Annotated in this window: 52 protein-coding genes and 1 tRNA gene (2 of these 53 running past the window's edge); 36 read left to right on the plus strand and 17 right to left on the minus strand. The window is 72.0% G+C overall.

What is annotated here, in order from left to right:
* On the plus strand, nucleotides 1–566 hold the end of the coding sequence (locus SJY14_RS06475; RefSeq protein ID WP_071256732.1) for a hypothetical protein. The gene continues 1000 nt to the left of window position 1, outside the view; the window shows 566 of its 1566 coding nt (coding positions 1001–1566); its start codon lies off the left edge, out of view; its stop codon occupies nucleotides 564–566.
* Between the two features lie 25 nt (nucleotides 567–591).
* Nucleotides 592–852 (plus strand): DUF3039 domain-containing protein, encoded by a 261-nt coding sequence (locus SJY14_RS06480; protein ID WP_043595414.1) that lies wholly within the window; start codon nucleotides 592–594, stop codon nucleotides 850–852.
* Between the two features lie 13 nt (nucleotides 853–865).
* Here SJY14_RS06480 and SJY14_RS06485 read toward each other — a convergent pair whose 3' ends face one another.
* The gene (locus SJY14_RS06485; protein ID WP_396600257.1) at nucleotides 866–2116 is read right to left on the minus strand and encodes a nicotinate phosphoribosyltransferase; all 1251 of its coding nucleotides are present in this window, start codon (nucleotides 2114–2116) and stop codon (nucleotides 866–868) included.
* Nucleotides 2117–2221: 105 nt separating this feature from the next.
* Here SJY14_RS06485 and murI point away from each other — a divergent pair, with 105 nt between their 5' ends.
* From murI to SJY14_RS06500, 3 genes are all read left to right on the plus strand, one after another.
* Complete coding sequence (gene murI / locus SJY14_RS06490) at nucleotides 2222–3076, plus strand: glutamate racemase (protein ID WP_071256867.1); 855 nt, start codon at nucleotides 2222–2224, stop codon at nucleotides 3074–3076.
* A gap of 73 nt (nucleotides 3077–3149) precedes the next feature.
* Nucleotides 3150–3896: a ribonuclease PH gene (gene rph / locus SJY14_RS06495; RefSeq protein ID WP_043595412.1), complete on the plus strand. Its 747-nt coding sequence runs from the start codon at nucleotides 3150–3152 to the stop codon at nucleotides 3894–3896.
* Entirely contained in the window at nucleotides 3893–4519 is a 627-nt protein-coding gene (locus tag SJY14_RS06500; protein WP_396600114.1) for a non-canonical purine NTP pyrophosphatase, read from the plus strand. The genes rph and SJY14_RS06500 overlap by 4 nt, the downstream gene beginning before the upstream one ends.
* Nucleotides 4520–4576: 57 nt before the next feature.
* On the opposite strand, the gene SJY14_RS06505 is transcribed toward SJY14_RS06500, so the two are convergent.
* The 3 genes from SJY14_RS06505 to SJY14_RS06515 form a co-directional block, all read right to left on the minus strand.
* Nucleotides 4577–5284 (minus strand): DedA family protein, encoded by a 708-nt coding sequence (locus SJY14_RS06505; RefSeq protein ID WP_055973961.1) that lies wholly within the window; start codon nucleotides 5282–5284, stop codon nucleotides 4577–4579.
* 52 nt (nucleotides 5285–5336) lie between these two features.
* A tRNA-Leu gene (locus SJY14_RS06510) sits at nucleotides 5337–5418 on the minus strand.
* A 55-nt stretch (nucleotides 5419–5473) separates the two neighbouring features.
* Entirely contained in the window at nucleotides 5474–6724 is a 1251-nt protein-coding gene (locus SJY14_RS06515; protein ID WP_071256730.1) for an MFS transporter, read from the minus strand.
* Nucleotides 6725–6763: 39 nt separating this feature from the next.
* Between SJY14_RS06515 and mnmA the strand changes: the two genes are divergently transcribed.
* The 11 genes from mnmA to SJY14_RS06570 all read left to right on the plus strand — a co-directional run bounded on the left by mnmA (nucleotide 6764) and on the right by SJY14_RS06570 (nucleotide 19652).
* Nucleotides 6764–7894, plus strand: coding sequence for a tRNA 2-thiouridine(34) synthase MnmA (mnmA, locus tag SJY14_RS06520; protein WP_396600115.1), 1131 nt, complete (start codon nucleotides 6764–6766; stop codon nucleotides 7892–7894).
* Between the two features lie 11 nt (nucleotides 7895–7905).
* A complete protein-coding gene (gene ligA, locus SJY14_RS06525) occupies nucleotides 7906–10254 on the plus strand; it encodes an NAD-dependent DNA ligase LigA (protein ID WP_396600116.1) in 2349 nt (782 codons plus the stop codon).
* A 173-nt stretch (nucleotides 10255–10427) separates the two neighbouring features.
* On the plus strand, nucleotides 10428–11816 hold the full coding sequence (locus tag SJY14_RS06530; protein ID WP_396600117.1) for an alpha/beta hydrolase: 1389 nt from the start codon (nucleotides 10428–10430) through the stop codon (nucleotides 11814–11816).
* 78 nt (nucleotides 11817–11894) lie between these two features.
* Nucleotides 11895–13169, plus strand: a complete 1275-nt coding sequence (locus SJY14_RS06535; protein ID WP_396600118.1) for an MFS transporter — start codon at nucleotides 11895–11897, stop codon at nucleotides 13167–13169.
* A gap of 54 nt (nucleotides 13170–13223) precedes the next feature.
* Nucleotides 13224–13523 (plus strand): Asp-tRNA(Asn)/Glu-tRNA(Gln) amidotransferase subunit GatC, encoded by a 300-nt coding sequence (gatC, locus tag SJY14_RS06540; protein WP_043594160.1) that lies wholly within the window; start codon nucleotides 13224–13226, stop codon nucleotides 13521–13523.
* Between the two features lie 2 nt (nucleotides 13524–13525).
* Nucleotides 13526–15076: an Asp-tRNA(Asn)/Glu-tRNA(Gln) amidotransferase subunit GatA gene (gene gatA, locus SJY14_RS06545; protein WP_071256725.1), complete on the plus strand. Its 1551-nt coding sequence runs from the start codon at nucleotides 13526–13528 to the stop codon at nucleotides 15074–15076.
* Nucleotides 15076–16575 (plus strand): Asp-tRNA(Asn)/Glu-tRNA(Gln) amidotransferase subunit GatB, encoded by a 1500-nt coding sequence (gene gatB / locus SJY14_RS06550; protein ID WP_071256723.1) that lies wholly within the window; start codon nucleotides 15076–15078, stop codon nucleotides 16573–16575. Before gatA ends, gatB begins: the two co-directional genes overlap by 1 nt.
* A 37-nt stretch (nucleotides 16576–16612) precedes the next feature.
* Nucleotides 16613–17410: a hypothetical protein gene (locus SJY14_RS06555; protein ID WP_396600119.1), complete on the plus strand. Its 798-nt coding sequence runs from the start codon at nucleotides 16613–16615 to the stop codon at nucleotides 17408–17410.
* Complete coding sequence (locus SJY14_RS06560; RefSeq protein WP_396600120.1) at nucleotides 17403–18239, plus strand: DUF3097 domain-containing protein; 837 nt, start codon at nucleotides 17403–17405, stop codon at nucleotides 18237–18239. The genes SJY14_RS06555 and SJY14_RS06560 overlap by 8 nt, the downstream gene beginning before the upstream one ends.
* Nucleotides 18240–18340: 101 nt before the next feature.
* A complete protein-coding gene (locus SJY14_RS06565; protein ID WP_396600121.1) occupies nucleotides 18341–19183 on the plus strand; it encodes a spermidine/putrescine ABC transporter substrate-binding protein in 843 nt (280 codons plus the stop codon).
* A gap of 52 nt (nucleotides 19184–19235) precedes the next feature.
* On the plus strand, nucleotides 19236–19652 hold the full coding sequence (locus SJY14_RS06570) for a DUF3054 domain-containing protein (RefSeq protein ID WP_396600122.1): 417 nt from the start codon (nucleotides 19236–19238) through the stop codon (nucleotides 19650–19652).
* 24 nt (nucleotides 19653–19676) lie between these two features.
* On the opposite strand, the gene SJY14_RS06575 is transcribed toward SJY14_RS06570, so the two are convergent.
* Nucleotides 19677–20003, minus strand: a complete 327-nt coding sequence (locus SJY14_RS06575; protein WP_054147332.1) for a hypothetical protein — start codon at nucleotides 20001–20003, stop codon at nucleotides 19677–19679.
* A gap of 190 nt (nucleotides 20004–20193) precedes the next feature.
* Here SJY14_RS06575 and SJY14_RS06580 point away from each other — a divergent pair, with 190 nt between their 5' ends.
* The 5 genes from SJY14_RS06580 to SJY14_RS06600 all read left to right on the plus strand — a co-directional run bounded on the left by SJY14_RS06580 (nucleotide 20194) and on the right by SJY14_RS06600 (nucleotide 24961).
* Nucleotides 20194–20910 (plus strand): DedA family protein, encoded by a 717-nt coding sequence (locus SJY14_RS06580; protein ID WP_396600123.1) that lies wholly within the window; start codon nucleotides 20194–20196, stop codon nucleotides 20908–20910.
* Nucleotides 20911–21019: 109 nt separating this feature from the next.
* A complete protein-coding gene (locus SJY14_RS06585; RefSeq protein ID WP_396600124.1) occupies nucleotides 21020–21838 on the plus strand; it encodes a hypothetical protein in 819 nt (272 codons plus the stop codon).
* An 88-nt stretch (nucleotides 21839–21926) separates the two neighbouring features.
* Nucleotides 21927–22937, plus strand: coding sequence for an SDR family oxidoreductase (locus SJY14_RS06590; RefSeq protein WP_396600125.1), 1011 nt, complete (start codon nucleotides 21927–21929; stop codon nucleotides 22935–22937).
* Nucleotides 22934–24397 (plus strand): phytoene desaturase family protein, encoded by a 1464-nt coding sequence (locus tag SJY14_RS06595; RefSeq protein WP_396600126.1) that lies wholly within the window; start codon nucleotides 22934–22936, stop codon nucleotides 24395–24397. Before SJY14_RS06590 ends, SJY14_RS06595 begins: the two co-directional genes overlap by 4 nt.
* A gap of 108 nt (nucleotides 24398–24505) precedes the next feature.
* Nucleotides 24506–24961 (plus strand): SRPBCC family protein, encoded by a 456-nt coding sequence (locus SJY14_RS06600; RefSeq protein WP_054144984.1) that lies wholly within the window; start codon nucleotides 24506–24508, stop codon nucleotides 24959–24961.
* A 105-nt stretch (nucleotides 24962–25066) separates the two neighbouring features.
* Here the strand turns inward: SJY14_RS06600 and SJY14_RS06605 are convergent, their stop codons facing one another.
* Nucleotides 25067–26749, minus strand: coding sequence for a long-chain-fatty-acid--CoA ligase (locus SJY14_RS06605; RefSeq protein WP_396600127.1), 1683 nt, complete (start codon nucleotides 26747–26749; stop codon nucleotides 25067–25069).
* A gap of 123 nt (nucleotides 26750–26872) precedes the next feature.
* On the opposite strand from SJY14_RS06605, the gene SJY14_RS06610 reads away from it, so the two are divergent.
* From SJY14_RS06610 to lepB, 3 genes are all read left to right on the plus strand, one after another.
* Entirely contained in the window at nucleotides 26873–27691 is an 819-nt protein-coding gene (locus SJY14_RS06610; RefSeq protein WP_396600128.1) for an SDR family oxidoreductase, read from the plus strand.
* Between the two features lie 129 nt (nucleotides 27692–27820).
* Entirely contained in the window at nucleotides 27821–28738 is a 918-nt protein-coding gene (locus tag SJY14_RS06615) for an oxygenase MpaB family protein (protein ID WP_396600129.1), read from the plus strand.
* A gap of 86 nt (nucleotides 28739–28824) precedes the next feature.
* Nucleotides 28825–29466, plus strand: a complete 642-nt coding sequence (lepB, locus tag SJY14_RS06620; RefSeq protein ID WP_396600130.1) for a signal peptidase I — start codon at nucleotides 28825–28827, stop codon at nucleotides 29464–29466.
* A 53-nt stretch (nucleotides 29467–29519) separates the two neighbouring features.
* Here the strand turns inward: lepB and SJY14_RS06625 are convergent, their stop codons facing one another.
* Both SJY14_RS06625 and SJY14_RS06630 read right to left on the minus strand, forming a co-directional pair.
* Nucleotides 29520–31214, minus strand: coding sequence for a long-chain-fatty-acid--CoA ligase (locus SJY14_RS06625; RefSeq protein ID WP_396600131.1), 1695 nt, complete (start codon nucleotides 31212–31214; stop codon nucleotides 29520–29522).
* Between the two features lie 107 nt (nucleotides 31215–31321).
* Nucleotides 31322–31879, minus strand: a complete 558-nt coding sequence (locus SJY14_RS06630) for a TIGR03086 family metal-binding protein (RefSeq protein WP_043594186.1) — start codon at nucleotides 31877–31879, stop codon at nucleotides 31322–31324.
* A gap of 144 nt (nucleotides 31880–32023) precedes the next feature.
* Between SJY14_RS06630 and SJY14_RS06635 the strand changes: the two genes are divergently transcribed.
* Nucleotides 32024–32320 (plus strand): DUF6412 domain-containing protein, encoded by a 297-nt coding sequence (locus SJY14_RS06635; RefSeq protein WP_071256707.1) that lies wholly within the window; start codon nucleotides 32024–32026, stop codon nucleotides 32318–32320.
* Between the two features lie 111 nt (nucleotides 32321–32431).
* Nucleotides 32432–33175 (plus strand): membrane protein insertase YidC, encoded by a 744-nt coding sequence (gene yidC, locus SJY14_RS06640; protein WP_396600132.1) that lies wholly within the window; start codon nucleotides 32432–32434, stop codon nucleotides 33173–33175.
* A gap of 54 nt (nucleotides 33176–33229) precedes the next feature.
* Here yidC and SJY14_RS06645 read toward each other — a convergent pair whose 3' ends face one another.
* Both SJY14_RS06645 and SJY14_RS06650 read right to left on the minus strand, forming a co-directional pair.
* On the minus strand, nucleotides 33230–33781 hold the full coding sequence (locus tag SJY14_RS06645) for a YceI family protein (RefSeq protein WP_054144994.1): 552 nt from the start codon (nucleotides 33779–33781) through the stop codon (nucleotides 33230–33232).
* Nucleotides 33782–33940: 159 nt separating this feature from the next.
* On the minus strand, nucleotides 33941–34945 hold the full coding sequence (locus SJY14_RS06650; protein WP_396600133.1) for an aldo/keto reductase family protein: 1005 nt from the start codon (nucleotides 34943–34945) through the stop codon (nucleotides 33941–33943).
* A 183-nt stretch (nucleotides 34946–35128) separates the two neighbouring features.
* On the opposite strand from SJY14_RS06650, the gene SJY14_RS06655 reads away from it, so the two are divergent.
* The 8 genes from SJY14_RS06655 (at nucleotide 35129) to SJY14_RS06690 (ending at nucleotide 44700) form a co-directional block, all read left to right on the plus strand.
* Nucleotides 35129–36571 (plus strand): glycosyltransferase, encoded by a 1443-nt coding sequence (locus SJY14_RS06655; RefSeq protein ID WP_396600134.1) that lies wholly within the window; start codon nucleotides 35129–35131, stop codon nucleotides 36569–36571.
* Between the two features lie 85 nt (nucleotides 36572–36656).
* Nucleotides 36657–37268, plus strand: a complete 612-nt coding sequence (locus SJY14_RS06660) for a GtrA family protein (RefSeq protein ID WP_396600135.1) — start codon at nucleotides 36657–36659, stop codon at nucleotides 37266–37268.
* 15 nt (nucleotides 37269–37283) lie between these two features.
* A complete protein-coding gene (locus SJY14_RS06665) occupies nucleotides 37284–38774 on the plus strand; it encodes a glycosyltransferase (RefSeq protein ID WP_396600136.1) in 1491 nt (496 codons plus the stop codon).
* Nucleotides 38771–40777, plus strand: a complete 2007-nt coding sequence (locus tag SJY14_RS06670) for an ArnT family glycosyltransferase (protein WP_396600137.1) — start codon at nucleotides 38771–38773, stop codon at nucleotides 40775–40777. Before SJY14_RS06665 ends, SJY14_RS06670 begins: the two co-directional genes overlap by 4 nt.
* 98 nt (nucleotides 40778–40875) lie before the next feature.
* Complete coding sequence (locus SJY14_RS06675) at nucleotides 40876–41742, plus strand: DUF4397 domain-containing protein (RefSeq protein WP_396600138.1); 867 nt, start codon at nucleotides 40876–40878, stop codon at nucleotides 41740–41742.
* Between the two features lie 142 nt (nucleotides 41743–41884).
* Entirely contained in the window at nucleotides 41885–43060 is a 1176-nt protein-coding gene (locus tag SJY14_RS06680; RefSeq protein ID WP_396600139.1) for a glycosyl hydrolase family 8, read from the plus strand.
* Nucleotides 43057–43734: a class F sortase gene (locus SJY14_RS06685; RefSeq protein WP_396600140.1), complete on the plus strand. Its 678-nt coding sequence runs from the start codon at nucleotides 43057–43059 to the stop codon at nucleotides 43732–43734. Before SJY14_RS06680 ends, SJY14_RS06685 begins: the two co-directional genes overlap by 4 nt.
* Nucleotides 43735–43893: 159 nt before the next feature.
* Nucleotides 43894–44700, plus strand: coding sequence for a polyprenol monophosphomannose synthase (locus SJY14_RS06690; protein ID WP_071256694.1), 807 nt, complete (start codon nucleotides 43894–43896; stop codon nucleotides 44698–44700).
* A gap of 79 nt (nucleotides 44701–44779) precedes the next feature.
* Here SJY14_RS06690 and treZ read toward each other — a convergent pair whose 3' ends face one another.
* From treZ to SJY14_RS06710, 4 genes are all read right to left on the minus strand, one after another.
* The gene (gene treZ / locus SJY14_RS06695) at nucleotides 44780–46552 is read right to left on the minus strand and encodes a malto-oligosyltrehalose trehalohydrolase (protein WP_396600141.1); all 1773 of its coding nucleotides are present in this window, start codon (nucleotides 46550–46552) and stop codon (nucleotides 44780–44782) included.
* A 143-nt stretch (nucleotides 46553–46695) separates the two neighbouring features.
* Nucleotides 46696–49071 carry a malto-oligosyltrehalose synthase gene (treY, locus tag SJY14_RS06700; RefSeq protein WP_396600258.1) on the minus strand — a complete coding sequence of 792 codons (2376 nt, stop codon included), beginning with the start codon at nucleotides 49069–49071 and terminating at the stop codon, nucleotides 46696–46698.
* Between the two features lie 17 nt (nucleotides 49072–49088).
* Nucleotides 49089–51287: a glycogen debranching protein GlgX gene (gene glgX, locus SJY14_RS06705; protein WP_082454504.1), complete on the minus strand. Its 2199-nt coding sequence runs from the start codon at nucleotides 51285–51287 to the stop codon at nucleotides 49089–49091.
* Between the two features lie 173 nt (nucleotides 51288–51460).
* Nucleotides 51461–53038: a S8 family serine peptidase gene (locus tag SJY14_RS06710; protein WP_396600142.1), complete on the minus strand. Its 1578-nt coding sequence runs from the start codon at nucleotides 53036–53038 to the stop codon at nucleotides 51461–51463.
* A gap of 295 nt (nucleotides 53039–53333) precedes the next feature.
* Here SJY14_RS06710 and SJY14_RS06715 point away from each other — a divergent pair, with 295 nt between their 5' ends.
* Both SJY14_RS06715 and SJY14_RS06720 read left to right on the plus strand, forming a co-directional pair.
* Nucleotides 53334–54293, plus strand: coding sequence for an NAD(P)-dependent oxidoreductase (locus tag SJY14_RS06715; RefSeq protein ID WP_071256688.1), 960 nt, complete (start codon nucleotides 53334–53336; stop codon nucleotides 54291–54293).
* Nucleotides 54294–54326: 33 nt separating this feature from the next.
* Nucleotides 54327–54668: a hypothetical protein gene (locus SJY14_RS06720; protein ID WP_071256686.1), complete on the plus strand. Its 342-nt coding sequence runs from the start codon at nucleotides 54327–54329 to the stop codon at nucleotides 54666–54668.
* Between the two features lie 39 nt (nucleotides 54669–54707).
* Here SJY14_RS06720 and SJY14_RS06725 read toward each other — a convergent pair whose 3' ends face one another.
* From SJY14_RS06725 to SJY14_RS06735, 3 genes are all read right to left on the minus strand, one after another.
* Nucleotides 54708–54893 (minus strand): hypothetical protein, encoded by a 186-nt coding sequence (locus SJY14_RS06725; protein WP_071256685.1) that lies wholly within the window; start codon nucleotides 54891–54893, stop codon nucleotides 54708–54710.
* Nucleotides 54894–55209: 316 nt separating this feature from the next.
* Nucleotides 55210–55914 carry a hypothetical protein gene (locus SJY14_RS06730; RefSeq protein ID WP_396599525.1) on the minus strand — a complete coding sequence of 235 codons (705 nt, stop codon included), beginning with the start codon at nucleotides 55912–55914 and terminating at the stop codon, nucleotides 55210–55212.
* A gap of 119 nt (nucleotides 55915–56033) precedes the next feature.
* On the minus strand, nucleotides 56034–56477 hold the 3' end of the coding sequence (locus tag SJY14_RS06735) for an alpha/beta fold hydrolase (RefSeq protein ID WP_071256682.1). The gene runs 495 nt beyond the window's last position; only the last 444 of its 939 coding nucleotides appear in the window; its start codon lies beyond the right edge, outside the window — the gene reads right to left on this strand; its stop codon occupies nucleotides 56034–56036.

Raw genomic sequence — 56477 nt, forward strand, 5'->3', positions numbered from 1 at the left:
TCATGTGCCTCATCCTGGGATTCCTGCCGCACAACGACGTGGCCTACGACAGCACGGCGCTCTGGATGCACGTGGCGTCCGACACGCGGGGTCTGGCGGACCGCGTGGGGCGACTCGCGCCTCCTCTGCTGATCGGTGTCCCGCTCGTCGTGCTGGGCTCGGTCGTCGCGACCTGGCTGTTCGGCGACTGGCAGGCCCTGCCGTCCGAGCTGGGGGTGAGCGCCGGCTTCCTGCTGAGCGGCCTCGGTCTGTCGAGCCTGGTGTCGGCACTCATGCCCTACGCCACGGTCCGCCCGCACGACGACCCGTTCCAGCAGCCGCAGTCGAACGGCGCCACCGCGGCGTGGGCGCAGACCGTCATGATCGGCGGAGCCGTCCTCGCGACGGCACCCGCGCTCTGGTTCGCCGGTCGCGGCCTGATCACGGGTTACCCGGCGGGTGGTACGTGGTCGCTGGTCCTCGGTGTCGGTGTCGGACTCGTCGTGCTGGTCGCGGGTGTGGCCCTCGGTGCTCGGGTCTTCTCGCGGCGGGCGCCCGAGCTGTTGGCGTTCGCCCTCCGCAGCTGAGTCGAGGTCGACGTACGATGTCTGCATGACTGACACGCAGACAGGCGGCGGCCTCGACGTCATGGACCGCGAGCTCGAAAAGCTCCTGAACGACGAGGCGATCGACCCGGGCGACCACGAGCGTTTCTCTCACTACGTGAAGAAGGACAAGATCATGGAGTCCGCGCTCAGCGGCAAGCCGGTCAAGGCGCTCTGTGGCAAGAAGTGGACGCCGGGTCGCGATCCCGAGAAGTTCCCGGTGTGCCCGACCTGCAAAGAGATCTACGAGAAGATGACGTCCGAATGACGTCGGCCCCGGGTCAGGCGTAGACGGTCGGCACGACCGGCTCGCCACGGCCCAGCCGTAGCGCCTGGTCGGGCAGTTCGGCCACGGCCGCGGCCCGGTGGAGGCGCGCGCGGGCCACGCCCTCGGCTCCCGTATGACGGGTGTCGATCTCTCCCGCCGACACGAGCGGCACGTGCAGCGAGCGCTCCCCGGCCGCAACCTCCGACGATCCGATGCGGATGAGCTCGCGGGTGGCGACCCCGTCGACGATCACGCGCACGGGGGACTTCCGTCCACCGACCGAGGCCTTGTCGGCCGACTTCTTCGCCACCGAGACCCAGTCGCCGTCGTCCCCGCGACGGGCGACCAGTTTGAAGACCATGCCGGCGGCCGGGTGGCCCGAGCCCGAGACGACGGACGTGCCCACGCCGAAGGAGTCGACCGGGGCCGCGCGCAGGGCGGCGATCGTGTACTCGTCGAGGTCGTTCGTGACGGTGATCTTCGCCCCCGTCGCGCCGAGCGCGTCGAGCTGGGTGCGGACCTGCCCCACCAGCGACGGCAGGTCGCCGCTGTCGATGCGCACCGCTCCGAGACCCGGCCCGGCCACCCGGACGGCAGTGGCCACGGCCTCGGGGATGTCGTAGGTGTCGACGAGCAGGGTGGTGCCCGGCCCCAGGGTGTCGACCTGGGCGCGGAAGGCGTCCTCTTCGGTGTCGTGCAACAGCGTGAACGCGTGGGCCGCGGTTCCCATCGTCGGAACGCCCCACGACCGGCCGGCCTCGAGGTTGCTCGTGGCGCCGAAGCCCGCGATGTAGGCGGCCCGGGCCGCGGCCACGGCGCTGCGTTCGCCCGTGCGGCGTGAGCCCATCTCGGCGAGAGGGCGTCCGTCGGCGGCCGAGACCATGCGCGCCGCCGCGCTGGCCACGGCCGAGTCGTAGTTGAACACGCTCAGCGCCAGGGTCTCGAGCAGCACGGCCTCGGCGAACGTCGACTCGATGACCAGCAGCGGCGACCCCGGCAGGTAGACCTCGCCCTCGGCGTAGCCCCAGATGTCGCCCGAGAACCGGTAGTCGGCCAGCCAGTCGGCCGTCGTGCCGTCCACGACCCCCGCCTCGCGCAGCCAGGCCACCTCGTCGTCGCCGAACCGGAAGTCGGCCAGGAGCTCGAGGAATCGACCGGTGCCCGCGACGATGCCGTACCGCCGCCCCTCGGGCAGCCGTCGGGCGAACACCTCGAAGACGCTGTCGCGGTGGGCCGTGCCCGCCTTGAGGGCGGCCTCCACCATGGTGAGCTCGTACCGGTCGGTCAACAGTGCGCTGGTCACCTCGCCAGCCTAGGCTGGCCCGGTCATCCCGGGGGTCGCGGCTCGCGACGGGTAGGCTTCGTGGTCGTGACGGACGCACCCATCGGAGTCTTCGACAGCGGCGTCGGCGGCCTGACGGTGTCGCGGGCGATCATCGACCAGCTGCCCCACGAGTCGATCCGGTACGTCGGCGACACGGCCCACTCACCGTACGGACCGAAGCCGATCGCCCAGGTGCGCGAGTACGCCCTCGCCGTCATGGACGACCTCGTCGCCCAGGGTGTCAAGCTGCTGGTCATCGCCTGCAACACCGCGTCGTCCGCCGTGCTGCGCGACGCCCGTGAGCGGTACACGATCGGCGCGGGCATCCCCGTGGTCGAGGTGATCCAGCCGGCCGTGCGCGCGGCCGTGCAGCAGACGCGCAACGGCCGCATCGGCGTCATCGGCACCGAGGGCACGATCAACTCGCGGGCCTACGAGGACGCCTTCGCGGCCGCCGCGGGCCTCGAGTTGTCCACGCAGGCCTGCCCGCGCTTCGTGGAGTTCGTCGAGGCGGGCGACACGTCGAGCCCCGAGCTGCGGGCCGTCGCCGAGGGCTACCTCGCCCCGCTGCGCGACGCCGGCATCGACACCCTCGTCCTGGGCTGCACCCACTACCCCCTCATGTCGGCCGCCGTGCAGTACGTCGTGGGCCCCGACGTCCGGCTCGTGTCCAGCGCGGAAGAGACCGCGGCCGACGTCTACCGCACCCTCGTCCAGCACGGGCTCGAGCGCACCGACCGCGGCGAGCCACACCACGAATTCGAAGCCACCGGGCCCGACGAGAAGGCGTTCCTGCGCCTGGCCCGACGGTTCCTGGGGCCCGAGGTCTCGCGCGTCGGCCACCTCGAGACGGGGGCGATCGAGTTGCCCACGGGCCTGCGCCCCGTCGAACGGACCTGACCCGCGCCTCCTGCGTCCCCCGGGGTCGACGACCTCGATCGCCATCCGTCCACCACCGCCGAGAGAAGGCACCATGACCGACACCACGAGCACGACCGTCCGCGCCGACGGGCGCAGCACCACCGACCTGCGACCCGTCACCATCGAGACCGGCTGGAGCGCCCACGCCGAGGGAAGCGCCCTCATCACGTTCGGCGGCACGAAGGTGCTGTGCACCGCGTCCTTCACGAACGGCGTGCCCCGCTGGCTGACCGGCAAGGGCAAGGGCTGGGTCACCGCCGAGTACGCGATGCTGCCCCGGGCCACCAACTCGCGCAACGACCGCGAGAGCGTCAAGGGCAAGATCGGCGGACGCACGCACGAGATCTCGCGCCTGATCGGCCGCAGCCTCCGGGCAGTGGTCGACACCAAGGCCCTCGGCGAGAACACCATCGTGCTCGACTGCGACGTCCTGCAGGCCGACGGCGGCACCCGCACCGCCGCGATCACGGGCGCCTACGTCGCCCTCGCCCAGGCGATCGAGTGGGGTCGCGAGAAGAAGTTCGTCGGGCAGAAGGCCACGCCGCTGACCGACAGCGTCTCGGCCGTCTCGGTCGGCATCATCGACGGCGAGCCCATGCTCGACCTCGCCTACGTCGAAGACGTCCGGGCCGAGACCGACATGAACGTCGTCGTCACGGGCAGCGGGTCGTTCGTCGAGGTCCAGGGCACGGCCGAGGGCGCGCCGTTCGACCGCCGCGAACTCGACTCCCTGCTCGACCTCGCCGTCGCCGGTGCCGTCGACCTGAGTCGCTTCCAGCGCGAGGCCCTCGGCCGATGACCCGTGTCGTCATCGCCACGCACAACCAGGGCAAGGTGGCCGAGTTGCGGCTGCTGCTCGCCGAGACGGCGCCGGGCGTCGAGCTGGTCGCCTACGACGGCCCCGAGCCGGTCGAGGACGGTGACACCTTCGCGGCAAACGCCCTGATCAAGGCGCGTGCGGCAGCACGTCACACCGGCCTGCCCGCGCTCGCCGACGACAGCGGCATCTCGGCGGCGGCCCTCGGCGGTGCTCCGGGCATCCATTCGGCGCGCTACGCCGGCACCCGCGACGCGGACGACAACATCGACAAGCTGCTGACCGAGCTCGACGGTGCCGACGACCGCTCGGCGTGGTTCTCGTGCGCCGCCGCCCTCGTCGTGCCGCCGCCCGTCGGCGCCGAGGGCCCCGACGGGCCGCCCGAGGCGAGCGAGTGGGTCGAGCACGTCGAGTACGGCGAATGGCACGGCGAGGTACTGGAGGCGCGGGTCGGTTCGAACGGGCACGGTTACGACCCCGTGTTCCGCCCCGGGGGCGAGAGCCGCAGCGCGGCCGAGCTCACCGCGGACGAGAAGAACGCGGTGAGCCACCGCTCCCGGGCGTTCCGGGCGATCGCACCCCGGGTGGCCGCGCTGGCGAACTGAGCCGCGCGCGCCTCCTCGGGGTCGTCCGACCGGCGGGTGCCCGCGTGCCCGCGGTGCTCAGGCGTCGTGCGGCGCGGACGAGACGTGCGGCGTCTCGACCTCGCCCGAGGCCTCGGCCTTCTTGGCCTGGTGCACCCCGTGGAAGTAGTGGATCGCGATCGGGATCACCGTGGCCAGCACGGCCCCGAGCAGGATCAGGTCGATGTACGAGCTGACGAAGTCCGCGACGGGCGGGATGTGCCCGATGCCGAAGCCCGCCAGCGTGATGCCCATGCCCCAGACGACCGCACCGATGGCGTTGAACAGCGAGTAACGCCGGTAGCTCATGTGGCCGACGCCGGCCATGATCGGCGCGAAGGTCCGGATCACCGGGACGAACCGGGCGATGATGACGGCCATCGGGCCGAACCGCTCGAAGAAGGCGTTCGTGCGGTTGACGTTGGCGACGCTGAACAGCCCGCTCTCCTTCCGCTCGAAGATGCGGGGGCCGACCTTGTGGCCGATCAGGTAGCCGAGCTCGCCACCGGCGAACGCGGCGATGCTGATGAAGATCGCGATGAGCCAGATCGGCAGGCCGAGGGCCCCGGGGTTGGTCGCGGCGAGGATGCCGGTGATGATCAGCAACGTGTCGCCCGGGAACAGGAAGCCGACGAGCAGACCCGTCTCGGCGAAGACCAGCAGGCAGACGCCGAGCACGGCCCACGGGCCGAAGGACGTGAGCAGGTACTCGGGGTTGAGCCAGGGGATGGAGACGAGGGGCAGCATCGGGTGTTCTCCGGTCGTGGTCGCCGGCGTGCCCGGGGCCTCAGATGGGTCGTGCGGGAGAAGGGACTTGAACCCTCACGCTCGAAAGCACAGGAACCTAAATCCTGCGTGTCTGCCAATTCCACCACTCCCGCGGCAGACCGAGTGTACCGACGACGGCCCCCGGCCGGAACGGCGGACGAGGAGGCGCTAGCGCTTCGAGCGGGGCACGTGCGGTGAATACCGGGGCACGTAGCGTACGAGGATCGCCGCACCCACGAGACCGAGCACGCCCATCACCCCGCTGGCGAGCGAGATCGACACGACGGCGGTCACCCCGGAGATGAGGAGCGGAGCGGCCGCGCTGCCGGCGTCCCCGGTGAAACGCCAGGCGCCGAGGAAGGGCGCGGGATCGCCCTTGTCGGCCAGGTCGGCTCCGAGCGTCATGAGGATGCCGCTGCCGACGCCGTTTGCCAGGGACATCAGGACGGCGACGGTGACGAACCAGCCGACCTTCGCGTCGAGGTCGTGCGTGACCGACAGAGCGAGGTACGAGAGACCGAGGCCGACCATGCAGGGGACGGCGCTCCACAGGCGCCCGAAGCGGTCCATGATCTGGCCGCTCGTGTAGAACAACGCGAAGTCCACGGCGCCGGCGATGCCGATGATGATCGCGGTCTCGGACGCCCCGAGACCGATGCTGACGGCCCAGAGGGGCAGCATGACCTGGCGGCCCGAGCGCATGGCCCCGATCAGGGCCGCCCCGCTGCCGAGTTTCACCAGCACGCCGCGGTGACGCCAGAGGGTGCCGAAGAGCCCCTGGGCCTCCCTCGCGACGAGGTCGGCGCCGTCCTCCGTGCCGCGGCCCGGCCGGACGCCGAAGGCCGCCGACGGGTCACGCAGCACGAGCAGCGCGATGGCCGCACCGAGGCAGCCGACGATGTGCACGACGAACGCCGACTGGACGGACCCGGTCAGTTCGATGACCCCGGCCGACAGGAACGGGCCGACGAAGTAGCCGAGCCGGAAGACGCCGCCGAGGCTCGACAGCGCCCGGGCGCGGATCTCGACGGGCACGAAACTCGTCATGAAGGCGTGACGAGCGAGGGCGAAGACCGCGGTCGCGAGGCCGATGACCAGCACGCCGACGGCGAGGACGATCTCGTTCGGCGCCGTCAGGCAGGTGACGAGCCCGCCGATGCTGACGAGCGACGCCCCGATCATCGCGGTGCGCTCGCCGATGCGGCTGACCAGCCATCCGCTCGGGATGTCACCGATCAGCTCGCCCACGAGGATGAGCGCGGCGACGAAGGCGGCGAAGGGGAGCGAGGCACCGAGCTCGCTCGCCACGACGGGGATGATCGGGATGATGGCCCCCTCGCCGATGGCGAAGAGCGCCGCGGGCAGGAACGCCGCGAGGGCCACCGACCGCATGCTGAAGGCGGGGGAGGAGGAAGACATGTCGTCCGCCACCCTAGGCCTGCTGCGTACACTTGTCGGATGAAGGTCTTGGCAGCGATGAGTGGTGGAGTCGACTCGGCGGTCGCCGCGGCGAGGGCGGTCGAGGCCGGCCACGACGTGGTGGGGGTGCACCTGGCGCTGAGCCGCATGCCGGGCACGCTCCGGACGGGCAGCCGCGGCTGCTGCACAATCGAGGACTCGATGGACGCCCAGCGCGCCGCCAACAAGATCGGCATCCCGTACTACGTGTGGGACTTCTCCGAACGCTTCAAGCTCGACGTCGTCGACGACTTCGTGGCGGAGTACACCGCGGGCCGCACGCCCAACCCCTGCATGCGCTGCAACGAGCGCATCAAGTTCGCCGCCCTGCTCGAGAAGGCTCTCGCGCTCGGCTTCGACGCGGTCTGCACGGGGCACTACGCGACCATCCTCACCGACGACCAGGGCAACCGCGAGCTGCACCGCGCCTCCGCCTGGGCGAAGGACCAGTCGTACGTCCTGGGCGTGCTCACCACCGAGCAGCTCGCGCACTCGATGTTCCCGCTCGGGGCGACGCCCTCGAAGGCCGAGGTGCGGGCCGAGGCGGCCGAGCGCGGCTTCAGCGTCGCGTCGAAGCCCGACAGCCACGACATCTGCTTCATCCCCGACGGCGACACCCGCGGGTGGCTCGCCGAACGCGTCGGTGCCGAGACGGGCGAGATCCTCGACCGCAGCGGTGCCGTGGTCGGCTCGCACGAAGGGGCGCACGCGTTCACGGTCGGCCAGCGGAAGGGCCTCAACATCGGGTTCCCCTCGGACGACGGCAAGCCGCGCTTCGTGCTCGAGGTGCGGCCCGTCGACAACACGGTCGTCGTCGGTCCGAAGGAGGCGCTCGACATCGCCGAGATCGCCGGTGGCTCGTACACGTGGGCCGGGCTCGCCCCGGTCGACCCGACGGTCGCCTTCGAGTGCGACGTGCAGATCCGTGCCCACGCCGATCCGGTTCCCGCCGTCGCGCGGGTGTCGGAGGTCGAGGGTAAGAAAGAACTCGTGATCACACCTCGCGAACCCCTCAACGGCGTGGCCCCCGGGCAGACCGCCGTCGTCTACGTCGGCACCCGCGTCCTCGGACAGTGCACCATCGACCGCACGGTCAGTGCCGTGCCGGTCCCCGCAGCCGCCATCGCCTGAGACGGCCGACGATGAGCGAGACCGGCACCGATTCCGCCTCCGGGTCCGCGGTCGAGACCGACGGCGTCCCCGACGACCTGTCCCGGGCGCGAGACGAGGCGGAACGGCTGACGACCCGCATCCTCGAGCTGCGTGACCAGTACTACGAGGGCAACGGCTCGACCGTCGCCGACGCCGACTACGACGGCCTCGTGCGACGCCTCGACGCCCTCGAGCGAGCGCACCCCGAGCTGCAGAAGCCCGACAGCCCCACACAGACGGTCGGCGGCCGGGCCGAGACCACGCAGTTCGCCCCGGTCGAGCACGCCGAGCGCATGCTCAGCCTCGACAACGTGTTCAGCGACGACGAGCTGGCCGAGTGGGCCGGCAAGGTGCAGCGTGACGCCGGCGCCGAGCGCGTGCGGTTCCTCACCGAGCTGAAGATCGACGGCCTGGCGATCAACCTGCGCTACGAGGACGGGGTGCTCGTCACCGCCGCCACGCGCGGCGACGGCGTCGTCGGCGAGGACGTGACCGGCAACGTGCTCGCGATGGGCACGATCCCCGAGCGCCTCGAGGGCATCGGCCACCCGCCGCTCGTCGAGGTGCGAGGCGAGATCTTCTTCCCGGTCAGCGAGTTCGACGAACTCAACGCGCAGCAGCGCGAGGCCGGCGAACGCGTCTTCGCGAACCCCCGCAACGCCGCCGCCGGCTCGCTGCGTCAGAAAGAAGAGGGCAAGAGCCCCGAGAAGCGCGAGTTGATGCACGCGCGCCTGCGTCGCCTGCGCATGCTCGTGCACGGCATCGGTGCCTGGCCGGTGCGCGAACTCGAGCGCGCGACCGACGTGCGGTCGCAATCCGAGGTCTACGACCTGCTGGGCGGGTGGGGTCTGCCCATCTCGACCCACTACCGCGTCTTCGACACGGTCGACGAGGTCGAGGCGTTCATCCACGACTACGGGGTGCGGCGATCGTCGGTCGAGCACCAGATCGACGGCATCGTCGTCAAGGTCGACGACCTCGCCCTGCACGAAGAGCTCGGGGCCACGAGTCGAGCGCCACGGTGGGCGACGGCGTTCAAGTACCAGCCCGAAGAGGTCAACACGACGCTGCTCGACATCGTCGTCAGCGTCGGACGCACGGGTCGTGCCACGCCGTTCGCCGTCATGGAGAAGGTCGAGGTCGCCGGCAGCGAGGTCCGTCAGGCGACCCTGCACAACCAGCAGGTGGTCAAGGCCAAGGGCGTGCTGATCGGTGACACCGTCGTGCTGCGGAAGGCGGGTGACGTCATCCCCGAGGTTCTCGGCCCCGTCATCGAGCTGCGCGACGGCACCGAACGCGAGTTCGTCATGCCCGTCGACTGCCCCGAGTGCGGCACCCCGCTCAAGCCCGCGAAAGAGGGCGACATCGACCTGCGCTGCCCCAACGCCGAGAGCTGCCCGGCGCAGGTGCGCGGGCGCGTCGAGCACATCGCCTCCCGTGGCTCGCTCGACGTCGAGGGCCTCGGTGAGGTCGCCGCCGCCGCGCTCACGCAGCCCGTCGAGCCGGCCACGCCGCCGCTCCGGACCGAGGCCGGCCTGTTCAGCCTGACGATGGCCGACATCTTCCCCGTCCGGGTCGTCGTGCGCGACGCCGAGACCGGCATGCAGAAGCTCGAGGCCGACGGGCAGCCGAAACTCGTCACCCCGTTCCGTCGCAAGCGCGCCAAGCGCGACGGCGCGTACGACCCCACCGCGGCCGAGTTCGCGGGCGACGAGACCTCGGTGCCGTCCAAGACGGCGATCGAGATGCTCGCCAACCTCGAGAAGGCGAAGACGAGCCCCCTGTGGCGCATCCTCGTCGGCCTCAGCATCCGGCACGTCGGGCCGGTAGCTGCTCGCGCGCTCGCGAACCACTTCGGCTCGCTCGACGCCATCCGGGCGGCTTCACGCGACGAGCTCGCGGCCGTCGACGGCGTGGGCGGCATCATCGCCGACGCGTTGCTGGCCTGGTTCGACGTCGACTGGCACGCCGAGATCATCGATCGGTGGACGGCCGCGGGCGTGCAGTTCACGACTCCCGGTCACCCCGGCCCGGGTGCGGCCGAGGCAGCAGGGGGCGTGCTCAGCGGGGTGACCGTCGTGGCGACCGGAAGCCTCGAGGGCTTCACCCGCGAGGGCGCACTCGAGGCCATCGTCGAGGCGGGTGGCAAGGCCGCCAGCAGCGTGAGCAAGAAGACCGACTTCGTCGCGGCCGGACCGGGGGCCGGCTCGAAGTTGACGAAGGCCGAACAGCTCGGGGTACGGATCATCGACGCAGAGCAGTTCGCTGTCCTCCTTAAGGAGGGCCCGGCGGCTCTCGTTGTCCCCCAGGTGGGGGACGAGGCTCCGTCTGATTCGTGATTTCCCTGGTCAGGGGCACTTTGCCTTCCTAAGATGTGAGGACGTGTCGTCCTCCAGCAGTAGGGAGCCGGGGTACAGGCACGTGACGAGGGGGAAGACCCGACGTGCTGTTCCTCGCTGCAGCAATGCTCTCTGCCTCGGTCCACCTCGCCGGGGTGGCCGATGCCCCGACCGTGCCTTCCGCGACGGTCCTGACGGTCGACCGCCCGGCAGCCGCGCCGCTCGTCGAGGCGTCCGTCCGCGACGTCCCCGGGCTCGCCCCGGTGCGGGACGGTCGGGCCGTGCCCGAGCTCGACGGCTGCCGAGGGGTCGAGGCGACCACGTTCTCGGCCGAGGCCTGCCTCGACCAGCTGGCCCGCGCCTCCTCGGCCGGGGTCGAGCGGTTCGCCGCGACGCTCGACGCCGACGGTGACGATGCAGCGGCACTCGTGGCAGTGGTCGGCGACCAGGTCCCACCCGAGGACGCGGCGGCCTGGTGGTCCGACCTGGATGACGGCCGGCGGATCGTCCTCGCGCACGCCGTGCCCGGCGTCGTGGGCAACCTCGAGGGCGTCCCGTACTCGGTGCGCGACACCGCCAACCGTCAGTTCCTGCGGGACGCCACCACGGCCGTCGCCGGGCGCATCGGCTCCGACGCCGAGCAACCGGAGGACCCCCGGCGCCTAGCGATGCTCGAGCAGGTGCGGGCGACCCTCGACGGCGCGACCCACGACGTGCCCTTCGCCGGGACGGCCGACCGGCACCTCGTCGCCCTCGACACGGTCCTGCCCGGTCGCGCGGCCGTCACCGTCGGCGACCTCGACACGGCCGACGACGTCAGCGTGCTCGTGCCCGGCATGCTCTTCACCGTGTCGGACCAGCTCGTCGACTGGACCAACACCGCCGGCGCCCTGCACGACGAGCAGGCCACCTGGGCGACGTTGCTGGGGCGCAGCGGCCCGGGCCCCGTGCCGACCGTCGCCGTCGTGGCCTGGATGGGCTACCAGACGCCCGACCTGACGAACTTCTACGACCTCGGTCTGGCCCAGCGGGGGGCCGCCCACCTCGAGGGCGCTCTCGAGGGGCTCGACGCGGCCCGGGCGGACGACGAACCGCGCGTGTCGGTCATGGCGCACTCGTACGGTTCGACGACGGCGACGATCGCCCTGTCGTCGGGCCGCGTCGCGGTGGACTCGCTCGTGCTGCTCGGGTCGCCCGGCAGCGTCGTGCCCGACGCGGGCGACCTGGCCGTCCGCGGAACCGACGTCTACGCGGCGGCCGGCAGCTTCGACCCCGTGGCGGGCAGCGGGTTCTTCGGGGCCGACCCGGCCACGGCGTCCTTCGGTGCCGTCGTGCTGCACATGGGCGGCGGCGCCGACACGGTGACGGGCCGTGCCCTGGCCGGGGCACTCGGCCACAACGACTACTTCCGCGCCGGCACCGAGTCGATGCGCAGCCTGGCCCTGATCGGGCTGGGTCACGGGGACCTCGTCGACGGTCGAGCCGGCGACCCCGGTCGGGGTGGGCCCGAGGCACCGGTCCTCACGCTGGTGCGCCCGCAGGACGTGTACTTCCGCGACTGACGGGCGCGACCGGCGTGACGCCGCCCGGCGGGGGCCGTCGATTTGGAGGCGCGGGCCGGGGCGGTCCAGAGTCGACCGGTGACCACGCCCCGCCTCCTCCGTCGGCCCCTCGAGCGTTTCCGCGACCAGCACCCGGTGCTGCGCGGCCTGCTCGCCTCGACGCTGGTCGGCACCGTCGGTCGGGGACTGTTCTTCACCCTGACGGTCATCTACATGACGCGGGTGGTCGGGCTCTCCGCCCTGTCGGTCGGTGCGGGGCTCACGATCGCGGGCGCCGTCGGGGTCGTCGCCTCGTTCGGCGGCGGCTACCTCGCCGACCGGGTGGGGGCGAAGCGGCTGCTCGTGGTCGCGACCGCGGTGATGGCCTGCGGCCTGCTCGGGTACGCCGTCCTCGACGGGTTCGCGTCCTACCTGGCGGTCGCCTGCGTCGTCGTGGGCAGCCAGGGCACGGCCCAGTCGGCGCGCTCGGCCCTGCTGGCCCGGGCGTTCGTCGGCCCGGCCAGGGTCTCGGCGCGCGCCACCATGCGGGTCGTGACCAACGTCGGCATCGCGATCGGAACGGCCGTGGCGGGCGTCGCGCTCGTGGTCGACGACGCCGTGGTCTACCGGGGTGCCCTCGTAGTGGGCGGCGTGCTGTTCCTGGCCAGCGTCGTCTGGATCGTGAGGGTGCCGTACGTCGATCCGGCTCCCGTGCCCCGCGTCCGTGGCGAGCGGGCTCCGGGGCGCTCGCCGCTGCGGGACCGGCGCTACCTCGCGGTCACCGTGCTCGGTGCCGTGACGACCGTGCAGTTCGGCCTGTTCGAGGTGGGCGTCCCGGTGTGGGTGACCCAGCACACCGAGGCGCCGGCGGCGGTCGTGTCGGTGCTGTTGCTGATGAACACGGCGATCGTGATCGCCCTGCAGATCCCGCTCTCCCGAGGGACCCACGACGTGGGAGGCGCGGGTCGCGCCAGTCTCGTCGGCGGGCTCCTCATGGTGGTCGCCTGCGCCCTCTGGGCCGCCGCCGCGACCGGGTCACCCGTCGTCGCCGTCGTCGTGCTGCTCGCGGCCGCCGCGGCTCATTCGCTCGCCGAGGTGCACCTGTCGGCCGGCGGCTGGGGGCTCGGCTTCGAACTCGCCGACCCCGAGAGGGCCGGTGCTTACCAGGGTGTCTACGGCACCGGGGCCGCGATCGGGGGAATGCTGGCGCCGGTCGTGGTGACGCAGACCGCGATCGGGCTCGGCGCCCCGGGCTGGATCGTGCTGGCCTCGGCGTTCGCCGCGGCGGGGACGGGGCTCTGGCTCGTGGCCCGCCGCGCAGCGGCCGGGGGCCCTGCGGCGGACCGGGGCCCCGGCGTCGGTGCCGCCCCGTAGAATCGTGCGGTACCCCCGCCGCGGTACCCCCGCACGACCACGTGAGAGAGAAGCATGTCCGAAATCACGCGCGAGCAGGTGCAGCACCTCGCCGGTCTCGCCCGCATCGCCCTCACCGAGGCCGAGATCGACACGATGACCGCCGAACTCGGCCACATCGTCGACAGCGTCGCCAAGGTCCGAGAGGTCGCGACCGACGACGTCCCCGCGACCAGCCACCCCATCCCGCTCGAGAACGTGTTCCGGCCCGACGTCGTGGGCGAGACGCTCACGGCCGAGCAGGCGCTGTCCGGCGCCCCCGACCACGACGGCTCGCGCTTCCGGGTGAGCGCGATCCTGGGAGAAGAGCAGTAGCCATGACCGACACCACCTCGCTCGTCCACCTGTCGGCCGCCGAGCTGTCGACCCGCCTCGCCGCCGGCGACGTGTCGTCGGTCGACGTCACGCGCGCCCACCTCGACCGCATCGAGGCGGTCGACGGCGACGTCCACGCCTTCCTGCACGTCAGCTCGGCCGCGCTCGACACTGCCGCCGACGTCGACCGTCGTCGTGCCGCGGGCGAGGCCCTCGGCCCGCTCGCCGGCGTCCCGATCGCCATCAAGGACGTGCTGTGCACGATCGACATGCCGTCGACCTCGGGCAGCAAGATCCTCGAGGGCTGGGTGCCGCCCTACGACGCGACCGTCGTCGCCAAGCTGCGCGCGGCCGACCTCGTCCCGCTGGGCAAGACGAACATGGACGAGTTCGCCATGGGCTCGTCGACCGAGTTCTCGGCCTACGGGCCCACGCACAACCCCTGGTCGCTCGACCGCATCCCCGGCGGGTCGGGCGGTGGCTCCGCGGCCGCCGTCGCCGCCTTCGAGGCGCCCCTCGCGCTCGGCAGCGACACCGGCGGGTCGATCCGCCAGCCCGGCGCCGTCACCGGCACCGTCGGGGTCAAGCCGACCTACGGGTCGGTCAGCCGCTACGGCGCGATCGCCCTGGCCAGCTCACTCGACCAGGTCGGTCCCGTCAGCCGCACCGTGCTCGACAGCGCCATGCTGCACGACGTCATCACCGGGCACGACCCTCGCGACTCCACCTCGCTGCGCGACGCCTGGCCGTCGTTCACCGAGGCGGCCCGCACCGGTCTCGCCGGCGGCGCCCTGAAGGGCGTCCGCGTCGGTGTCGTCCGCGAGCTGAACGGCGAGGGCTTCCAGGCCGGCGTCAAGACCCGCTTCGCGGAGGCCCTCGAGCTCATGAGCGCGGCCGGTGCCGAGATCGTCGAGATCTCTGCCCCCAGCTTCGAGCACGCGATCAGCGCCTACTACCTGATCCTGCCGGCCGAGGCGTCGAGCAACCTCGCCAAGTTCGACTCGGTGCGCTTCGGCCTGCGAGTCGTCCCCGAGGGCGGCGGCACCGTCGAGGACGTCATGGCCGCCACCCGTGAGGCCGGCTTCGGCCCCGAGGTGAAGCGCCGCATCATCCTCGGCACCTACGCCCTGAGTGCCGGCTACTACGACGCCTACTACGGCAGTGCGCAGAAGGTGCGCACCCTCGTGCAGCGCGACTTCGCGGCCGCGTTCGACCAGGTCGACGTGCTCGTCTCGCCATCGGCGCCCACCACGGCGTTCCGGCTCGGCGAGAAGATCGACGACCCGCTGGCGATGTACCTCAACGACATCACGACCATCCCCGCCAACCTGGCCGGCATTCCCGGCATCACGGTGCCGATGGGCCTGGCCGAAGAAGACGGTCTGCCGACGGGGCTGCAGTTCATGGCCCCCGCGCGCGGCGACGCCCGTCTGTACACCTACGGCGCCGCCCTCGAGCAGTTGCTCGAGCAAGGCTGGGGCCACACGCTCATCTCGCGCGCGCCCGACCTGAGCGCGACCGAGCAGACCGCCGCCACCGAGGGAGTCATCTGATGGCCAAGGCAGACCTGATGGACTACGAGAAGGCGCTCGAGCAGTTCGAGGTCGTCCTCGGCTTCGAGGTGCACGTCGAGCTCGCGACCAAGACCAAGATGTTCTCGGACGCCCCGAACTTCTTCGGCGGCGAGCCCAACACCAACGTCACCCCGGTCGACCTGGGCCTGCCCGGCTCGCTGCCGGTGGTCAACGAGCAGGCCGTGCGCTACTCCATCAGCCTCGGCCTGGCCCTGGGCTGCTCGATCGCCGAAAGTTCGCGCTTCGCCCGGAAGAACTACTTCTACCCCGACAACCCCAAGAACTACCAAGTCAGTCAGTTCGACGAACCGATCGCGTTCGAGGGCGAGGTCGAGGTCGAACTGCCCGACGGGACGGTCTTCGCCATCCCGATCGAGCGTGCCCACATGGAAGAGGACGCCGGCAAGCTGACGCACGTCGGCGGGTCGACCGGTCGCATCCAGGGCGCCGAGTACTCGCTCGTCGACTACAACCGTGCGGGCATCCCGCTCGTCGAGATCGTCACCAAGCCGATCATCGGCGCCGGCGCCAAGGGCCCCGAGCTCGGTGCGGCCTACGTCTCGACCATCCGCGACATCGTGCGGGCCCTGGGCGTCAGCGAGGCCCGCATGGAGCGCGGCAACCTGCGCTGCGACGCGAACGTCTCCCTGCGCCCGCACGGGCAAGAGAAGCTCGGCACCCGCACCGAGACCAAGAACGTCAACTCGTTCCGCTCCGTCGAGCGTGCCGTCCGCTACGAGATCCAGCGCCAGGCCGCGATCCTCGCCGCGGGCGGAACGATCACGCAAGAGACGCGCCACTGGCACGAAGACACCGGTCGCACCTCGGCGGGCCGCCCGAAGAGCGACGCCGACGACTACCGGTACTTCCCCGAGCCCGACCTGCTGCCCGTCGTCCCTCCGCGCGAACTCGTCGAAGAACTGCGCCTCGCCCTGCCCGAGGCGCCGGTCGCCCAGCGTCGCCGGCTCAAGTCCGAGTGGGGCTTCGCCGACCTCGAGTTCCAGGACGTCGTGAACTCGGGGCTGCTCACCGAACTCGTCGAGACCGTCGCCGCCGGTGCCTCGCCCCAGGCCGCCCGCAAGTGGTGGACCGGCGAGATCGCCCGCCTCGCCAACGCCCAGGGCGTCGAGGCCTCGAGCCTCGTGTCGCCGCTGCACGTCAGCGAACTCATCGCGCTCGTCGAGAGCGGCGAGCTGACCGACCGACTGGCCCGCCAGGTGCTCGAGGGCGTCGTCGCCGGCGAGGGCAGCCCGTCCGAGGTCGTCGAGGGCCGCGGCCTCAAGGTCGTCTCCGACGACGGCGCGCTGATCGCGGCGATCGACGAGGCCCTGGCCAGCCAGCCCGACGTGCTCGCGAAGATCCGCGACGGCAAGGTGCAGGCGGCCGGTGCCGTCATCGGCGCCGTCATGAAGGCCATGAAGGGCCAGGCGGACGCCGCGCGCGTCCGCGAGCTGGTGCTCGAGCGGGCGCAGGCCTGATCGACGTGACCACGGCCGCGGCAGGGTGCGGCGCACGATGAACCTCGTCGCGCGTCTGCGCCCCGCCGTGCCCGTGGCGGTCGCCCTCGTCGGCGTCCTCGTGACGTTGGCCGTCGCCTCGCGCGTCCTGCCCGGTCGGGTCGTGATGGTCCACCTCAGCGAGACCGGGGGGTCGGCGTTCGCGGCCAGCCGCGGCGACCTCGTCCTGCTCGGCGCCGTCCTCGTGGTCGGCATCGTCGTGACCTGGCTGGTCTCGGCGCTGTTCCTCGCGGTGACGCCCGTCCGCCACGTGCTCGTCCCGCACGCCGCGTTCTGGAAGAAACCGCCGAACCGGGCCGAGATGAGGCGCCGGTACGCGCGGTACCTCGCCGTGGCGACCAGCGCCTCCTTGTGGTTCGTCGCGGCGTTGTTCGTCCTCGCCATGGTCTCGCAGAGCGGGCCCCTCGCCGCGTGGTGGCTGCCGGCGGCCGTGTCGGCCGCGTACGTGCTCTTCGTCCTGGGTGGTCTGGTCTGGGTCTTCACCGCCGGGTTCACGCCGACCCCGGCGGGTGTCTCGGCCCGTGCGGCCGCGTCCGACCAGGAGGCGCGGGTCGCGTCGAGGCCGTCCGCTTCCGTCGTCGAGACCACCCGGTCCGGCTCGTCGGCGGCGCGTCCGCCGCGCGCGAGCCCGCGTCCGACGGCCGAGACCCCGCGGACCGGCACCGCGCCTCCTGCTCCGTCAGCCCGGCCGGGCCGTGCGCCCGGACGGCCCCAGACGCCGACCGGGGACGGCCCGCGCACGGGCCCGCCCCGCCCCTACCAACCCCGACCCCGCTCCGGAGGCCCCCGTGGATGACGACCGATACGGGGCCGACGTGCTCGCCGGCGACTGGAAGCGATCGTCGAAGCCCGCGCCGACGCCGACGGACGCCGTCCGCGACCTCGTGGTCGAAGAGGTCCGGTCGGGTTTCACCGGGGCGATCGTGCGCGTCGAGGCCGGCACCGTCGAGCTCGAGGACTGGAAGGGCCGGGTGCGGGCCTTCCCGATGACCGGGTCGTTCCTGATCGACGGCGCCCCCGTCGTTCTGCGGGTGCCGCGGGCGGCGCCGCAGGGCCGGGCACGCACGGCCTCCGGCTCGTTCGCCGTCGAGGGGGCGAAGGCCCGGGTCGCCCGTCAGAGCCGCATCTTCGTCGAGGGACGACACGACGCCGAACTGGTCGAGAAGGTCTGGGGCTCCGACCTGCGGGTCGAGGGCGTCGTCGTCGAGTACCTCGAGGGCGTCGACCACCTGGCCGACGTCCTGCGCGACTTCCGGCCGGGGCCCGACCGGCGGGTCGGCGTGCTCGTCGACCACCTCGTGCCGGGCTCGAAAGAGAGCCGTGTCGCCGAGGGCATCGCCCGCAGTCCGCTGGGTCGTCACGTGCTCGTCGTCGGGCACCCGTTCGTCGACGTGTGGCAGGCCGTCAAGCCGGCTCGGCTCGGCATCGACGCCTGGCCCGTCGTGCCCCGCTCGGTCGAGTGGAAGCACGGCGTCTGCGAGGCGATGGGCTGGCCGCACGACGACCAGGCCGACATCGCCCGGGCCTGGCAGCACATCCTGTCGCGCGTGCGCAGCTACGCCGACCTCGAACCGTCGGTGCTCGGCCGGGTCGAAGAACTGATCGACTTCGTCACGTCGGGTTGAGCCCGAGCATCGGCCCCGAGAGGCCGCTTCGGGACCACGATCCCCGGGAATCGCCCGGGCGTGTCGGCTCTCGGGCCGCTTTTCGCCCTAGATTCGAGGGCATGGCCGAGCAGATCGAGGGACGCGTCAGCGCTGCCGTCGACGCCTGGCTGCGCTGGCTGCCCCGATGGCACATCGGCACCGCCCGGGGCCGCACGCGACCCTGCCGGGTGTGCCTCGGATCGCCCGTGGCGACGGCCGCCGGTTTCGACCACGACGTCCCGCACGCCGTGCAGCACGCGCTGCTGAACCGGATGCGGCAGATCGTCGACGACGACGTCGACGAGTACACGGCCCGCAACCTGCCGCTCGTGACGCGCGAGCTGCGACTCGCCGAGGCCCAGGAGGCGCGGGGCTACCGACCCGAGCAGGGTCTCGACCCCGAGTTCCAGGGTCTCGACCTCGACCCCGAGCCCGAACCGGGTCAGCCGTTCCTCTTCACGCTCGCCGGTCTCGCGGGGATGCCCGCAGACGACGGCCTCGTCCCGCCCGACCCGACCGTCGCGGGTGGCGAACCCACGGGGCCGACCTCCGAGCCCGACCTCGGTGCCGCCTCCTTCGACGTCGAGGACCTCGACGGCTGGTTGTTGCCGCCCGACTCGGCGACGCCGAGCGACGCGCTCCCGCCGGTCGCGCCCGGCCCGGCGGTGCGATCGGAACACCAGCCCGAACCCGCCCCGCGAGCCGAGCCCGAGGCCGAGTACTCGGACGAGGCCAAGGCCGCCCTGCGACACGAGATCACCCTGGCCGGCGATCACGCGGAGGCCGTCGGCACGAGCCTGTGCCTGGCCCTCGTGCAGCACCGCCCTCGCATCGCCGAGGCGATCGACCGCCTCGTGGCCCCGCAGGTCGACGAACTGCTGGCAGAGTTGTCACGCGCACTCGAGCAGCCGCGGTCCCGCTGACACGGCACCGACCGCCCTGCGGCGGGTGCCGACGCCACGAGAGGACCCCGAGATGACCCGCCCCACCCCGACCGCGACCACGACGACCCGGCGACGGGACGCCGGCCGGGCCAGGTGGTCGATCGTCGTCGACCTCGTCGCCGTCCTGGCCTTCGTCGTGATCGGGCGTCGCAGTCACGCCGAGGGGCTCGACCTGCCCGGGCTGCTCGGCACCCTCTGGCCGTTCGTCGTCGGCGCGGTCGTCGGCTGGGTGAGCGTGGCGGGGGTCCGCTGGCCGTTGTCGGCCGTCCGGTCGGGCGCGGTCGTCTGGGTCTCGACCGCCGTGATCGGGGTGCTGCTGCGGGTGGTCGCCGGGCAGGGCGTGCAGCTCAGCTTCGTGGTCGTGACGATCGTGGTGCTCGGTGTGTTCCTCGTGGGCTGGCGGGCCGTGCTCGCCCTCGTGCGACGGGTGCGCGGCAGCCGGAGCTGAGTCCGCGGCGGCAGCCGGCGCGGGTCAGCTCCGGCGCTTGACGCTGTTGTCGAGGCTGGGTTCGTCGGTGAGCACGAGACCGGACGAGCTGTTCGACGAGGCCGTCAACTCGGTGAGCCAGTCGCGGTTGATCGACGGCACGCGACCGCCTGAGTACTTGAAGTAGAGGGGGATGCCGGCGTCCAGCCAGATGCTGCTGCGGCCGTCACCGACCTTCTGCGTGTCACGCCACGAGAAGAAGAACGACTCGCGTCGGCGCAGTTTGGTCGCGATGACGATCTGGAGGTGTTCGAGCACGCGGTCCTCGAACTCGACCTCGATGCCCGAGGTGCCGTAGATGAGCGATCCCATGGGGGTCCTGTTTCGTGAGTGTGTCCGGCGTCGGCAACGAGTCCGACACAGGTCAATGTACCTTGCGATCAGGTGTTCCCCGACAGTCGACCTGGTGACGGCGTTGTGGGCGGACGTGCAGGCTGCCCCGCCATACTCGGGGCTGCCGATCCGCTGCGCCCCCGAGCGCCCGACCGACCACCTGGGACCCATGACCTCGACCGCCTCCGTCCTCCGCGCCTCCTCGTCCTCGAGTCGGGACGTCGTCGCCGACCTCGACGGCCTCGTCGGGTTCGCCGCCCGCGTCATCGACGCCCTCGGCGAGTGGGGCGTCGCCCTGCTGACCTTCGTCGAGACGGTGTTCCCGCCGATCCCGAGCGAGATCATCCTGCCGCTGGCCGGGTTCCTCGCCGGCGCCGGGTCGATGAACATCGTGCTGTTGATCGCGCTGAGCACCCTCGGTGCCTACCTGGGCGCCCTCGTGCTCTACGGACTCGGGGCCGGTCTCGGCCTCGACCGCAGCATCCGGTGGCTCGCCAAGCTGCCGCTCGTCGACCGGCACGACTTCGAGCAGGCGGCCGGCTGGTTCGAGCGTCACGGGCGGTCGGCGGTGTTCTTCGGCCGGTTTATCCCGGGCGTGCGCAGCCTCATCTCGCTGCCCGCGGGGGCCGAGCGCATGCCCCTGCTGGTCTTCTCGATCTTCACCATCGTGGGCAGCGGCCTGTGGAACGGCCTGCTGATCGGCCTGGGCGCCGCCCTCGGCACCCAGTACGAGCTCATCGACCGGTACGCGAAGTACCTCGACTACGTCGTGTACGCGGCCATCGCGGGCGTCGTGGTGTTCCTCGTCGTCCGGTCGGTGCGCCGTCGTCGGGCCGGTGTCGACGACGCCTCGCGTGACGCCGTCGATCAGGACGTTCGCGGCTGACGCTCCGTCGCCGTCCAGGCGACAGGCCGGGTCGATCCGTACCGTGGTGGGCAGACCGACGTCGCGCTCCGCGTGCGGCACCGAGCACACGATCCGACAGGACACCACCATGGGATTCCTCGACCGCCTCCTCGGCCGCGAGCCGCAGCAGGGCCAGCCGCAGCAGCCCTCCGCTCCGCAGGGCTACCGGTACGGCCAGCAGAGCTACGAGCAGCCCGCCGCCCCGCAGCAGGGGTCCGACCAGCAGGGGTACAGCCAGTCGGGGTACGGCCAGCAGCCGCCGATCCAGTCCGCCGGCCCCGGCGGTGGGCCGGCCCGCAGCGAGGACGAGATCGCCGTCGAGCGGTACCGCTACCTGCTCAAGACCGCCCCGCCCGAGACGATCGAGCAGGTCCACGCCGAGGCGTTCGCGAAGCTCAGCCCTGAGCAGCGGCGCCTCGTCTTCGACCAGCTGACGGCCGAGTCGAGCCCCGGCGAGGCACCGCGCGGTGACGACGCCGGCTCGCTGGCCCAGGCGGCCACCCGCTCCGAGCTGCGTCGGCCCGGCACCCTCGAGCGCACGCTCGGCGGCGGTGCGACCGGCCAGCAGCAGGCCGGCCCGAACGGCCAGCCCGTCCGTCAAGGGCCCGGCATGGGCTCGATCATCGGCGGGTCGATCCTCGGCACGGTGGCCGGCTACGTGATCGGGTCGACCCTGATGAGCGCGTTCCTCCCCGACGCGGGCGCGACGGCCGACGGAGGCGCGGGCGACGACTCCGGCGCCGACCAGGGTACCGAGGGCGACGGGGGAGCAGACGGCGGCGCCGACGCCGGCACCGAGACGGCGAGCGACGGTGGCGGGGACTTCGGTGCCGACGGGGGTGGCGACTTCGGCGGGGGCTTCGATGACTTCGGTGGAGGCGACTTCGGCGGCGGCTTCGACATCTGACACCTGGGCGTCACCCGGGACGGACCCCTCGACGCGGACTACGGTCGAGGGTCCGCCCACCACCCGCCGTCAGGCCCCAGGGAGCACCATGACCAGCACCAGAGTCGCCGTCGTCACCGGAGGGTCCGCCGGCCTCGGCCGGGCCACCGTCCGAGAGCTCGCCGCGCGCGGGTGGGACGTCGCGGTGCTCGCCCGAGGCCAGGACGGCCTCGACGGCGCCGTCCGCGACGTCGAGGCCGCGGGGCGTCGGGCGCTGGGCATCTCCACCGACGTGGCCGATCGGGCCCAGGTCGAGTCGGCCGCCGACCGGGTCGAGGCCGAGCTCGGCCCCATCGACCTGTGGGTCAACGACGCCATGGTCGGCGTCTTCGGCGAGTTCCTCGAGACCGATCCCGACGACTTCGAGCGGGCGACGGCCGTCAACTACTTCGGCTTCGTCAACGGCACCCGTGCCGCGCTGTCGCTCATGGTGCCCCGCGACCGGGGCCACGTCGTCCAGGTCGGTTCGGCCCTCGCCCACCGCGGCATCCCGCTGCAGGCGTCGTACTGTGGCGCGAAGCACGCCGTGCAGGGGTTCACCGAGTCGGTCACCACGGAGCTGATCCACAACAAGAGCTCGGTGCGCATCAGCACGGTCGACATGCCGGCGCTCAACACGATCCAGTTCAACTGGGTGCGGTCGACGCTGCCCGAGCACCCCCAACCGGTGCCGCCGATCTTCGAGCCCGAGGTCGGGGCCCGGGCCATCGCTGACGTCGCCGACAAGCCGCGACGCCGCACCTGGCTCGGCGAGCCGACCGTCATGACGGTCCTCGGCAACCGCTTCGTGGCGAACTTCCTCGACGTCTACCTGGCCAAGAGCGGGTACTCGGGCCAGCAGGCGCCCGACAAGACCGAACCCATGCTGCCGGACAACCTCTACGAGCCCACGGCCGGCGACCAGGGTGCCCGGGGCATCTTCAGCGACCGTGCCCGCAGCACGAGCCCGCAGGTCTGGTACACCCGTCACCGCGCCCTGACCGTTGGCGCCGCACTCGGTGCCTCCGCGGCCGCCACCGCTGCCGTCGTGGGCCGGGTGACCCGGGGGCGTCGGGCATGAGCTCCGCGCCCGAGGTCGACGCCGTCGTCGTCGGCGCGGGCCCGAACGGGCTCGCGGCAGCCGTCGTGCTCGCCCGGGCGGGCCTGCGCGTCGAGGTCGTCGAACGCGCGGACACCATCGGCGGAGGTGCCCGGACCCAAGAAGCCACCCTGCCGGGGTTCCGACACGACATCTGCTCGGCCGTGCACCCCATGGCCCTCGCCTCGGGGTTCTTCCAACGCTTCCAACTCGACCGCCGCATCGAGCTGACGGTGCCCGAGATCTCGTACGCGCACCCGCTCGACGGCGGTCGGGCCGGCATCGCGTACCGCGACCTCGACCGGACGGCCGAGGGTCTGGGCAGCGACGGGGCCGCCTGGACGCGTCTGCTGCGAGGACTCGTGGAGCGCGAACCCCGCATGTCGAAGTTCACGATGCGCGAGCTCGTCCGGGTGCCGGACGACCCGGTGACCCTGGCCCGCTTCGGTCTGGCCGCCCTCTCACAGAGCGGCCCGTGGTGGAACGCCGGCTTCACGGGCGACGAGGCCCCGTCGATGCTCGCCGGCGTGATGGCCCACGCCATCCGTCCGATGCCCAGTCTCTCGACCTCGGCCGCCGGGCTCGTCCTGGCCGTCCACGCGCACGCGCGGGGCTGGCCCGTGCCGACCGGCGGCAGCCAGTCGATCGTCGACGCCATGGCCGACGACGTCCGGGCCCACGGGGGCACGATCACGACGGGCGTGGACGTCACGTCGATCGACGAGCTGCCCTCGGCGCGGGCGACGATCTTCGACACGAGCGCGCGCGCCCTCGCCGACATCGCGGGCAGCCGTCTGCCCGAACGGTACGAGCGCGCCCTCCGTCGCTTCCGGTACGGCAACGCGGCGGCCAAGGTCGACTTCGCCCTCTCGGGCCCCGTGCCCTGGGCGAACGAGGAGGCCCGGCGCAGCCCGACCCTGCACCTCGGGGGGACGCGGGCCGAGATCGCTTCGGGCGAGCACGACGTCGCGTCCGGCCGACACGCCCGCACGCCCTACGTGCTGGTCGCCCAGGCCGGTGTCGTCGACGGCACCCGCGCGCCCGAGGGGCAGCAGTCGCTCTGGGCCTACACGCACGTTCCCCGCGGCTCGACCGTCGACCAGACCGAGACCGTCATCGAGGGCATCGAACGCTTCGCCCCGGGCTTCCGGGACACGATCCTCGCGACGTACAGCCGCACGGCCGTCGAGCTCGAGCGGCACGACCCGAACTACATCGGGGGCGACATCGCCTCCGGGGCGCCGAGCGTCTGGCAGCTCGCGGCACGACCGACCCTGTCGACCGAGCCGTGGCGCACGCCGACCCCCGACCTCTACCTCTGCTCGTCGTCGACGCCACCCGGCCCGTCCGTCCACGGTCTCGGCGGGGCCTACGCCGCGCGCAGTGCGCTGAAGCACGAGTTCGGCATCGACCGCCTGCCCTACCTCGGCCTGGACGCCTGACCAGGCCCACCCGAGATCGGGCCGGCGCCCGACACCCGATGTGATCCACGCCCGGAAGGGTGCGTCAACGGGGTGCGCGGCTCGCGGGGATCATGCCAGGATCGACGGATGAGCACCACGCACCGCTTCATCGAGGCCTCGCCCCACGACGTCTTCGACGTGCTGAGCGACGGGTGGCTCTTCCCGAGCTGGGTCGTCGGGTCGGCGCGCATCCGCGAGGTCGACCTGACCTGGCCGAGCGTCGAGGCCACCATCCACCATTCGTTCGGCGTCTGGCCGCTGGTCATCGACGACGTGACGACGATCCTCGAGTGGGACCCTCCGGTCCGCGCCGTGTTTCACGCCAAGGGCTGGCCCATGGGCGAGGCCCGGGTCGAGATCGACGTCCGCAACCGCATGGGCGGCTGCTTCGTCACGATGACCGAGTACGCCGTCGCCGGCCCCGGCCGCCTGGTGCCGAAGCCCCTGATGGACCCTCCGCTGCACTGGCGCAACAAAGAGGCGCTGCAGCGTCTCGCCTGGCTGGCCGAGGGACGCGTCAAGGACCGCGTCTCGCCCAGCTGAACCGCGCCGCCTAGACCGATCAATCGACCGACCGACCGACCGCGTCGCAGGGGAGCGACCCGCGCCTCCTGACCGTCGTCCGGACGAGGAGGCGCGGGTGCGGTCTCAGCGCTCGGCGAGCGAGTCGCGCACCTTGCGCCGCAGCACCTTGCCGATCAGCGACCGCGGCAGGTCGTCGACGACGACGATGCGTCGCGGCACCTTGTAGGGCGTGAGGTGCTTGCGGGCGAACGAGCGCAGGGCCGCGACGTCGACGTGGGCACCCGGCTTGGTGACGATCGCGGCGGCCACCTGCTCGCCGCCGGGGGTCGGCAGGCCGACGACGGCCGCCTCGGCCACGCCCTCGAACCGGGTCAGCACCTCTTCGACCTCGGACGGCGAGACGTTGAACCCGCCGGTGATGATCAGCTCTTTGATGCGGTCGACGATGCGCACGAAGCCGTCGTCGTCGATGGTGACGATGTCGCCGGTGCGGAACCAGTCGCCGTCGACGAAGACCTCGCCCGATTCTTTCGGCTTGCGGTAGTACCCGCTGAACACCTGCGGCCCGCGGACGATCAGCTCGCCGCGTTCGCCGGCCGGCACGTCGACCGTGGGGTTCTCGGGGTCGACGACCCGCACCTCGGTGCCCGGCAGGGGCAGCCCGACCGTGCCCGCGCGACGCGTCGGCCCGACCGGGTTGGCCATGAGCACGGGCGAGCACTCGGACAGCCCGTAGCCCTCGACCAGCCAGCCGCCGGACTCGGCCTCCCACGGTTCGACGACGTCGGCCGAGAGGGGCATGGCGCCGGAGATCGCGACGTCGACGCCCTTCAGCGAGACGCCCGCGTCGAGCGCGGCTTTCTGCAGGCGCGCGTAGATCGGCGGCACGGCGGGCAGGAAGGTCGGCGGGTGCTTCTTCATCACCTTGAGCACGAGTGCCGGGTCGAACGCCGGGAAGAGGACGAGGCGGGCGCCCATGCTCATGGCGAAGGTGAGGCAGAGCGTGAGGCCGTAGGCGTGGAACATCGGCAGCACGGCGTAGACGACGCAGGTGCCGCGCTCGATCGTCGGCACCCAGGCCTGGGCCTGCGCGGCGTTCGACAGCAGGTTGTGGTGCGTCAGCTGGGCGCCCTTGGGCGTACCCGTGGTGCCGCTCGTGTACTGGATGACCGCGAGGTCGTCGGTGGTCGGTCGCGGGTGCTTCGCCTTGATGCGCGACGAGCCGACGATCTTCTCCCACGGGGTGGTGCCCGACACGGTCGTCGTCAGCCGCTCGCGGGACTCGCGGGCCTTCTTGATCGGCAGGGCCAGGGCGGCCCGCGTGGCGAACGGCATCGCCCGGGTGACGTCGACCGAGACGAGGTGCTCGACGGCGACGTCGTCGGGGAAGGCCTGGATCGTGTCGACCACCTTGTTCCAGGCGATGGCGACCTTCGCACCGTGGTCCTCGAACTGGTGACGCAGCTCGCGCGGCGTGTAGAGCGGGTTGTGCTCGACGACGATCGCCCCGAGGCGCAGCACCGCGTAGAACGCGACGACGTGTTGCGGACCGTTCGGCAGCACGATCGCGACCGTGTCGCCGTGCCCGACGCCGAGCTTGCGCAGCCCCTCGGCCGCCCGCGAGATCTGGTCGACGAGCTCGGAGTAGGTGGTCGTCGCCCCGAAGAACTCGAGCGCCACCGCCCTCGGGTACCGCGCGGCGGAGGCCTCGACCAGGTCGAGCAGCGAGCCGTCGACCGGTTCGAGGTCGTGCGGCACGCCGGGTGCGTAGGAGTCGAGCCAGGGACGAGCGCTGTCGGTGGTCACCGGGCCACTCTATCGACCGCCGGGCGTACCCCGTCGGCTCGACGCCGCCTGGCAACCTGACCGTGGACGAGGAGGCGCGGCGCAGCATGGTCCTCGACATCACGGAGAGAGGAACGACACATCGTGAGCAAGGTCTGGTTCATCACCGGTGCATCCAAGGGCTTCGGCCGCGAGTGGGCCGAGGCGGCCCTCGAACGCGGCGACCAGGTCGCGGGCACCGCACGGAAGATCGACGACGTCACGCCCCTGGTGGACGCGTACGGCGACTCCTTCCTGCCCCTCCAGCTCGACGTGAACGACCGTGCGGCCGACGTCGCCGCGGTCCGGCAGGCCGCCGAGCACTTCGGCCGCCTGGACGTCGTCGTGAACAACGCCGGCTTCGGCCACTTCGGCATGATCGAGGAGATCACCGAGGACGAGGCCCGTGCCCAGCTCGAGACGAACCTGTTCGGTGCCCTCTGGGTGTCGCAGGCCGCGCTGCCGATCATGCGCGAGCAGGGATCGGGCCACATCGTCCAGGTGTCGAGCATCGGCGGCATCAGTGCCTTCCCGACCGTCGGCATCTACCACGCGTCGAAGTGGGGCCTCGAGGGCTTCAGCCAGTCGCTGGCCCAAGAGGTCGCGGGCTTCGGCATCAAGGTGACCCTCGTCGAGCCCGGCGGCTTCTCGACCGACTGGTCCGGCCCGTCCGCCTCGCGCAGCGACGAGCTCGAGGCCTACGCCGAGGTGCGCGAGGCCGCGTCGAAGCGTCCCTCGGCCGCCGATCCCGGTGACCCCACGGCCACCCGCTCGGCGATCCTCAAGGTCGTCGACGCGGACGAGCCGCCGCTGCGCATCTTCTTCGGCAAGGCACCGCTCGAGATCGCCACGAAGGACTACGAGTCGCGTCTGAAGACGTGGAACGACTGGCAGCCCGTCTCGATCGAGGCGCACGGGAACTGACGCCCGCCCCGACACGCACGCCGCGCCTCCTGCCCCCGCCCCGGGACGCAGGAGGCGCGGCTGCGTCCGCGGGGTCTCGCGCCCGGCGTCCGCCGCGAGCGTCCAGCTACCGCGGCGCATGATCGAGGCATGCCCGCTCTGACCGAACCGCTCCGCGCCCGCCTGCAGTACACCTTCAACGGGCAGTACACGGGCACGCCCGAGTGGGTCACCGACCTCGAGAAGGGCGACGACGAGGGGTTCTTCCTGCCGGGCTCGGCGGTGTGGGCCGTCCACGGTGCCATGTCGACCATCCCGGCCGGCGTGCGGGCCCTGCTCGTCCAGGCGCTGCACCCGGGAGCGCTCGCCGGCGTGCACGACCACTCGCGCTTCCGTGAGGACCCGCTCGGTCGCCTGGCCGGCACCATCCGTTGGATCTACACCGTCTCGTACGGCAGCCGCGAGGCCGCCACCCACGCGTCGAACTGGGTGTCACGCCTCCACACGAAGGTCGTCGGCACGTACGACGACCGGAACGGCGTGAGCCACGACTACGCCGCCAACGACCCCGAACTGCTCAGCTGGGTGCACATGGCCTTCGCCGACTCGTTCCTCGCCGCCTACCTCGAGTGGGGCCGTGAGCCGATCCCGGGTGGGCCCGACGCCTACGTCCGCGAGTGGGCGACGGCCGGCGAGCTGATGGGCGTACCGAACCCGCCGCACAGCGTCGCCGAGATGCAGCAGCAGCTCATGGACTTCGACCGCCGAGGCGTGCTCGAACGCACGGCCCGGACCGACGACGTCGTGAAGTTCATCAAGCGCCCGCCTCTCTTCCCCGCGCTCAAGGTCGGCTACCCCGTGCTCTTCAACGGCGCGGTGGGCACCCTGCAGCCGCGCTTCCGTGAGCTGCTCGGGCTGCGCGCGCCGCACGTCGGGCCGATCGACCTGCCCACCCGGGGGCCGGCCCAGGCCATGCTCGCCGGTGTCGGGGGAGTCCTCGGCAAGCGACCCGTCGCCGAGGAGCACGCCCTCGCGCGGCTCGACCGCATCGGGTGGACGGCCGCCTGACGCGTGGCCCGGCGCCGTCGGGCCGCGACCCGGCGGCCCCCTGACCGGGGAGGGCGGGGCCGGGCGGCCGCTGGCAGGATGAGCCGGTGACCGACACCAGCCCCCTCGCCGACGCGACCGACGAGGGCGAGGCGACCCGCGCCTCCTCGGCTCGGCGGGGTTCGACGGGACGGTGGCTGCTCGAGTTGTTGGCCATCGTGCTGGTCGGGCTGTTGCTGTCGTGGGGCGTCCGCACCTTCCTCGTGCGCAGCTTCTCGATCCCGTCGGGGTCGATGGAGCAGACCCTGATGATCGGCGACCGGATCATCGTCAACGAGCTCGCTCCGAGCGTGATGCCACTGCACCGCGGCGACATCGTCGTGTTCGAGGACCCGGGCGGGTGGCTCGGCTACGGCGACGACGCCGGGCAGGACCTCGTCAAGCGCGTCATCGGGCTGCCGGGCGACCACGTCAGCTGCTGCGACGCGGACGGTCACGTGCTCGTGAACGGCCGGCCCCTCGACGAGCCGTACCTCGTGCTCGCCGACGGCGGCCCCCGGGCCTCGGCCACCGACTTCGACGTGACCGTGCCCGAGGGTGCCCTCTGGGTGCTCGGCGACAACCGCGACCGCTCGGCGGACTCGCGCGCCCACCAGACCGGGCCCTACGCGGGCTTCGTGCCCGTGGACGACGTGATCGGACGGGCCTTCGTGATCAGCTGGCCGATCGACCGGTGGCAGCGGCTCTGACCCCGCCGGCCGGGCCAGCCGACCGGGCCCAGCGGCAGGACCCGCCCCGGGGCTCAGCCCGCGGCGATGAGCCGGTCGCGCACCTCGCGACGCAGCACCTTGCCGATCAGCGACTTCGGCAACTCGTCGAGCTGCACGACCCGACGGGGCACCTTGTAGGCGGCCAGTTGGCCGCGTGAGGCGTCACGGATGGCCTCGGCGTCGAAGGAGGCGCCCGGTTCGAGCACGACGGCCGCGACGACGTCCTCGCCGCCGCCCGACCGGGGCAGGCCGACCACGGCGACCTCGGCCACGCCGGGGGCGTTCCGCACGGCCTCCTCGACCTCGGAGGGGGCGACGTTGAAACCACCCGTGACGATGAGCTCCTTGATGCGGTCGACGATCGTGACGTAGCCGTCCGCGCTCATCGTGACGATGTCGCCGGTGCGGAACCAGCCGCCCTCGAGGAACGCCTCGGCGGTCTCGTCGGGGCGGTTCCAGTAACCGCGGAAGACCTGCGGTCCGCGCAGCAGCAGTTCACCCGCGGCCCCGGCGACGACCGGCCGGCTCGGGTCGGGGTCGTCGCGGTCGACGACCATCGCCTCGGTCGACGGGAAAGGCACGCCGACGGTGCCGACGCGGCGGGTCGGCCCGATCGGGTTGCCCAGGGCGACCGGCGAGGTCTCGGTCAGGCCGAAGCCCTCGACGAGCATGCCGCCCGTGACGCCCTCCCAGGCCTGGACGACCGCGGTCGGCAGGTTCATCGCGCCCGAGATGGCGAAGCGCGCCGACGACAGGTCGACGCCGCGCTCGCGGGCCGCGTCGGCCAGGCGCTGGTAGATCGGGGGCACGGCCGGCAGGAAGGTCGGCGGGTGCTTTTTCGCGGCCTTCAGCACGAGGTCGACGTCGAACTTCGGGAAGAGGACGAGGCGTGCCCCGATGCTCATCGCGAAGGTGAGGCAGAGCGTGAGGCCGTAGGCGTGGAAGAACGGCAGCACGCCGTAGACGGTCTCGTCACCGTCGACCAGGCCGGGCACCCAGGCGCGGCCCTGCGCGGCGTTGCTGCGCAGGTTGCGGTGCGTCAGGATCGCGCCCTTCGGCGACCCCGTGGTGCCGCTGGTGTACTGCAGCAGGGCGATGTCGTCGACGTCGGGGCGCGGGTGCTTCTTGCGCAGCGGACGGTTCGCCAGCAGGCCCTGCCAGGTGACGTCGCCCTCGGCTCCGTCGGTCAGGGCCGCGCGACTCTTCTTCGCCGCGGGCACCGGCAGCTTGAGGGCGACGCGCGTGCCGAGCGGCATGCCCTTCGTCACGTCGACCGAGACGACGGTCGAGAAGCCGATGTCGGCGGGCAGGGAGCGCAGCCGGTCGACCAGCTTGTCCCACGCGATGGCGATCGTGGCGCCGTGGTCCTCGAAGAGGTGCCGCAGCTCGCGGTCGGTGTAGAGCGGGTTGTGCTCGACCACGACGGCGCCCAGGCGCAGCACGGCGTAGAACGCCACCACGTGCTGCGGGCTGTTCGGCAGGATCAAGGCGACCCGGTCGCCGCGACCCACGCCGAGCCTCCTGAGGCCCTCGGCCGCGCGCGCGACCTGGTCGCCCAGGTCGCGGTAGCTGGTCTCACGACCGAAGAACTCGAGGGCCGGCTTCTGCCGGTACGTCGACACGGCGTCGTCGATGAGGTCGACGAGGCTGCCCGTCACGGGCTCGATGTCGTCGGGGACGTCGGGGGCGTAGCTGTGCAGCCACGGGCGATCGATCGGGGCGGTCATGCCACCACCTTGGCAGGGTCGGGTGATGAACCCCCGGGAGGCGCGGGTCGCGTCGCCGGGTACGCCCCCCCGTGGGGCTCGCGCCGGGACGGTGGGCCCGCGCCGCCTCAGCGGGCGTCGCGCCCGGTGAGGGCGAGCAGGCGGATGCGCAGCGGGGCGTCGTCGTCGACCGGGACGGGCGAGGCGAACAGGCCGGAGGCCTCGAGCGCGTCCTTCTGCGGCGCGAACACGCCCCAGACGGCCTCGACCAGCGCGTCGTCGAGTTCTTCGTCGGTGCCCACGGCGCGGGCGAGGTCCCAGGTGTGGATCGTGACGTCGGCGACCTGCTCGGCGAGGTACTCGTGCACGGGCACGACGTCGGCGCTCAGCCGCACCTCGGCGTGGGGGTCGGCCTCGCTCCAGGCGGCGGTGGCCGCACTCGACCACCGGTGCCAGGCCTCGACGAGGTCGTCGCCGAGCGGCTCGATGGAGTTCTCGGCCTCGGCGGGGTCGCCGCCCTCGAGCAGCAGCGGCACCCACTGCTGCTCGCGCGTCACGTGCCGCACGAGGTCACGCACCTTCCACTCGGTGTCGGGCGTCGGGGCGTCCCAGTCGGCCACGGCCTCGACGCGGCGGGCGAACTCGTCGTGGGCGGTCTTCTGCAGGGTGATCCAGTCGACGGTCATCGGGAGTCCTCTCGGGGTGGGGCGGTGGCTCTCGGCGTCAACCGGGGACGTCGCCAGGTTGTTCCTGAGGCTAGTGCGCTCGCCGTGTCCGTTCGGCGGTCTCCGACCCTGTCGCGGCAGGGAGGCGCGGGGTAGGTTGGGCGCATGACCCTCGGCCTCTCGATGCTGGCGCCCCTCGCGGCGTTCGTCGAGGCCGTGCTCTCGTCCGGCGGGGCGCCGCTGTCCGCGGTCGTGCTCGTCGGCCTGCTCGGCGCCGCCACCGCGGTGGTCGCGCTCGGCGTCGCCCGTGTGGTGCTCACGCTCTGCGGGCTGGCCGGTGCGGTGCCCGAGGCGACGCTCCGTGAAGAAGCCGGCACGCGCCTCCTCGTCTGGCGACGCGACCCCGACGCCCGCGGGCACGTGCGGTCCCGGGCTCCCGGGCGGGCCGTCCCGGCCGCCTGAGCGCACCAGCGCCTTCGTCGATCCGACATCCGTGTCGATCCGACGCCTGCGTCGATCCGACGCCCCCGGCGGCCAGAAGACACCCATCGTCTCTCTGACCGAGGAGTCCTCATGGACCTGTCCACCTTCCCCCCGATCGCCGTCGTCCTCGGCGGCTTGCAGTCGCTCGTCACCACCCTCGGCGTGCTCGTCGAACCCGTGGCCGGGGCGTCGGCCGCCGCCGTCGGCGTCGTGTTGCTCACCCTGCTCGTCCGCCTCGTGCTCGTGCCGGTGGGCGTCTCGCAGGTGCGCGCCGAGATCGCCCGCCGTCGACTCGCCCCGGCGATCGCCGACCTCACCCGCCGGATCACCGACCCCGAGGCCCGGAGCAAGGCGCTCATGGCGCTCTACGCCTCCGAGAAGGTGTCGCCGCTGGCCGGCTGCCTGCCGACGCTCGCGCAGGCCCCCGTGCTCACGGCCGTCTACTCGCTGTTCGCGCACTCCGAGATCGCCGGTCACGCCAACACCCTGTTGACGCACACCCTCGGCGGAGCGGCGCTCGGGGCGAACCTCTTCGTCACGCTCGGGACGGGGCTCGCGGCGGTCTGGCCGTACCTGGTGCTGCTCGTGCTGCTCGCGATCGTCGTCGAGCTGAGCCGGCGCGCCACGCTGCGCTTCACCGGGCCGGCGACCGTCGCGACGGCGGGGCCCGGCCAGGAGGCGCTCCCCGGCATGGCGGGCGTGCTGCGCTGGTTGCCGTTCGTCAGCGTGCTGTTCGCGGCGTTCGCGCCGCTCGCCGCCGCGCTCTACCTCGTGACGAGTGCGGCCTGGACGCTGGGGGAGCGCGCGGTGCTGCGCCGAGTGCTCGCGCGGTGACGCGGAAGGGCCCGCCCTCGCCGTGCGAGAGCGGGCCCTTCGGGGTGCTGCTGCCTACGCGGCGAGCGTGAACTGGATCTCGAGCGTGACGGTGACGTCGTTGCCGAGCGTGAAGCCGCCGGCCTCGAGGGCGGCGTTCCAGGTGACGCCGAACTCGGTGCGGTCGATCTTGGTCGTGGCCGAGAAGCCGAGCTTGGTCTGGCCGTAGCCGTCGACGACGAGGCCGCCGAACTCGCTCTTCAGGGTGACGGGCTTGGTGACGCCGCGCAGGGTCAGGTCGCCGTGCACGAGGAACGCGTCGTCGCCCTTCTCCTCGATGCTGGTCGACACGAAGGTCATCTTGGGGTGCTCTTCGGCGAGGAAGAAGTCGCCGGTCTGCAGGTGACCGTCGCGGTCCTTCTGGTTGGTGTTGACCGAGGCCACGTCGATCGAGGCGGTGACCTTCGAGGCGGTGTGGTCCTCGGCCGTGACGAGCGAGGCGTCGAAGGACTCGAACGAGCCCTTGACCTTGCTGATGGCCAGGTGGCGGACGCTGAACGAGACCTCGCTGTGCGTGGGGTCGAGGTTCCAGGTGCCGGCGGGGATCTTCTCTGCGGTGATGGTCATGGTGTTCTCCTGAATCTGTGAGGTCGAGGTCGAGGTCGATGACGTGTCATCGAAGCTGGTACGAGTATATGCAAGCGCATCCAGCCGGACAACATTCCCGGGGTGTCCGGAAGATGTCGAGGGGGTGTCGGCCGGGCCGAGGTCGGGCCGGCCGCGGGGTCACGCCGGGCGACGCTCGGGCGAGACCGTCTTGCCCGGGTCCTTCTCGGCGAGGTCGCCGAGCGCCTCGTCGATGCGGGCCATGACGTCGGCCGGCAGCACCACACCCGCCGCCTTGACGTTGTCGGCCACCTGCTCGGGGCGCGAGGCCCCGATGATCGCGGACGCCACGTTGTCGTTCTGCAACACCCACGCGATGGCCAGCTGGGCCATCGAGAGGCCGAGGTCGGCGGCGATCGGCTCGAGCTTCGCGACGCCGGTGAGCACCTCGTCGGTGAGGAAGCGCTTGATCGTGTCCGCGCCTCCCTTGTCGTCCGTCGCCCGGCTGCCCGCGGGCAGCTCGGCTCCCGGCTTGTACTTGCCGGTCAGAACGCCCTGGGCGACGGGCGACCAGACGATCTGGCCGAGGCCGTGCTGCTTGCTCGCCGGCACGACGTCGGACTCGATGACGCGCCAGAGCATCGAGTACTGCGGCTGGTTCGAGATCAGCTGCACACCGTGCTTGACGGCGAGCTCGTGGCCGGCGCGGATCTGCTCGGCTGTCCACTCGCTGACGCCGATGTAGAGGGCCTTGCCGGCACGGACCACGTCGGCGAAGGCCTGCATGGTCTCTTCGAGCGGGGTCTCGTGGTCGTAGCGGTGGGCCTGGTAGAGGTCGACGTAGTCCGTGCCGAGGCGGCGGAGCGACCCGTCGATCGACTCGAGCACGTGCTTGCGGCTGAGGCCGACGTCGTTGTGCCCGCGGGGGCCGGTGGGCCAGTAGACCTTCGTGAAGATCTCGAGGCTCTCGCGACGCTCGCCCTTGAGGGCGTCGCCGAGGACCTGTTCGGCCGCCGTGTTCGCGTAGGCGTCGGCGGTGTCGAAGGTCGAGATGCCGGCGTCGAGGGCCGCGCGGACGCACTGCGTCGCCACGTCGTTCTCGACCTGGGACGCGTGCGTCAGCCAGTTGCCGTAGGTGATCTCCGAGATCTTGAGTCCGCTGTCGCCGAGGTGTCTGAATTCCATGACCCCACGCTACGCGTCACGGCGGACGGGGCGAAGGGATGTACGGCCGACTCGGAAGGCGTACAGTGACGATTCATCAGATCATGTCCCCCACCTGGGGGACATGATCCGTCGGACGTCGCGGTCCCACCCGGGGGCGGGCGTCCGGAGCTCCCGCTGACCCGACCCGACTGGAGCACCACCGTGACCTCCGCCCCGCCCCTCGCGGCGCCCGGCCCCGTCCTCACGCCGACGCTGCCCGCGACGCCCACGCCGTTCGCGCCGAACCGCGGCGGCCTGCCCGCCGGCCCGGTGGAGAACGCCTCGGCCGCCCTGCCGTGGGCCGACTGGTCGAGCCTGCAGTGGGCCGGCTTCCTGCTCCTCGCCGTGCTCGTCGCCCTGGTCCTGCTGGTGTCGATCCGTCGCATCGTGCACAGGCTCCACCTCGTCCGCGAGCAGGAGGAACTCGGCCACCGCGACCTCGACGGCCCGGTGCTGCCCCCGGCGCACGCCTTCACCGCGCTGGTGCCGGCGCGTGGTCCGGCCGGGCTGGCCGTCACCCTCGACCTGCTGGCGAGGCAGCAGCACCCCGACGTGCGCGTCCTCGTCGTCGTCCATCCGGACGACACCCTGACGCTCGACGTCGCGACCTCCGCCGTGCGGCGTCACCCCGGGCGCGTCCAGGTGGTCCGAACCGGGTCCTCCGCCGGGCGTCCGCCCGCGGTCGCCTCGTCGCTCGTCGACGCGCTCGCCGAGGTCGGTGACGGCGTGATCGGCGTCTTCTCGGCGGGCGACCGGCCGCACCCCCGGCTCTTCGCCCTCGTCGACTCGGTTCTCTCCCGAACGGACGCGGACGCGGTCCAGCACGCCAGTCGGCCGGCGCTCGAGGCGACGCCCTGGTGGGCGCCCCGGGCGGCCGTCGACCGGTGGTGGTGGTCCCGGTCGGTGGTCCGCTCGCACGGCCGAGCCGGCTTCGTGCCGCTGTCGGACAGCACGCTCTTCGTCCGTCACTCCTGGCTCGCCTGGTCCGGCGGCTGGGATGCGACCCGTGTCGCGGCGGGCCTGGACCTCGGCGTCCGCATGACGGTGGCCGGGGCCCGCGTCGTCATCGCGACCTCGCCCGAGACGACCACCGTCGAGCGTTCGCCGGGCGGGCTGCGCGACCTGGCCCGTGCCCGGGCGACGTGGGTCCGCGGCTGCCTGCAGGTGCTCGGCCAGGGCGACTGGCGTCGGCTCCGGCCGAGAGCGCGCCGTCGTGCCCTCGGTGTGCTCACCGAGCCGCTGCTGGACGCCGGCGTGACGATCGTGACGGCCGTGGCGCTCGTGTCGACGGTCCTGGTCGGCGCGCCCGCCCTCGTGATCGCGCTCGCGGCGGTACCGCTGCTGCCCTGGCTGCTCTCGCAACTCTTGGACGTCGGGGGCACGACGGAGGCGGCCGCGGAACAGGGGCGGCGGGCGACGGGTCGGGAGCGCCTCCTGGTCGTCGTCGGTTCGGTGCCCGACCGGCTGGTCACCGTCGTCGCCGTCGCGGCGGCGGTCGGGGTGGAGCTCGCGGCCGTGCGGCCGAGGGTCGAGGGTCCGTCTGCGTCGAGCGAGCCGATCCGTGGCGGTCGACCCGTCGGGGTCGACGAACCCGCCCCCGGATGAACGGCAGATGTCGGCTCTCTGGCAGTTGGCCCTGATGTGCGTACCCCGACCAAACCGATTCCCTGATGCCCCCCGAACCGGTGTCATGCCCGAACCCGAGTACCCCGTTCAGGGGGCACGTCCCGACCGTGCCGCCTCGACGAACCCGACACCACCCCTGCGCCTCGTCGCCCGGGTGAGAGAACTCGCGACCTTCGGCGCCGTGGGCGGCATCGCCTTCGTCGTCGACGTCGGCGTGTACAACCTGTTGCGCGCCACCCTGCTCGACGACAAGCCCATCGGCGCCAAGGTCGTCTCGGTGCTCGTCGCCACGGCCGTCGCCTGGCTCGGCAACCGCTACCTCACCTTCCGTGAGGGCCGCAACCAGGCCGTCGTCCGCGAGGCCGTCACCTTCGGCCTCGTCAACGTGGGCGGCCTGCTCATCGCCTCGGCCTGCCTGTTCGTCTCGCACTACCTGCTGGGCTTCACCAGCCAGCTCGCCGACAACGTGGCGGCCAACGGCGTCGGCCTCGTGCTCGGGACGGCCTTCCGGTACCTGGCCTACCGCCACCTCGTCTTCCGCGGCTCGCCCGCGGTCACCACCCCGGCCGACACCCCCGACGCGTCGGCCGCGCTCGCCACCGTCATCGGCCCCGGGCCGAGCGACGACCCCACCCGACAGAACACCACGCAGACCCACCTGCACCCGACCCACTGACTGGAGAGTGATCCTGTGTCGACTGACCCGACCCAGATCCCGACATCACATCTCGCAGCAGGCGAACCCGCGCCGCTGCTCACCCCGCAAGCCCCCGCCGACCCGTCGCAGGTCGTCCCGAACCGTGGCTCGACCGGCGCCGCCGAGTCGATGATCGGCTTCCAGTTGCCCGACTGGTCGCCCCTCGAATGGATCGGCTACTCGTCCCTGATCGTCGTGACGATCCTGCTGACCGCCGTCGCCGTGTCGACCCTCTGGTGGATGCTGCACGCCTGGCGGTCGAAGGACAACCTCGACGACAGCCAGTTCAGCGAGAACCCGCTCGACGCCGCCCACTCGTTCACCCTGCTCGTCCCCGGCCGGCACGAGGAGGAGGTCATGGGCCAGACCCTCGACCGTCTCGCCCAGCAGGACCACCCCGACTTCGAGATCATCGCCATCGTGGGCCACGACGACCCCGGCACCGAGCGGGTCGCCCGCGAGGCCGCGGCCCGTCACCCCGAGCTCATCCGCGTGGTCGTCGACTCGAGCGTGCCGAAGAACAAGCCCAAGGCGCTGAACCTGGCGTTGCAGTCGTCGCGCGGCGAGATCGTCGGCGTCTTCGACGCCGAGGACGAGGTGCACCCCCGCCTGCTGACGCTCGTCGACTCGCGGTTCACCGAGACCGACGCCGACGTGGTGCAGGGCGGCGTCCAGCTGATGAACTTCCAGAGCAGCTGGTGGAGCCTCCGCAACGTGCTCGAGTACTACTTCTGGTTCCGATCGCGCCTGCACTTCCACGCCAAGGAGAAGTTCATCCCGCTCGGCGGCAACACCGTCTTCGTGCGCAAGGACTGGCTCGACTGGTCCGAGGGCTGGGACGCCGAGTGCCTCGCCGAGGACTGCGAGCTCGGGGTCCGCCTCTCGAGCGCCGGGGCCAAGGTCGTCGTGGCCTACAGCCCCGAGGTCGTCACCCGCGAGGAGACCCCCGGCACCTTCGTCTCGCTGCTGAAACAGCGCACCCGCTGGAACCAGGGCTTCATGCAGGTGTACGGCAAGGGCGAGTGGAAGAAGCTGCCCCGCCTGCGCCAGCGCCTCATGGCCCGCTACCTACTGACCATGCCGTTCATCCAGGCCGCCACCGGTCTGCTGATCCCGGTCTCGATCATCCTGATCCTGACCACCAAGGTGCCGACCGCCATCGCGCTCGTGTCGTTCGTGCCCCTGGCGCCGACGCTCGTGCTGCTGGCCGTCGAGTTCACCGGACTGCGCGAGTTCGGGCGGGTCTACGGCCAGAAGGTCCGGGCCCGGGACTACTTCCGTCTCGTCTGGGGTCTGCTGCCCTACCAGATCTTCCTCGCGCTGGCTGCGGTCCGGGCGGTCTTCCGCCAGCTGAAAGGCCTCAACGCGTGGGAGAAGACCGAGCACACCGGAGCGCACCGCGACGAGGTCGCGACGACCCCCGAGGAGGCGCCCCGCGCCTCCCAGCAGGAGCCCGCCATGGCCATGACCGGAGGTGACCGATGACCAGCACGCTGAACCGCCCCCGAGCGGCCGACACCACCGTGTCGAACGGTCCGGGCACCCCCGTGGTCCCCACCAAGGACCCGCGGCGCTCCGAGCCCGCGTCGTGGTTGCGTCGGCACGGCGCGAGCCTCGCCTGGCTGCTGCCCGTCCTCGCGATCGCCGCCGTCGTCATGGCGTTCAACATGGACGGCTCGCCTCAGCGCATCGACGACGAGGGCACCTACGCCGCCCAGGCCTGGGCGATCCAGAACCTCGGCGAGATCACCCACTACACCTACTGGTACGACCACCCGCCCGTCGGCTGGCTGCAGATCTCGGCCTACACGGCCCTGACCGGTGCCTTCTCGCGGTACGACGTCGCCGTGCTCGCGGCTCGTGAAGCGATGCTCTTCTTCACGGTCGTCTCGGTCGCACTCGTCTGGCTGCTCGGCCGCAAGCTCGGCCTCAGCCGTCCCGCGGCCGCCGTGGCCGGTCTCGTGTTCGCCGTGTCGCCGCTGGCCCTGCAGTTCCACCGCACGGTCTACCTCGACAACGTCGCCACCCCGTGGCTGCTCGCCGCGTTCGTCTTCGCCCTGAGCAAGAGGTACCAGCTCGCCGGCTTCGCCGCGGCCTCGCTGTCGTTCGGCATCGCGGTGCTCTCGAAGGAGACCTACCTGCTCGCGCTGCCCTTCCTGGCCTGGATGATGTGGCGTGGGGCCGACAAGTCGACCCGTCGCTACACGCTGTCGATCGCGGGCAGCCTGCTCGTGCTCGTCGGCCTCGGCTACGTCGCGCTCGCCGCGGTGAAGGGCGAACTGCTGCCCGGCGCCGGCCGGGTGAGCCTGCTCGAGGGCATCCAGTTCCAGCTCGCCACCCGCGAGGCCAGCGGCTCGGTCTTCGACACCGGCAGCCTGTTCTTCGCGACGGTGTCGCAGTGGTGGCAGCTCGACCAGGTGCTCATCGTCCTCGGCACGCTCGCCTCGATCGTGGCGGTCTTCATCAAGAAGGTGCGCCCGCTCGGCGTGATGATGGTCTTCCTGATCGCGTTCATGTTCCGCCCCGGCGGCTACCTGCCGGTGCCCTACGTGATCATGCTGCTGCCGTTCGCGGCGCTGCTCGTCGCGGCCGTCACCGACCACGCCGTCAAGGCGTTCCGTGCCCGCCGGGCCGGCGCGATCTCGACCGCGGCCACCCGCACGGGCTCGGTCGCCTGGCTCGCCCTGACCCTCGCGGCCGTCGTCGCGATCGTCCCCCTCTGGGCCGTGCAGTTGCGCGGCTTCCTGGACAGCGACCTCGACGCGCCCATGCGCAACGCCGAGAGCTGGGTCGAGACAAACGTGCCGAAGGACAGCCGCCTGCTGGTGGACGACGCCGTCTGGGTCGACCTGGTCAAGGCCGGCTTCGCCCGCGACAACGTGATCTGGTTCTACAAGATCGACACCGACGGCGCCGTCCAGGCGCAGTCGCCGAACGGCTGGCGCGACTCGGACTACCTGTTCGAGACCGAGTCGGTCCGCACCTCGGGGCCCACCTCGCCCGAGATCCGCGAGGCCCTCGCGAACTCGACCGTCATCGCCTCGTTCGGCGACGGCGACCAGCAGGTCAACGTCCGGCAGATCGACAGCCAGGGCGCCGCCCAGGCGCAGACCGAGGCGGACGACGCCGCGTCGGCCCGCGCGCAGGCCGGTGCCGAACTCGCCCAGAACCCGAACCTGCAGATCTCGTCGACCCTGTCGACGGCGCTCTCGGACGGTCGGATCGACCCCCGCGCGATCATCGTGCTCGGTCAGCTCGCCGCCCAGGGGCCGATCTCGGTCGCCGATCCCGAGGCCCTGCCGGGCGAGCAGGACGCCCTGTTCCGGCAGATCGACATCACTCCGCAGGGCGGCCAGTCCGTCGACGAGCTGCAGGCGACGCTCGAGGGCCTGGGCAGCGTCTACGTCCCCGAGTCCGTCGTCCCCTCGGGTGACGGACTGCGCGTCACCTTCTCGGCCGTCGCCCCGACCGGCGTCCTCTCGAACTGATCGCCACGCCGGTGCCCGTCCTCGGGCGGGCACCGGCACCTCCTCACCGCGTCCCACCCGTCCCGGGTGGGACACCCGACCGGAAAGGACCAGCCTCCGTGGCTTCCCTCTCACGCACCACCGGCGCCCCCGCCGCCGTCACCGCCGTCCCGACCCGGCGCCGCCGTCTCCTGACGGTGCTCGCCCTCACCGCCGCCACCGGGGTCGCCCTCGCCGGCGCCCTCGTGGGCACGTCGCCCGCCCACGCCGCCGACGGCGACGGCTGGGTGCGCGTCGGCCACCTCTCGCCCGACACGAAAGCCGTGGACGTCACCCTGACCTCGCTCAAGGGCGGGCAGGTCGTGATGGACCTCGACGACGTGACCTACGGTCAGGTCAGCCCGTACCAGGCGCTGGCCGCGGGCACCTACGTGGTCGCGATGACCGCAGCCGACGCTCCCACCAGCGCGAAACCCGTCATCACGGCCAACATCACGGTCGACAGCGGCCAGCCGATCACGGCCGTCGCCTACGGACCGAACGACGCCCTCAAGACCCAGGTCTTCAAGGACGACCTCACGGCCCCGGCCGACGGCCAGGCGAAGGTCCGCCTGGTGCAGGCCGCGAACGTGAGCAAGACCGTCACCGTCGCGACCAGCACGGGCACCACGATCGCCGAGGACGCACCCTTCGGCAGCGCCAGCGGCTACGCCCAGGTCGCGGCCGGCCCGTGGACCCTCGACCTGACCGGTCAGAAGGTCACCGGCACGAGCGACGTCGACCTCACCGCGGGCAGCATCAACACGCTGTTCGTGCTCGACAACTCGACCGGCGGCATCACCATCGTCCCGGTGGTCGACAGCGCGGCGACCGCCCAGGCGCCCGTCGGCGGCGTCCAGACCGGCGGCGGCTACCTCGCCGAGCACCCGCAGAAGAGCGAGGCGAAGAGCCTCTGGGCCACCGTCCTCGGCTGGTTCGGGGTCTGACGACCCGCACGACCCGGCACGACGAGCACGGCCCGGCAGGACGAGGAGGCGCGGTGAGCGACACACCGCACCGCGCCTCCTCGGCTCCCCGCCCCACCGCACGACCGACGCCCGGCACCATCGGGCAGGAGAAGAGAACGACATGACGAAGAAGACGAAGGCGCTGCTCGCAGCGGCCGTCGTGGTGGCGCTCGCCGTCACGGCCGGCATCGCCTCCCTCGTCGTCGGAGGGCCGGGCGGCCCGTCGACGGACCAGGCAGGCGGCGGTGCGGACGCGACCGGCACCCCCGGCGCGGGCACCGCGACCCCGCAACCCCGGACCGCCACCGAGATCGGCGAGGATTTCCTGGCGGACTACGTCGACGACGACGGCCGCGTCGTCCGGCGCGACCAGGGCGACGACACCGTCAGCGAAGGGCAGGCCTACGGGCTGCTCGTCGCGGTCGCCGTGGGCGACGAGAAGCGGTTCGACGCCATCTGGCGCTGGACGGAGGACGAGCTCGTCCGTCCCGACGGACTGCTCGCCTGGCAGTGGAAGGACGGCGCGGTGGTCGACGACATGCCCGCCAGTGACGCCGACGTCGACGCGGCCCGGGCCCTCGTGCTCGCCGGCTCGACCTTCGACCGGCCCGAGCTCACCACCGCGGGCGTCGACCTCGGCACCGACGTGCTCGACGAGATGACGGTCTCGACCGACGTCGGCCGCATCCTGCTGCCCGGCCCGTGGGCGATGGGCCCCGGCCCGTGGTCGTACAACCCCTCGTACGCCTCGCCCGCCACCTTCGCGCAGCTCGGCGCCGCGAGCGGCGACCCCCGGTGGGCCGAGCTCGAGGCCGGCTCGCGTGCCGTGACCACGAACATCCTCTCGTCGACGGCCCTGCCGAGCGACTGGGCCCAGGTGCGGCAGGACGGCACGACCGTGCCGCTGCCGAGCGCCGACGGCTCGTCGGGCACCGTGCAGTACAGCTACGACGCCGGTCGGCTCGCCCTGCGCTACGCCGAGTCGTGCCAGCCGGACGACGTGGCCCTCGCCGCGTCGATGGCCTCCGTGCTGCAGCGCTACGACGAGCTGCCCATGCAGCTCGACCTCGGCGGTCAGTCGGTCGGCTCGGACCAGAGCCCGCTCGCCTACGCCGCCCGCGCGGCGGCCGAGGCCGGTGACGGCCAGCACGACCGGGCCGCCGCCGACCTGCGCACCGCCGACGCCCTGTCGCAGTCGACGCCGACGTACTACGGCAGCGCCTGGGCGGCGCTGGCCGCCCTGCAGCTCGAGGGCACGAGCCTCGGCGCGTGCTCGCCCCTGGCGGTGACCGGATGAGCCTCGCGACCTTCGTGGCCGGCCATCGCGCCGCCGCCCTCGCCGTCGGTGCCGCCCTGGTGCTCGTCGCCGGCGGGGTGACCGCGGCCGCCGTCGCCGACCGACCCGACGACACGGGATCCTCGACCGCGGCACCGTCGTCGGCTAACTCGACGCCGGACCCTGCCAGCGGTTCGGCCGGTGCCTTTCAGGACCCGGCGGCACCGTCGTACACGACGCCGCCGGCGGACGCGACGCCCGTCCGCGTGCAGATCCCGTCGATCGGCGTCGACTCCGGACTCGAGGACCTCGGGCTCGGGGCGCAGGGCGAGCTCGACCCGCCGAAGGAGTGGCAGTCGGCCGGCTGGTACCAGGACGGCGTCGTCCCCGGAGCGGTCGGACCCGCCGTCATCGCCGGGCACGTCGACTCGGGCTCCGGCCCGGCGGTCTTCGTCGACCTGGCGAAGCTCGTACCCGGCGACGAGGTGCAGGTCACGCTGTCCACCGGCTCGGTCGAGACCTTCCGCGTCACCGGTAGCGAGCGAACCCCGAAGGCGACGTTCCCGACCAGCGACGTCTACGGTGCCAGCCCGACGCCCGGGCTGCGGCTCATCACCTGCGACGGCACGTTCGACCGGTCCACCGGGCACTACGTCGACAACCTGATCGTGTTCGCCGACCTCGTGACCTCGTGACCTCGTGACCTCGTGACCGGGGGCCGCCCCGGTGGCCCACGCCGCGCCTCCTGACCTCGGGGCCCCGACCCGCCCCGAACACCCGACACCCGACACCCGATACCCGATACCCGAACACCCGACACCTCCGACTCCCACCCGACGGGAAAGGACCCCACCATGAACGACGCCCTCGTCATCATTCCGACCTTCAACGAGCGCGAGAACCTCGACTGGATCGTGGGGCGCACCCTCGCCTCCGGTGCCTCGGTCGACGTGCTCGTCGTCGACGACGGCTCGCCCGACGGCACCGGGGAGCTGGCCGACGCCTACGCCGACCGCGACCCCCGTGTGCACGTGATGCACCGCACCGAGAAGGCCGGCCTCGGCGCCGCCTACCTCGCCGGCTTCGCCTGGGGACTCGAGCGCGGCTACGACGCCCTCGTCGAGATGGACGCCGACGGCTCGCACCACCCCGAGTACCTGCCCGGCATGCTCGAGCTGCTGCGCGAGAACGATCTCGTGCTCGGCTCGCGGTGGGTGCCCGGCGGCGCCGTCGAGAACTGGCCGCTGCGTCGGAAGCTGCTCAGCCGCGGCGGCAGCTGGTACACGCGCGGCGCCCTGGGTATCCGGGTGGCCGACACGACCGGCGGGTTCCGGGTGTTCCGGTCGTCGGCGCTGCGCCGGATCGACCTCGACCGGGTCGAGTCGCGCGGCTACTGCTTCCAGGTCGATCTGCTTTGGCGCGCGCTGCAGGCGGGCCTGCGAGTCGTCGAGACCCCGATCACGTTCACCGAGCGCATCCACGGCGCCTCGAAGATGAGCGGCTCGATCGTCCGGGAGTCGCTGACCAAGGTGACCCTGTGGGGTCTGCGGCGACGGTCCCGCGCCGTCGTCGAGCTGGTCGTGCGACACCGTCGCCTGCCGAGCGTCCGCGCCACCTCGCACCGGGTCGGGCCCGTGAGCGGCGACGTGTCGACGCGCTAGTCGGAAGGCGGCACGCGCGCGCCCGGAGTGGTCAGCCCCGGGCGCGCGTCATCCGTGCCTGCGTCGTCCCTTCCCGGCGTCAGCGGACGATCGCGACCGAGTGCGCCGGCAGCAGCAGGCTCGCACCCGGGACGATCGACTCGTCGCTGGCGAACAGGATGGTCTCGGCGCTCACCGCGACCCGCGCCTCCTGGTCGGCGAGGTTGATCGCGATCCGCAGGTCGCCCCGCGTGAGCACGAGCCAGCGGGCGTCGCCGTCGTACTCGACGCCGGTCTCGCCGAAGCGGGGGTCGGTGAGCGCGGGCTCGCTGCGGCGCAGGGCGCCGAGGCGGCGGTACGCGTCGAGCAGCACCGCGTGGCGGCCGGTCTCGAGCTCGGACCAGTCGAGCTTGCTGTTCTCGAAGGTCGAGGGCTCCTGCGGGTCGGGCACGGACGACTCGTCCCAGCCCATCTTCGCGAACTCGGCGATGCGGCCCTTCGCGGTCGCCTCGCCGAGGTCGTGCTCGGGGTGCGAGGTGAAGAACTGCCACGGGGTCGAGGCGCCCCACTCCTCGCCCATGAACAGCATCGGGGTGTAGGGGCCGGCCAGGGTCAGCGTGGCGGCGATGATCAGCTGCCCGTCGTCGAGCGTCGCGGCCAGGCGGTCGCCGATCGCCCGGTTGCCGATCTGGTCGTGGTTCTGGTTGGCGACGACCAGGCGCCAGGTCGGCATGTGCTCGGTGTCGACCGGGTGGCCGTGCGTCGCCTCGCGGAACGACGACCAGGTGCCGTCGTGGAAGAAGCCCTTGGTGAGCACCTTGGCGAGGGCGCCGAGGGGCTCGAAGTCGGCGTAGTAGCCCGTCGTCTCACCGGTGAGCGCGACGTGCACGGCGTGGTGGAAGTCGTCGCTCCACTGGGCGTCGAGGCCGTAGCCCTGGCGGTGGTCGGGGCCGAAGCCGCCACCGTCGCGCGGGGTGACCAGACGCGGGTCGTTGAGGTCGCTCTCGGCGATCAGCGAGAGCGGGCGGCGTAGGTGGCTGCTGAGGGCGGCGGTGCGCTCGGCCAGTTCCTGCAGCAGGTGGACCTCGCTGTCGTCCTTGAGCGCGTGGACGGCGTCGAGGCGCAGACCGTCGACGTGGTAGTCGTCGAGCCACATGGCCGTGTTGTCGAGGATGAACTCGCGCACCTCGTGGGCGCCGTCGTCGTCGAGGTTGACGTTGTCGCCCCAGGTGTTGGCGTGCTTGCTCGACAGGTACGGGCCGAAGAGGGGCAGGTAGTTGCCCGACGGGCCGAGGTGGTTGTAGACGACGTCCTGCACGACGCCGAGGCCGGCCGCGTGTGCGGCGTCGACGAAGCGCTGGTACGCCTCGGGGCCGCCGTAGTTGTCGGTCACCGTGAACCAGTCGACGCCGTCGTAGCCCCAGTTCCAGCGGCCGTTGACGCCGTTGACCGGCAACAGCTCGACCAGGTCGACGCCGAGGTCGACGAGGTGCGGCAGCTTCTCGATCGCCGAGTCGAGCGTGCCTCCGGGCGTGAAGGTGCCGACGTGCAGCTCGTAGACGACCGAGCCGGCCAGCTGGCGGCCGGTCCACGCGTCGTCGGTCCACGCGAAGGCGCGCGGGTCGTAGGTCTCGCTGAGCCCGTGCACGCCGTCGGGCTGGCGACGCGAGCGGGGGTCGGGCAGCGGCGTCTCGCCCTCGGGGGAGTCGCCGCCGTCGAGCACGAAGCCGTAGCGGTGGCCCGGGCCCCGGTCGAGGTCGGCGGGGGCGCGCCACCAGCCCGTGTCGGGCTCGGCCGTCAGCGGCAGCAGTTCGCCGTCGAGGTGCAGGTGCACGGTGGTCGCTTCAGGGGCCCAGACGTCGTAGACGCTCATCGGTCTCCTCGGGTTCGGAAGGGGTGGGGGAGGGGAGGTCGAGAAGGCACGACATGCCGCTCACGTCAGGAGGTGAGCGGCATGTCGTGACGTGTCGCCGGGGGCGACGGTAGTCGGGCGCGACGCGGCGCGACCCGGCGGGGTCAGTCCTCTGCGGGGATCAGCAGGGCGACGGGGTACGTGTCGAGCACGTCGGCCAGGCGGAGGCGACCGCCCTCGTGCCGACGGCCGGTGAGCACGTCGCGGTACGCGCCTCCTGCGGTCAGGACGACGGTGTCGTCCCAGCCGCCGGCCTGCTCGAGCGCGACGGGCAGACGGGTCGCGATCGCGAGCGCCCCGCCGCGGTCGACGGCGACCGCCGACGCGGCCTGCTCACCGAGGACCGGGAGCGCGGCGTACCGCGTGAACAGGTCGGGTCGGTCGCGGCGCAGCGTCAGGGCGTGGTGCGTCACGACGAGCTTGGCGGCACCGGTGTCGTCGATCGCCGGCGTCGCCCCGCCGCGGACCTCGTCCAGGAGGCGCCGGCGCAGCCCGAAGTCGACCTCGCGTCGGTTGTCGGGGTCGACGAGCGAGAAGTCCCACAGCTCGCCGCCCTGGTAGACGTCGGGGCTGCCGGGGCCGGTGAGCTGCATCAGCGCCACGCCGAGCGCGTTGCTGTAGCCGGGTGCGCGGAGGACGTCGACGATGCGCTCGACCTCGTGACGCACCTCGTCGTCGTCGAAGGCGGCGTCGACCGCGGCGTGCATCCGCTCTTCGAAGGCCTCGGCCTCGTCGGTGCGGTCGGTCCACGTGGTCGACGTGCTCGCTTCGCGGGACGCCTTCTCGGCGTAGGCGTGCAGGCGCTCGCGCGACGCGGGCCACGAGCCGACGATCGTCTGCCAGAGGATGTTCTCGAACGGGCCGTCGCCGACCGGAGCGAGCTCGCGCAGGCGCTCGAGGGTCGCCGCCCACTCGGTGGCGACCTCGGCCAGCACCGAGATGCGGGCGCGGACGTCGGCGCTGCGCTTCGTGTCGTGCGTCGACAGGGTCGTCATGCCGAACGGGCGCTCGGCGAGGCGGACCTGCTGACGCGCGTGGAACTCGTCGGGCGCGAGGGAGAACTCGCTCGGGTCGGCGCCCACCTCGGTCAGCGTCGCCAGGCGGCTGTAGCGGTAGAAGGCGGTGTCCTCCACGCCCTTGGCCATGACCATGCCGCTCGTCTGCTGGAAGCGCACCGAGGCGGGGTGCGACTCGTCGCGCAGCACCGCGACGACGCGCGCGACGGCGTCGGCGAGGTCGGGGCGGTGGCTCGTGGCGACCTCGGCGGCCTCGGTCAGCCGTTCGGCACCCTGCGGCAGGTAGCTGCGGTACACCGGGAAGGCCGCGGCCAGCTCGGCCAGCGCGTCCACCACCGACGGGTCGACGGTGCCGCCCTCGGCGATCAGCCGGGCGAGGCGGTTGATCTCGCTGCCCAGGATGCCGTCGGCGATGCCGCGCTTCGTGCCGAGGATCATCTCGTGCCAGTCGACGGGCTCGTCGCCGGTCGTCTCGTCGGCCCCGGCGGCGTGTTCGTCGGCGTCGACCCCGCGGGCCCGGCGCAGGCGTGCGTCGAGGGCGTCGAGGGCGGGTGCTCCGTTGGGGTCGACGAAGAGGCGGTCGAGGTCGGCCAGGGCGTCGTAGCCCGTCGTGCCGGCCGTCGCCCAGTCCTCGGGCAGGCGCTCGTCGCCCTCGAGGATCTTCTCGACGAGCACGTGCGCGTCGCCGGTCAGGGCGGCGAGCAGGTCGAGGTAGCCCTTGGGGTCGGCGAGGCCGTCCGGGTGGTCGACGCGCAGACCGTCGACGAGGCCCTCGGAGAACCAGCGGCCGATCTCGGCGTGCGACTCGGCGAAGACCCCCTGGTCTTCGACGCGGATGCCCGCGAGGGTGTTGACCGCGAAGAAGCGACGGTAGTTGAGGTCGGTGTCGGCTCGCTTCCAGTGCACCAGCTCGTAGTGCTGGCGCGAGTGCACCGTGGCGGCGTCGTCGCCGGGAGAGCTCGTGCCCGGGGCGATCGGGTAGACGTTGTCGTAGTAGTGCAGCTCGTCGCCGTCGACCGTGAGGCCGTCGATCGAGCCGTCCGCGGCGGCGGGCTCGCCGAGCACCGGCAGCAGGACCTTGTCGGCACCCGCGGCCCAGTCGACGTCGAACGCGTCGGCGTAGCGGGACGCGCGGCCGTGGGTCAGGAGGTCCCACCACCAGACGCTCGCCTTCGGGGTCGCGACGCCGACGTGGTTCGGCACGATGTCGACCAGCACGCCGAGGCCCTCGGCGTGGGCACGCGTCGAGAGCTCGTCGAGGCCCTCGGCACCGCCGCGCTCGGGGTCCACCAGGCTGTGGTCGACGACGTCGTAGCCGTGGTCGCTGCCCGGCTCGGCGGCGAGGATCGGCGACAGGTAGACCCAGTCGGCACCGAGGTCACGCAGGTACGGCACCAGGTCGGCGGCCGCGTCCAGATCGAAGGAGGCGCGCACCTGGAGTCGGTACGTCGAGCGCGGGTGCATGGTCGGTTCGTGTCGGGTCACAGTTCTTCCTCGGCCGTGGCGCGCAGGACGACGAGCGAGCGACCCACCACGGGGAGTCGGTCGCCGGCCCGCAGGGCCGAGAGGGACTGCGGGGTCGAGGGCGGTTGGGGGGTGGTGGCGGCGCGTGTGGCCGTCGGGGTGCGGGGAGCGGCGCTCGCCGGCGGCGGGGGAGCGGTCACGGTGCTGTCGACGACGACCTCCCAGCCCTGGGCGTACTCGTCGGGCGGCAGGACGAAGGTGACGGTCTCGGCGCTGGCGTTGAAGTACAGGACGAAGTTGACGTCGGTGATGCGACCTCCGCGGGCGTCACGGCCACGGATGCCGTTGCCGTTGAGGAACATGCCGATCGCCTTGGCGTAGGACTCGTTCCACTCGCCCTCTTGCATGGCGTCGCCCTCGGTCGTCAACCAGACGATGTCGGGCAGGGGCTCGCCCTCGCCGCGGGTCACGGGGCGGCCGTTGAAGTAGCGCTGGCGACGGAAGGTCGGGTGGTCGTGACGCAGCTTGATGACCTCGGCGACGAACTCGATCAGGTCGCGGTCGGCGTTCGGCCAGTCGATCCAGCTGATCTGGTTGTCCTGCGCGTAGGTGTTGTTGTTGCCGCCCTGGGTGCGGCCGAGCTCGTCGCCGTGCAACAGCATGGGCACGCCCTGGCTGAGCAGCAGCGTCGCCAGGAAGCTGCGCTGGCGTTGCTCGCGCAGGGCGCGGATCTCGCCGTCGTCGGTCTCGCCCTCGACGCCCGAGTTCCACGAACGGTTGTGGCTCTCGCCGTCGTTGCCGTCCTCGCCGTTGGCGTCGTTGCGCTTGTCGTTGTAGCTGACGAGGTCGCGCATCGTGAAGCCGTCGTGCGCGGTGACGAAGTTGATGCTCGCGACCGGACGGCGTCCGTCGCGTTCGTACAGGTCGGCCGAGCCGGTGATGCGGCTGGCGAACTCGCCGAGGGTCGAGGGCTCGCCGCGCCAGAAGTCGCGGACGGTGTCGCGGTACTTGCCGTTCCACTCGGTCCACTGCGGCGGGAAGTTGCCCACCTGGTAGCCGCCGGGACCGACGTCCCAGGGCTCGGCGATCAGCTTGACCTGCGAGACGATCGGGTCCTGCTGCACGAGCTCGAAGAAGGTCGAGAGGCGGTCGACCTCGTAGAACTCGCGGGCGAGCGACGCCGCGAGGTCGAACCGGAAGCCGTCGACGTGCATCTCGGTGACCCAGTAGCGCAGGCTGTCCATGATGAGCTGCAGCGAGTGCGGGTGGCGGACGTTCAGGCTGTTGCCGGTGCCCGTGTAGTCCATGTAGTGCTGCTGGTCGCCGTCCATCAACCGGTAGTAGGCGGCGTTGTCGATGCCCTTGAACGACAGGGTCGGGCCCAGGTGGTTGCCCTCGGCCGTGTGGTTGTAGACGACGTCGATGATGACCTCGATGCCGGCCTCGTGCAGCACCCGCACCATCGTCTTGAACTCCTGCACCTGCTGGCCGATGTCGCCTGTGGCCGAGTAGGCGGCGTGCGGGGCGAAGAACCCGATGGTGTTGTAGCCCCAGTAGTTGCTGAGGCCCTTCTCGAGCAACGTGTTGTCCTGCACGAACTGGTGCACGGGCATCAGCTCGAGGGTCGTGATGCCGAGCTTCTTGAGGTGGTCGATGATCGCCGGGTTCGCGACGCCGGCGTACGTGCCGCGTTCTTCCTCGGGGATGTCGGGGTGCGTCTCGGTGAGGCCCTTGACGTGTGCCTCGTAGATGACGGTCTCGTCGTAGCTGTACTTGGGGGCGCGGTCGCCCTGCCAGTCGAAGAACGGGTTGATGACGACGCCCAGCATCATGTGCGGGCCGCTGTCCTTGTCGTTGCGCGAGTCGGGGTCGCCGAACGTGTAGGCGAACAGTGCCTCGTCCCAGTCGATCTCGCCGCAGGTGGCCTTGGCGTAGGGGTCGAGCAACAGCTTGTTCGGGTTGGCGCGCGAGCCATTCGCGGGGTCGTACTCGCCGTGCACGCGGTAGCCGTAGCGCTGGCCGGGCTGCACGGTGGGCAGGTAGGCGTGCCAGACGTAGGCGTCGACCTCGGTGAACTCGACCCTCGTCTCGGTGCCGTCGTCGTCGAACAGACACAACTCGACCTTGCTGGCGGCTTCGCTGAAGATCGCGAAGTTGGTGCCGCTGCCGTCGTAGGTCGCGCCGAGGGGGTAGGGGTTGCCGGGCCAGGTGTGCATCGAACCTCCGATTGGGACTCGCTCAGCCTAGAGGCGAACGGGCGCCCCGTCCGCGCGAGGACGGGGCGCCCGTCGGGCCGCTCGGGCCGGTCGGACGCCCCGTCGGGCGTGGTGCTCGCTACGCAGTGCTCGCTACGCGGTGCTCACCGTCCGGTGCCCGCTGCGCGCCAGCACTACCTCGTGACGGCCGCCAGGGCGTCGACGATCCCCTCACCGAACCAGCCGTTGTCGGCCGGGGTGCCCGTGCAGGTCGTCGTGCCGGTCGGGCACGGGGTGTCCGTCGCCTGCTGCTCGAGCAGACCGGTGAGGGCCGTGCCGCTCAGGCGCGGGTGGGTGGACTTCAGCAGCGCCAGCACGCCGGCGACGTGGGGCGAGGCCATCGACGTGCCCGACTTGGTGCCGTAGCCGCCGCCGGTCACGGTCGACAGGATCGCCGAGCCGGGGGCCGCGACGTCGACGACGCCTTCGCCGTAGTTCGAGAAGCTCGACTTCGCCCCCGCCGAGGTGGTCGACGACACGGTGACGACGCCGTCGAGCTCGGTCGGGATGTCGAGGCAGCGCGAGTCGATCGGCCGGGACACCGGCGTGGTGTCGTTCGGGCTGGCGGTGTCGACGGTCTTGTTCGCGAGGTCGATCGACGAGTTGCCGGCCGCCGCCACGTTCACGATGCCCTTCTTCTGCGTGAACTGCACGGCGCGGTCCACGGCGGTCAGCACGGCCGCCTGGTCGACGTCCGAGCCGCACCAGAACTGCCACGGGTCGACGTAGTAGCTGTTGTTCGTGATGTCGGCGCCGGTCGCGGCGGCCTGCATGAAGCCGCAGATCGCGGCCTCGGGGTAGATGAAGCCGTCGTCGCTGACGACCTTGACGGCCGACATCGTCACGCCGGGGGCCACGCCGACGATGCCGACGCCGTTGCGGGCGGCGGCGATCGTGCCGGCCACGTGGGTGCCGTGGTCGCTCGTCGTGGGCTGCCAGGCGGCGTAGCTCGCGTCGGGCGTCCCGGTCAGGCAGCTCGCCGAGGCGGCCACGTCGATGTTCGGCTGAAGGTCGGGGTGGTCGCCCTCGATGCCCGAGTCGAGCACGGCCACGAGCACGTCGCGGCTGCCGTCGGTGACCTGGTGCGCCTGGTCGGCCTTGATCGCCGTGAGGTCCCACTGCTGGGCCTCGAGGGGGTCGGCGACGACGGTCGTGGCCTCTTCGAGTCGCTGCTCGGGCGAGGTCGCGGCCTTCGGCTTGCCGGGGTGTCCCGGTCCGCCGGGCTTGCCGGGACCGCCCGGGTGTCCGGGCCTGACGGGTTTGCCCGGGCCGGGGGTCGTCGTGCCGACGCCGTAGGTCGGGTCGGTCTCGGCGACCGCGGCGGTGCGGGTGGCTCCGGCCGACGAGACGGCCTTGTCGCCGCGCACCGAGGCGGAGAAGTTCGTGTTGCTCGACTGCGCCACGACCACGCCGAGATCGGCGTACGCGGCGATGACGCTGCCGCCGGAGGCGGCGACCGCACGCTCGACCTGCTTGGTCGCGCCCGGGTTCGCCTTCGTCGCGTTGACGACGTAGTTCATCACCGGTCCCTCGACGACCGGCAGCGTCGGCGCGGGGCCCGGCTTGCCGGGTGCGGCCGGTGCGGACGCAGGAGGCGCGGCGACGGCGGTGCCGGAGCCCACGGCGACGAGTCCCAGGGTCAGGGACGCCGCGAGGCAGACGGTCGTCACTCGGCGGCGGGTGCCGCGGGCGCGGGGGTCGGTGAAGGTCATGGTTCTCCTCGTCGGGTCGCGCGTGCCGGAATGGGACGCGCGGAGCGGGTGGCTCGTCGCGGGCCGTGCCCGGTGATCCGACGAGCCGCTGTGCTCCTCATAGGAAGTCTGAAGAATCCGGGGCCCGGGCGCAGTGGGCACTTGGGGGGACGCCGGGTGACCCCCATGCGGGGTACGCCGGTGTCGGGGGCGCGGGGTAGCGTCGGGCCATGTCCTCCGATGCCGTGCGCAGCGCTGCCACTCCTCGTCCCCGCCGTCCGCTCCAGTCCCTCTCGATCGTGTCGGCGGTGGCGTCGTGAAGATCGTCGTCATCGGGTCCACCGGCCACGTCGGTGGTTTCCTCGTCCCGCGACTGGTCCAGGCCGGCCACGAGGTGGTCGCCGTCAGCCGCGGGGCCTCCGAGCCGTACCGGCCGCACGCGGCGTGGTCACGCGTGACGCGCCTCCTGCTCGATCGCGAGGCGGGCGACGCCGACGGCACGTTCGCGGGCGAGATCGCCGGGCTCGGGGCCGACGTCGTGATCGACATGATCTGCTTCACGGTCGCGTCGGCGCGGCGGATGGTCGACGCCCTGCAGGGTACGGGCACCGTGTTGGTGCACTGCGGCACGGTGTGGGTGCACGGCCCGTCCCGCGAGGTGCCGATCACCGAAGAAGCCGAGCGCACCCCGTTCGGCAAGTACGGCACGCAGAAGGCCGCCATCGAAGAGCTGCTGCTCCGCGAGTCGCGGCGCCCGGGCGGGGTGCAGAGCATCGTGTTGCACCCGGGGCACATCACCGGTCCGGGCTGGCCGATGATCAACGCGGTCGGCAACCTCGACCTCTCCGTCTGGGAGGCCCTCGCCGCCGGCCGCGAGATCGCGATGCCCGGCCTCGGGCTCGAGACCGTCCACCACGTGCACGCCGACGACGTCGCGCAGGCCTTCCAGCTCGCCGCCGAGCGGCACTCGCAGGTGGTCGGCGAGGCGTTCCACGTCGTCAGCGAGCGAGCGATCACGTTGCGTGGGCTCGCCGAGGCGATCGCCCGGCACCACGGTCAGGAGGCGCGACTGCGGTTCGTCTCGTGGGCCGAGTTCCGAGACCAGACGTCCGACGAGCACGGCGACGCGTCGTGGCAACACGCCTCGCGTAGCCACTCGATGAGCATCGAGAAGGCCCGCCGCCTGCTCGGCTACGCCCCGCGCTACACCTCGGTGCAGGCGGTCGTCGAGGGCCTCGAGTGGCTCGAGGCCGACGGGCAGCTGACGCTGGGCTGACTCTGGTGCGCGCGCGTCGGGCAGGCTGGTCGAATGACTGATGAATGCCGACAAGTCGTCCGTTTCCACCGAAAGCACCGCGACGCGATCATCGGTGGTGAGAAGGTGACCACGGTCCGGTGGGGCGAGTCGGTCCGGGTCGGCGCGTCGACGTTCGAGTTCGACGGCCGGCCCACCCTTGCTCCGCTCGCGGGGCACGTCACCGCCGTGCGGAGGTACCGCCTCGACGAGCTCACCGCTGAACGAGCCCGGCAGCCCGTGGGGACGGACATGACGCGCTTCGGGGAGCAGCTGCGGGAGAACTACTATCCGGACATGCCGGACGACGCGATCGTCGAGGTCGCCGAGCTCGTCGTGGCGACTCCGTCCCCCTAGCCGAGTCGCCGGCACGACAGAGGAGTGGACGGCTCGTCGTCAGCCGCGGCGGAGGAGGTGTGCCGTGACGGCGGCCTGCCACGAGTGGCCGTAGCGGGTCGTGCCGGCCGCCGTGCGGACGACGAACGCCCCGGCCCGGTAGGCGAGTCGTCCGTGACTGACGAGCTGCTCGCCGAAGCGCTCGGCGATCGACCACGTGTCCGACGACTCGAAGCTGATCGCCACGGGGAACCGTGAACGCGGCAGATGCACCTCGACCGGCGCTGCTTCGGCATGGGTCGGGAGGCGCCCGAGGAGCATCGGGGGAGTCAGAGCTGATGCGGGGTGGACCACGGAGTTCCGTTCGTCGGTCGGCGGTTGGGCCAGGGCAGAGGAAACCCCCTCCCGCACGAAGGCGGAAGGGGGGCCACCGGGATGACCGGCCCTCGAGGAGCGAGGGCCGGTGCGTCGTCACGGAGACGACCCGGGTTCCGGGTCGCACCTCGCCGAGCGGGGCGCGACCCAGGGGCCGAGCCGGCGGGTAACCGGCCGGCAGGGGGAACTACTCCGTGGCGGCGGTGATCTTCGCGACGCCGACGAGCATCTCGTCCTGGACGGCGTCGGTCTTGAAGGTCTGGTTCAGCAGCGAGGCGGCGTCGGGGCTGATGTGGACGGTGGTGCCCTCGAGGACGGCGTTGGAGCCTTCCATCTGGATGGGCTTCAGGGTGCCGCCCCAGAGGTTGAAGAGGTAGGCGTCCTCGGCGGCGACGGCGCCGTTGGCGGTGACGGTGCCGTAGAGCTTGCTCTCGCCCGGGTCGATGCGGAAGTCGGTGAGTTCGACGACGGTGCCGTCGGCCGAGGTCAGCGACAGGCCCGAGCCGTCGTGGTCGATCTCGCCCTGGACGTAGGGGCGGACGTCGCTGTCGGGACCGTAGTAGTCGACGTTGCCGCCGGTGATCGGGAACGAGAACGTTCCGTCGGTGAAGGTCGCGGTGCCCACGACGCCGGGGGTCAGGCCGAGCGAGGTGATGGCGTCGACGAAGGACTGGTCGACGGCGACCTGGGTGTCGACACCGTTGCTGAGGTCGGCGATCGACGCGGCGGGCGTCGACGCGGCGCTGGGCTCGGCGGACGACGACGACGTCGAGGAGGTGTCCGTCGCGGTGCCCGAGTTGGACGAGCAGGCGGCGAGGGAGAAGATCAGGGCGCCGGAGGCGGCGATGCCGAAGGCGGCTTTCGTGATGCGCTTGCGAGTGAAGGCGTTCATGGTGAAGCTCCTTGTCTGTTGGTCCCGGTGGGGATGTACAGGGTTCGCCACCGTCCCCGAAAAGGATTGGAACGCATCGACTTCGTTACCCCGCCGTGACCTTCACCCCGTGTTCTGACTCACTCGGCGAGGAACGCGTCGGTCTCGTCGGCGATCCGTGTCGACTGCGTGTGGTGCAGGTAGTGGTCTCCGTCGAGCGCGACGACCTGGCCGCGGTCGACGCTCGCCGCCTGGTCCTCGTGCAGCTCGAGCCAGCCGCCGGCGTCGGGGTCGGCATCGTCCTGCGCGACGAAGAGAAGGACCGGAAGGTCCGCCGGGAACGTCCGTCCGCTGACGGACGCGAAGTTGCTCGCGGTGTGGTCCATCTCGTCGAGCAGGGTCGGAGCGGTCGAGTTCTTCGTCGTCAGGAGGCGCATCTGCTCTTTCGTGGCCTCGTCGTACGGCAGCCCCGCGTAGGTGTCGCCGGCGACCGCGGTCGCCACGCGGAGCAGACCGAGGTCGCGCAGGGCGACGAGCCCGTCGGTCGGCGTGGGTTCGTCCGTGCCGGGCTGGTCGGGGACGCT

Source organism: Frigoribacterium sp. R86507 (assembly GCF_044597695.1).
Classification (GTDB): Bacteria; Actinomycetota; Actinomycetes; order Actinomycetales; family Microbacteriaceae; genus Frigoribacterium.

Excerpts from the sequence above, each read along its gene's own strand:
- gatA (WP_071256725.1), top strand. The coding sequence starts at position 13,526 with ATGACCGACACCACCTCGCTCGTCCACCTGTCGGCCGCCGAGCTGTCG.
- SJY14_RS06635 (WP_071256707.1), top strand. The coding sequence starts at position 32,024 with ATGACCCTCGGCCTCTCGATGCTGGCGCCCCTCGCGGCGTTCGTCGAG.
- SJY14_RS06480 (WP_043595414.1), top strand. The coding sequence starts at position 592 with ATGACTGACACGCAGACAGGCGGCGGCCTCGACGTCATGGACCGCGAG.
- mnmA (WP_396600115.1), top strand. The coding sequence starts at position 6,764 with ATGAAGGTCTTGGCAGCGATGAGTGGTGGAGTCGACTCGGCGGTCGCC.
- SJY14_RS06630 (WP_043594186.1), bottom strand. The coding sequence starts at position 31,879 with ATGACCGTCGACTGGATCACCCTGCAGAAGACCGCCCACGACGAGTTC.
- treY (WP_396600258.1), bottom strand. The coding sequence starts at position 49,071 with ATGCACCCGCGCTCGACGTACCGACTCCAGGTGCGCGCCTCCTTCGAT.
- rph (WP_043595412.1), top strand. The coding sequence starts at position 3,150 with ATGACCGACACCACGAGCACGACCGTCCGCGCCGACGGGCGCAGCACC.
- gatB (WP_071256723.1), top strand. The coding sequence starts at position 15,076 with ATGGCCAAGGCAGACCTGATGGACTACGAGAAGGCGCTCGAGCAGTTC.
- ligA (WP_396600116.1), top strand. The coding sequence starts at position 7,906 with ATGAGCGAGACCGGCACCGATTCCGCCTCCGGGTCCGCGGTCGAGACC.
- SJY14_RS06585 (WP_396600124.1), top strand. The coding sequence starts at position 21,020 with ATGGGATTCCTCGACCGCCTCCTCGGCCGCGAGCCGCAGCAGGGCCAG.
- SJY14_RS06570 (WP_396600122.1), top strand. The coding sequence starts at position 19,236 with ATGACCCGCCCCACCCCGACCGCGACCACGACGACCCGGCGACGGGAC.
- glgX (WP_082454504.1), bottom strand. The coding sequence starts at position 51,287 with ATGCACACCTGGCCCGGCAACCCCTACCCCCTCGGCGCGACCTACGAC.
- SJY14_RS06565 (WP_396600121.1), top strand. The coding sequence starts at position 18,341 with ATGGCCGAGCAGATCGAGGGACGCGTCAGCGCTGCCGTCGACGCCTGG.
- SJY14_RS06645 (WP_054144994.1), bottom strand. The coding sequence starts at position 33,781 with ATGACCATCACCGCAGAGAAGATCCCCGCCGGCACCTGGAACCTCGAC.
- SJY14_RS06625 (WP_396600131.1), bottom strand. The coding sequence starts at position 31,214 with ATGACCGCCCCGATCGATCGCCCGTGGCTGCACAGCTACGCCCCCGAC.
- SJY14_RS06515 (WP_071256730.1), bottom strand. The coding sequence starts at position 6,724 with ATGTCTTCCTCCTCCCCCGCCTTCAGCATGCGGTCGGTGGCCCTCGCG.
- SJY14_RS06615 (WP_396600129.1), top strand. The coding sequence starts at position 27,821 with ATGCCCGCTCTGACCGAACCGCTCCGCGCCCGCCTGCAGTACACCTTC.
- SJY14_RS06590 (WP_396600125.1), top strand. The coding sequence starts at position 21,927 with ATGACCAGCACCAGAGTCGCCGTCGTCACCGGAGGGTCCGCCGGCCTC.
- SJY14_RS06505 (WP_055973961.1), bottom strand. The coding sequence starts at position 5,284 with ATGCTGCCCCTCGTCTCCATCCCCTGGCTCAACCCCGAGTACCTGCTC.
- SJY14_RS06555 (WP_396600119.1), top strand. The coding sequence starts at position 16,613 with ATGAACCTCGTCGCGCGTCTGCGCCCCGCCGTGCCCGTGGCGGTCGCC.
- treZ (WP_396600141.1), bottom strand. The coding sequence starts at position 46,552 with ATGAGCGTCTACGACGTCTGGGCCCCTGAAGCGACCACCGTGCACCTG.
- yidC (WP_396600132.1), top strand. The coding sequence starts at position 32,432 with ATGGACCTGTCCACCTTCCCCCCGATCGCCGTCGTCCTCGGCGGCTTG.
- SJY14_RS06710 (WP_396600142.1), bottom strand. The coding sequence starts at position 53,038 with ATGACCTTCACCGACCCCCGCGCCCGCGGCACCCGCCGCCGAGTGACG.
- SJY14_RS06575 (WP_054147332.1), bottom strand. The coding sequence starts at position 20,003 with ATGGGATCGCTCATCTACGGCACCTCGGGCATCGAGGTCGAGTTCGAG.
- SJY14_RS06730 (WP_396599525.1), bottom strand. The coding sequence starts at position 55,914 with ATGAACGCCTTCACTCGCAAGCGCATCACGAAAGCCGCCTTCGGCATC.
- SJY14_RS06680 (WP_396600139.1), top strand. The coding sequence starts at position 41,885 with ATGACGAAGAAGACGAAGGCGCTGCTCGCAGCGGCCGTCGTGGTGGCG.
- SJY14_RS06600 (WP_054144984.1), top strand. The coding sequence starts at position 24,506 with ATGAGCACCACGCACCGCTTCATCGAGGCCTCGCCCCACGACGTCTTC.
- SJY14_RS06485 (WP_396600257.1), bottom strand. The coding sequence starts at position 2,116 with ATGGTGGAGGCCGCCCTCAAGGCGGGCACGGCCCACCGCGACAGCGTC.
- SJY14_RS06660 (WP_396600135.1), top strand. The coding sequence starts at position 36,657 with ATGCCCGAACCCGAGTACCCCGTTCAGGGGGCACGTCCCGACCGTGCC.
- SJY14_RS06595 (WP_396600126.1), top strand. The coding sequence starts at position 22,934 with ATGAGCTCCGCGCCCGAGGTCGACGCCGTCGTCGTCGGCGCGGGCCCG.
- SJY14_RS06500 (WP_396600114.1), top strand. The coding sequence starts at position 3,893 with ATGACCCGTGTCGTCATCGCCACGCACAACCAGGGCAAGGTGGCCGAG.
- SJY14_RS06670 (WP_396600137.1), top strand. The coding sequence starts at position 38,771 with ATGACCAGCACGCTGAACCGCCCCCGAGCGGCCGACACCACCGTGTCG.
- SJY14_RS06650 (WP_396600133.1), bottom strand. The coding sequence starts at position 34,945 with ATGGAATTCAGACACCTCGGCGACAGCGGACTCAAGATCTCGGAGATC.
- SJY14_RS06690 (WP_071256694.1), top strand. The coding sequence starts at position 43,894 with ATGAACGACGCCCTCGTCATCATTCCGACCTTCAACGAGCGCGAGAAC.
- gatC (WP_043594160.1), top strand. The coding sequence starts at position 13,224 with ATGTCCGAAATCACGCGCGAGCAGGTGCAGCACCTCGCCGGTCTCGCC.
- SJY14_RS06720 (WP_071256686.1), top strand. The coding sequence starts at position 54,327 with ATGACTGATGAATGCCGACAAGTCGTCCGTTTCCACCGAAAGCACCGC.
- SJY14_RS06685 (WP_396600140.1), top strand. The coding sequence starts at position 43,057 with ATGAGCCTCGCGACCTTCGTGGCCGGCCATCGCGCCGCCGCCCTCGCC.
- SJY14_RS06580 (WP_396600123.1), top strand. The coding sequence starts at position 20,194 with ATGACCTCGACCGCCTCCGTCCTCCGCGCCTCCTCGTCCTCGAGTCGG.